The 56,022-nt window shown below is 40.3% G+C and carries 65 protein-coding genes (2 of these 65 cut by a window edge); 30 read left to right on the plus strand and 35 right to left on the minus strand.

What is annotated here, in order from left to right; genetic code table 11:
• Positions 1 to 764, plus strand: partial view of a D-2-hydroxyacid dehydrogenase gene (locus tag AC6CHS_RS06430; RefSeq protein WP_498234972.1) — the 3' portion only. It extends 199 nt beyond the left edge of the window; only the last 764 of its 963 coding nucleotides appear in the window; its start codon lies beyond the left edge, outside the window; the stop codon is at positions 762 to 764.
• Positions 765 to 814: 50 nt separating this feature from the next.
• Here the strand turns inward: AC6CHS_RS06430 and AC6CHS_RS06435 are convergent, their stop codons facing one another.
• The 7 genes from AC6CHS_RS06435 to AC6CHS_RS06465 form a co-directional block, all read right to left on the minus strand.
• A complete protein-coding gene (locus AC6CHS_RS06435; protein WP_199848502.1) occupies positions 815 to 973 on the minus strand; it encodes a hypothetical protein in 159 nt (52 codons plus the stop codon).
• A 51-nt stretch (positions 974 to 1,024) separates the two neighbouring features.
• The gene (locus AC6CHS_RS06440; protein ID WP_498234973.1) at positions 1,025 to 1,342 is read right to left on the minus strand and encodes a hypothetical protein; all 318 of its coding nucleotides are present in this window, start codon (positions 1,340 to 1,342) and stop codon (positions 1,025 to 1,027) included.
• Between the two features lie 66 nt (positions 1,343 to 1,408).
• Positions 1,409 to 1,966, minus strand: coding sequence for an isochorismatase family protein (locus tag AC6CHS_RS06445; RefSeq protein ID WP_498235683.1), 558 nt, complete (start codon positions 1,964 to 1,966; stop codon positions 1,409 to 1,411).
• Positions 1,967 to 2,112: 146 nt separating this feature from the next.
• Positions 2,113 to 2,511: a hypothetical protein gene (locus AC6CHS_RS06450; protein WP_498234975.1), complete on the minus strand. Its 399-nt coding sequence runs from the start codon at positions 2,509 to 2,511 to the stop codon at positions 2,113 to 2,115.
• Positions 2,512 to 2,642: 131 nt separating this feature from the next.
• Entirely contained in the window at positions 2,643 to 3,452 is an 810-nt protein-coding gene (locus tag AC6CHS_RS06455) for a pentapeptide repeat-containing protein (RefSeq protein WP_498235684.1), read from the minus strand.
• 58 nt (positions 3,453 to 3,510) lie between these two features.
• Entirely contained in the window at positions 3,511 to 3,867 is a 357-nt protein-coding gene (locus tag AC6CHS_RS06460) for a DoxX family protein (protein WP_498234977.1), read from the minus strand.
• Position 3,868: 1 nt separating this feature from the next.
• Entirely contained in the window at positions 3,869 to 4,792 is a 924-nt protein-coding gene (locus tag AC6CHS_RS06465; RefSeq protein WP_498234978.1) for a LysR family transcriptional regulator, read from the minus strand.
• Between the two features lie 126 nt (positions 4,793 to 4,918).
• Between AC6CHS_RS06465 and AC6CHS_RS06470 the strand changes: the two genes are divergently transcribed.
• The 3 genes from AC6CHS_RS06470 (at position 4,919) to AC6CHS_RS06480 (ending at position 6,836) form a co-directional block, all read left to right on the plus strand.
• The gene (locus AC6CHS_RS06470) at positions 4,919 to 5,935 is read left to right on the plus strand and encodes a YeiH family protein (protein WP_498234979.1); all 1,017 of its coding nucleotides are present in this window, start codon (positions 4,919 to 4,921) and stop codon (positions 5,933 to 5,935) included.
• Positions 5,936 to 6,022: 87 nt separating this feature from the next.
• Complete coding sequence (locus AC6CHS_RS06475; RefSeq protein ID WP_498234981.1) at positions 6,023 to 6,412, plus strand: hypothetical protein; 390 nt, start codon at positions 6,023 to 6,025, stop codon at positions 6,410 to 6,412.
• Between the two features lie 82 nt (positions 6,413 to 6,494).
• Positions 6,495 to 6,836: a zinc ribbon domain-containing protein YjdM gene (locus tag AC6CHS_RS06480; protein ID WP_498234983.1), complete on the plus strand. Its 342-nt coding sequence runs from the start codon at positions 6,495 to 6,497 to the stop codon at positions 6,834 to 6,836.
• A 295-nt stretch (positions 6,837 to 7,131) separates the two neighbouring features.
• Here AC6CHS_RS06480 and sspO read toward each other — a convergent pair whose 3' ends face one another.
• From sspO to AC6CHS_RS06500, 4 genes are all read right to left on the minus strand, one after another.
• Complete coding sequence (sspO, locus tag AC6CHS_RS06485; RefSeq protein ID WP_036577858.1) at positions 7,132 to 7,284, minus strand: small acid-soluble spore protein SspO; 153 nt, start codon at positions 7,282 to 7,284, stop codon at positions 7,132 to 7,134.
• Between the two features lie 154 nt (positions 7,285 to 7,438).
• Positions 7,439 to 8,422, minus strand: a complete 984-nt coding sequence (gene guaC, locus AC6CHS_RS06490; RefSeq protein WP_498234984.1) for a GMP reductase — start codon at positions 8,420 to 8,422, stop codon at positions 7,439 to 7,441.
• 207 nt (positions 8,423 to 8,629) lie between these two features.
• Positions 8,630 to 10,141, minus strand: coding sequence for a PH domain-containing protein (locus AC6CHS_RS06495; RefSeq protein WP_498234985.1), 1,512 nt, complete (start codon positions 10,139 to 10,141; stop codon positions 8,630 to 8,632).
• Positions 10,138 to 10,632 carry a PH domain-containing protein gene (locus AC6CHS_RS06500; RefSeq protein ID WP_498234987.1) on the minus strand — a complete coding sequence of 165 codons (495 nt, stop codon included), beginning with the start codon at positions 10,630 to 10,632 and terminating at the stop codon, positions 10,138 to 10,140. The genes AC6CHS_RS06495 and AC6CHS_RS06500 overlap by 4 nt, the downstream gene beginning before the upstream one ends.
• 217 nt (positions 10,633 to 10,849) lie before the next feature.
• Between AC6CHS_RS06500 and AC6CHS_RS06505 the strand changes: the two genes are divergently transcribed.
• From AC6CHS_RS06505 to AC6CHS_RS06520, 4 genes are all read left to right on the plus strand, one after another.
• Positions 10,850 to 11,749: a DNA-3-methyladenine glycosylase family protein gene (locus AC6CHS_RS06505; RefSeq protein ID WP_498234989.1), complete on the plus strand. Its 900-nt coding sequence runs from the start codon at positions 10,850 to 10,852 to the stop codon at positions 11,747 to 11,749.
• Entirely contained in the window at positions 11,742 to 12,215 is a 474-nt protein-coding gene (locus AC6CHS_RS06510; protein ID WP_498234990.1) for a methylated-DNA--[protein]-cysteine S-methyltransferase, read from the plus strand. Before AC6CHS_RS06505 ends, AC6CHS_RS06510 begins: the two co-directional genes overlap by 8 nt.
• Before the next feature lie 259 nt (positions 12,216 to 12,474).
• Positions 12,475 to 12,978 carry a hypothetical protein gene (locus AC6CHS_RS06515; RefSeq protein WP_498234992.1) on the plus strand — a complete coding sequence of 168 codons (504 nt, stop codon included), beginning with the start codon at positions 12,475 to 12,477 and terminating at the stop codon, positions 12,976 to 12,978.
• Between the two features lie 30 nt (positions 12,979 to 13,008).
• Positions 13,009 to 13,728 (plus strand): GNAT family N-acetyltransferase, encoded by a 720-nt coding sequence (locus AC6CHS_RS06520; RefSeq protein ID WP_498234994.1) that lies wholly within the window; start codon positions 13,009 to 13,011, stop codon positions 13,726 to 13,728.
• A gap of 375 nt (positions 13,729 to 14,103) precedes the next feature.
• On the opposite strand, the gene AC6CHS_RS06525 is transcribed toward AC6CHS_RS06520, so the two are convergent.
• On the minus strand, positions 14,104 to 14,466 hold the full coding sequence (locus tag AC6CHS_RS06525) for a winged helix-turn-helix transcriptional regulator (protein WP_498234996.1): 363 nt from the start codon (positions 14,464 to 14,466) through the stop codon (positions 14,104 to 14,106).
• Between the two features lie 167 nt (positions 14,467 to 14,633).
• Here AC6CHS_RS06525 and AC6CHS_RS06530 point away from each other — a divergent pair, with 167 nt between their 5' ends.
• Both AC6CHS_RS06530 and AC6CHS_RS06535 read left to right on the plus strand, forming a co-directional pair.
• Positions 14,634 to 15,845 (plus strand): MFS transporter, encoded by a 1,212-nt coding sequence (locus AC6CHS_RS06530; RefSeq protein WP_498234997.1) that lies wholly within the window; start codon positions 14,634 to 14,636, stop codon positions 15,843 to 15,845.
• A 19-nt stretch (positions 15,846 to 15,864) separates the two neighbouring features.
• On the plus strand, positions 15,865 to 16,704 hold the full coding sequence (locus tag AC6CHS_RS06535) for an aldo/keto reductase (RefSeq protein WP_498234999.1): 840 nt from the start codon (positions 15,865 to 15,867) through the stop codon (positions 16,702 to 16,704).
• Positions 16,705 to 17,010: 306 nt separating this feature from the next.
• Here the strand turns inward: AC6CHS_RS06535 and AC6CHS_RS06540 are convergent, their stop codons facing one another.
• Positions 17,011 to 17,559, minus strand: coding sequence for a flavodoxin family protein (locus AC6CHS_RS06540; RefSeq protein ID WP_498235001.1), 549 nt, complete (start codon positions 17,557 to 17,559; stop codon positions 17,011 to 17,013).
• Positions 17,560 to 17,676: 117 nt separating this feature from the next.
• Here AC6CHS_RS06540 and AC6CHS_RS06545 point away from each other — a divergent pair, with 117 nt between their 5' ends.
• The gene (locus AC6CHS_RS06545; protein ID WP_498235002.1) at positions 17,677 to 18,516 is read left to right on the plus strand and encodes a LysR family transcriptional regulator; all 840 of its coding nucleotides are present in this window, start codon (positions 17,677 to 17,679) and stop codon (positions 18,514 to 18,516) included.
• A gap of 56 nt (positions 18,517 to 18,572) precedes the next feature.
• Here AC6CHS_RS06545 and phnE (AC6CHS_RS06550) read toward each other — a convergent pair whose 3' ends face one another.
• From phnE (AC6CHS_RS06550) to AC6CHS_RS06565, 4 genes are all read right to left on the minus strand, one after another.
• Positions 18,573 to 19,364, minus strand: coding sequence for a phosphonate ABC transporter, permease protein PhnE (gene phnE, locus AC6CHS_RS06550; RefSeq protein WP_498235004.1), 792 nt, complete (start codon positions 19,362 to 19,364; stop codon positions 18,573 to 18,575).
• The gene (phnE, locus tag AC6CHS_RS06555) at positions 19,361 to 20,152 is read right to left on the minus strand and encodes a phosphonate ABC transporter, permease protein PhnE (RefSeq protein WP_498235006.1); all 792 of its coding nucleotides are present in this window, start codon (positions 20,150 to 20,152) and stop codon (positions 19,361 to 19,363) included. The genes phnE (AC6CHS_RS06550) and phnE (AC6CHS_RS06555) overlap by 4 nt, the downstream gene beginning before the upstream one ends.
• Positions 20,136 to 20,924 (minus strand): phosphonate ABC transporter ATP-binding protein, encoded by a 789-nt coding sequence (gene phnC, locus AC6CHS_RS06560; RefSeq protein WP_498235008.1) that lies wholly within the window; start codon positions 20,922 to 20,924, stop codon positions 20,136 to 20,138. Before phnC ends, phnE (AC6CHS_RS06555) begins: the two co-directional genes overlap by 17 nt.
• A gap of 87 nt (positions 20,925 to 21,011) precedes the next feature.
• Entirely contained in the window at positions 21,012 to 21,935 is a 924-nt protein-coding gene (locus tag AC6CHS_RS06565; RefSeq protein WP_106898254.1) for a phosphate/phosphite/phosphonate ABC transporter substrate-binding protein, read from the minus strand.
• Positions 21,936 to 22,099: 164 nt separating this feature from the next.
• On the opposite strand from AC6CHS_RS06565, the gene AC6CHS_RS06570 reads away from it, so the two are divergent.
• Entirely contained in the window at positions 22,100 to 22,390 is a 291-nt protein-coding gene (locus AC6CHS_RS06570; protein WP_106898253.1) for a phospholipase, read from the plus strand.
• On the opposite strand, the gene brfA is transcribed toward AC6CHS_RS06570, so the two are convergent.
• From brfA to AC6CHS_RS06585, 3 genes are all read right to left on the minus strand, one after another.
• Complete coding sequence (brfA, locus tag AC6CHS_RS06575) at positions 22,352 to 22,603, minus strand: ribosome rescue factor BrfA (protein WP_106898252.1); 252 nt, start codon at positions 22,601 to 22,603, stop codon at positions 22,352 to 22,354. The genes AC6CHS_RS06570 and brfA overlap by 39 nt on opposite strands.
• Before the next feature lie 87 nt (positions 22,604 to 22,690).
• Positions 22,691 to 23,440 carry a DUF1129 family protein gene (locus AC6CHS_RS06580; protein WP_498235010.1) on the minus strand — a complete coding sequence of 250 codons (750 nt, stop codon included), beginning with the start codon at positions 23,438 to 23,440 and terminating at the stop codon, positions 22,691 to 22,693.
• A gap of 20 nt (positions 23,441 to 23,460) precedes the next feature.
• Positions 23,461 to 23,769, minus strand: a complete 309-nt coding sequence (locus AC6CHS_RS06585; RefSeq protein WP_498235685.1) for a PadR family transcriptional regulator — start codon at positions 23,767 to 23,769, stop codon at positions 23,461 to 23,463.
• Positions 23,770 to 23,999: 230 nt separating this feature from the next.
• On the opposite strand from AC6CHS_RS06585, the gene AC6CHS_RS06590 reads away from it, so the two are divergent.
• The 3 genes from AC6CHS_RS06590 (at position 24,000) to AC6CHS_RS06600 (ending at position 28,564) form a co-directional block, all read left to right on the plus strand.
• Positions 24,000 to 25,166, plus strand: a complete 1,167-nt coding sequence (locus AC6CHS_RS06590) for a TraB/GumN family protein (protein WP_498235011.1) — start codon at positions 24,000 to 24,002, stop codon at positions 25,164 to 25,166.
• A gap of 181 nt (positions 25,167 to 25,347) precedes the next feature.
• The gene (locus tag AC6CHS_RS06595) at positions 25,348 to 26,613 is read left to right on the plus strand and encodes an MFS transporter (RefSeq protein ID WP_498235013.1); all 1,266 of its coding nucleotides are present in this window, start codon (positions 25,348 to 25,350) and stop codon (positions 26,611 to 26,613) included.
• Between the two features lie 55 nt (positions 26,614 to 26,668).
• Positions 26,669 to 28,564, plus strand: coding sequence for a PrkA family serine protein kinase (locus AC6CHS_RS06600; protein ID WP_498235015.1), 1,896 nt, complete (start codon positions 26,669 to 26,671; stop codon positions 28,562 to 28,564).
• A 97-nt stretch (positions 28,565 to 28,661) separates the two neighbouring features.
• Here the strand turns inward: AC6CHS_RS06600 and AC6CHS_RS06605 are convergent, their stop codons facing one another.
• Positions 28,662 to 29,054, minus strand: a complete 393-nt coding sequence (locus tag AC6CHS_RS06605; protein WP_498235017.1) for a DUF3221 domain-containing protein — start codon at positions 29,052 to 29,054, stop codon at positions 28,662 to 28,664.
• A gap of 291 nt (positions 29,055 to 29,345) precedes the next feature.
• Here AC6CHS_RS06605 and yhbH point away from each other — a divergent pair, with 291 nt between their 5' ends.
• A complete protein-coding gene (yhbH, locus tag AC6CHS_RS06610) occupies positions 29,346 to 30,509 on the plus strand; it encodes a sporulation protein YhbH (protein ID WP_498235019.1) in 1,164 nt (387 codons plus the stop codon).
• Between the two features lie 42 nt (positions 30,510 to 30,551).
• On the opposite strand, the gene ymzB is transcribed toward yhbH, so the two are convergent.
• The 8 genes from ymzB to rpsN form a co-directional block, all read right to left on the minus strand.
• Entirely contained in the window at positions 30,552 to 30,899 is a 348-nt protein-coding gene (ymzB, locus tag AC6CHS_RS06615) for a protein YmzB (RefSeq protein WP_498235021.1), read from the minus strand.
• A 163-nt stretch (positions 30,900 to 31,062) separates the two neighbouring features.
• Positions 31,063 to 31,926, minus strand: coding sequence for a metal ABC transporter permease (locus tag AC6CHS_RS06620; RefSeq protein ID WP_379551710.1), 864 nt, complete (start codon positions 31,924 to 31,926; stop codon positions 31,063 to 31,065).
• Positions 31,923 to 32,792 carry a metal ABC transporter permease gene (locus tag AC6CHS_RS06625; protein WP_498235023.1) on the minus strand — a complete coding sequence of 290 codons (870 nt, stop codon included), beginning with the start codon at positions 32,790 to 32,792 and terminating at the stop codon, positions 31,923 to 31,925. Before AC6CHS_RS06625 ends, AC6CHS_RS06620 begins: the two co-directional genes overlap by 4 nt.
• Positions 32,764 to 33,546 carry a metal ABC transporter ATP-binding protein gene (locus tag AC6CHS_RS06630; protein ID WP_498235025.1) on the minus strand — a complete coding sequence of 261 codons (783 nt, stop codon included), beginning with the start codon at positions 33,544 to 33,546 and terminating at the stop codon, positions 32,764 to 32,766. The genes AC6CHS_RS06625 and AC6CHS_RS06630 overlap by 29 nt, the downstream gene beginning before the upstream one ends.
• Positions 33,547 to 33,574: 28 nt before the next feature.
• On the minus strand, positions 33,575 to 34,504 hold the full coding sequence (locus tag AC6CHS_RS06635) for a metal ABC transporter solute-binding protein, Zn/Mn family (protein WP_498235027.1): 930 nt from the start codon (positions 34,502 to 34,504) through the stop codon (positions 33,575 to 33,577).
• 220 nt (positions 34,505 to 34,724) lie between these two features.
• The gene (locus AC6CHS_RS06640) at positions 34,725 to 35,900 is read right to left on the minus strand and encodes a GTP-binding protein (RefSeq protein ID WP_498235028.1); all 1,176 of its coding nucleotides are present in this window, start codon (positions 35,898 to 35,900) and stop codon (positions 34,725 to 34,727) included.
• Between the two features lie 104 nt (positions 35,901 to 36,004).
• Positions 36,005 to 37,159, minus strand: a complete 1,155-nt coding sequence (locus AC6CHS_RS06645) for an FAD/NAD(P)-binding protein (protein WP_498235030.1) — start codon at positions 37,157 to 37,159, stop codon at positions 36,005 to 36,007.
• Between the two features lie 33 nt (positions 37,160 to 37,192).
• A complete protein-coding gene (rpsN, locus tag AC6CHS_RS06650; protein ID WP_498235032.1) occupies positions 37,193 to 37,462 on the minus strand; it encodes a 30S ribosomal protein S14 in 270 nt (89 codons plus the stop codon).
• A 406-nt stretch (positions 37,463 to 37,868) separates the two neighbouring features.
• Here rpsN and AC6CHS_RS06655 point away from each other — a divergent pair, with 406 nt between their 5' ends.
• Positions 37,869 to 38,852, plus strand: coding sequence for a permease (locus AC6CHS_RS06655; RefSeq protein WP_498235033.1), 984 nt, complete (start codon positions 37,869 to 37,871; stop codon positions 38,850 to 38,852).
• Positions 38,853 to 38,869: 17 nt separating this feature from the next.
• Positions 38,870 to 39,769 (plus strand): TIGR03943 family putative permease subunit, encoded by a 900-nt coding sequence (locus AC6CHS_RS06660; protein ID WP_498235034.1) that lies wholly within the window; start codon positions 38,870 to 38,872, stop codon positions 39,767 to 39,769.
• Positions 39,770 to 39,843: 74 nt separating this feature from the next.
• Here the strand turns inward: AC6CHS_RS06660 and AC6CHS_RS06665 are convergent, their stop codons facing one another.
• Complete coding sequence (locus AC6CHS_RS06665) at positions 39,844 to 40,989, minus strand: metal ABC transporter solute-binding protein, Zn/Mn family (protein WP_498235036.1); 1,146 nt, start codon at positions 40,987 to 40,989, stop codon at positions 39,844 to 39,846.
• A 187-nt stretch (positions 40,990 to 41,176) separates the two neighbouring features.
• On the opposite strand from AC6CHS_RS06665, the gene AC6CHS_RS06670 reads away from it, so the two are divergent.
• Positions 41,177 to 42,583, plus strand: a complete 1,407-nt coding sequence (locus tag AC6CHS_RS06670) for a SpoVR family protein (RefSeq protein ID WP_498235037.1) — start codon at positions 41,177 to 41,179, stop codon at positions 42,581 to 42,583.
• 87 nt (positions 42,584 to 42,670) lie between these two features.
• On the opposite strand, the gene AC6CHS_RS06675 is transcribed toward AC6CHS_RS06670, so the two are convergent.
• A complete protein-coding gene (locus AC6CHS_RS06675; RefSeq protein ID WP_498235039.1) occupies positions 42,671 to 43,687 on the minus strand; it encodes a DUF3231 family protein in 1,017 nt (338 codons plus the stop codon).
• A gap of 345 nt (positions 43,688 to 44,032) precedes the next feature.
• Between AC6CHS_RS06675 and AC6CHS_RS06680 the strand changes: the two genes are divergently transcribed.
• Entirely contained in the window at positions 44,033 to 44,632 is a 600-nt protein-coding gene (locus AC6CHS_RS06680; protein ID WP_498235041.1) for a YpjP family protein, read from the plus strand.
• 19 nt (positions 44,633 to 44,651) lie between these two features.
• Here AC6CHS_RS06680 and AC6CHS_RS06685 read toward each other — a convergent pair whose 3' ends face one another.
• On the minus strand, positions 44,652 to 45,356 hold the full coding sequence (locus AC6CHS_RS06685; protein WP_498235043.1) for an NAD-dependent protein deacylase: 705 nt from the start codon (positions 45,354 to 45,356) through the stop codon (positions 44,652 to 44,654).
• A 159-nt stretch (positions 45,357 to 45,515) separates the two neighbouring features.
• Here AC6CHS_RS06685 and AC6CHS_RS06690 point away from each other — a divergent pair, with 159 nt between their 5' ends.
• Positions 45,516 to 46,259 carry a hypothetical protein gene (locus AC6CHS_RS06690; protein ID WP_498235045.1) on the plus strand — a complete coding sequence of 248 codons (744 nt, stop codon included), beginning with the start codon at positions 45,516 to 45,518 and terminating at the stop codon, positions 46,257 to 46,259.
• Between the two features lie 48 nt (positions 46,260 to 46,307).
• On the opposite strand, the gene AC6CHS_RS06695 is transcribed toward AC6CHS_RS06690, so the two are convergent.
• A complete protein-coding gene (locus tag AC6CHS_RS06695; RefSeq protein WP_498235046.1) occupies positions 46,308 to 46,502 on the minus strand; it encodes an H-type small acid-soluble spore protein in 195 nt (64 codons plus the stop codon).
• Positions 46,503 to 46,511: 9 nt separating this feature from the next.
• Positions 46,512 to 46,631, minus strand: coding sequence for a DUF4023 domain-containing protein (locus tag AC6CHS_RS06700; protein WP_081779477.1), 120 nt, complete (start codon positions 46,629 to 46,631; stop codon positions 46,512 to 46,514).
• Between the two features lie 154 nt (positions 46,632 to 46,785).
• Here AC6CHS_RS06700 and AC6CHS_RS06705 point away from each other — a divergent pair, with 154 nt between their 5' ends.
• From AC6CHS_RS06705 to AC6CHS_RS06730, 6 genes are all read left to right on the plus strand, one after another.
• The gene (locus AC6CHS_RS06705) at positions 46,786 to 48,015 is read left to right on the plus strand and encodes a hemolysin family protein (protein WP_498235048.1); all 1,230 of its coding nucleotides are present in this window, start codon (positions 46,786 to 46,788) and stop codon (positions 48,013 to 48,015) included.
• Between the two features lie 95 nt (positions 48,016 to 48,110).
• Entirely contained in the window at positions 48,111 to 48,455 is a 345-nt protein-coding gene (locus AC6CHS_RS06710) for an ArsR/SmtB family transcription factor (RefSeq protein WP_498235050.1), read from the plus strand.
• A gap of 11 nt (positions 48,456 to 48,466) precedes the next feature.
• Complete coding sequence (locus tag AC6CHS_RS06715) at positions 48,467 to 49,762, plus strand: arsenic transporter (RefSeq protein WP_498235052.1); 1,296 nt, start codon at positions 48,467 to 48,469, stop codon at positions 49,760 to 49,762.
• A gap of 12 nt (positions 49,763 to 49,774) precedes the next feature.
• On the plus strand, positions 49,775 to 50,194 hold the full coding sequence (gene arsC / locus AC6CHS_RS06720; protein ID WP_498235053.1) for an arsenate reductase (thioredoxin): 420 nt from the start codon (positions 49,775 to 49,777) through the stop codon (positions 50,192 to 50,194).
• Between the two features lie 254 nt (positions 50,195 to 50,448).
• Entirely contained in the window at positions 50,449 to 51,099 is a 651-nt protein-coding gene (locus AC6CHS_RS06725; RefSeq protein ID WP_498235054.1) for a flavin reductase family protein, read from the plus strand.
• 54 nt (positions 51,100 to 51,153) lie between these two features.
• The gene (locus AC6CHS_RS06730; RefSeq protein ID WP_498235056.1) at positions 51,154 to 51,738 is read left to right on the plus strand and encodes a bifunctional transcriptional activator/DNA repair enzyme AdaA; all 585 of its coding nucleotides are present in this window, start codon (positions 51,154 to 51,156) and stop codon (positions 51,736 to 51,738) included.
• Between the two features lie 293 nt (positions 51,739 to 52,031).
• Here AC6CHS_RS06730 and AC6CHS_RS06735 read toward each other — a convergent pair whose 3' ends face one another.
• The gene (locus AC6CHS_RS06735; RefSeq protein WP_498235057.1) at positions 52,032 to 53,000 is read right to left on the minus strand and encodes a sugar phosphate isomerase/epimerase family protein; all 969 of its coding nucleotides are present in this window, start codon (positions 52,998 to 53,000) and stop codon (positions 52,032 to 52,034) included.
• A gap of 192 nt (positions 53,001 to 53,192) precedes the next feature.
• On the opposite strand from AC6CHS_RS06735, the gene AC6CHS_RS06740 reads away from it, so the two are divergent.
• The 3 genes from AC6CHS_RS06740 to AC6CHS_RS06750 form a co-directional block, all read left to right on the plus strand.
• Positions 53,193 to 54,182: a LacI family DNA-binding transcriptional regulator gene (locus AC6CHS_RS06740; protein ID WP_498235058.1), complete on the plus strand. Its 990-nt coding sequence runs from the start codon at positions 53,193 to 53,195 to the stop codon at positions 54,180 to 54,182.
• Between the two features lie 127 nt (positions 54,183 to 54,309).
• Positions 54,310 to 55,284: a substrate-binding domain-containing protein gene (locus AC6CHS_RS06745; protein WP_498235059.1), complete on the plus strand. Its 975-nt coding sequence runs from the start codon at positions 54,310 to 54,312 to the stop codon at positions 55,282 to 55,284.
• A 116-nt stretch (positions 55,285 to 55,400) separates the two neighbouring features.
• Positions 55,401 to 56,022, plus strand: the 5' end (the start) of a protein-coding gene (locus AC6CHS_RS06750) for a sugar ABC transporter ATP-binding protein (protein ID WP_498235061.1). It continues 923 nt past the right edge of the window; 622 of the gene's 1,545 nt are visible here — the first part of the coding sequence; it begins with the start codon at positions 55,401 to 55,403; its stop codon lies off the right edge, out of view.

The following is a 56,022-nucleotide window of genomic DNA, read 5'->3' on the forward strand; positions in this document are numbered from 1 at the left end:
AATGGATCCAGACCTGGAGTGCGGGTGTTAATAACTTGCCACTTGAACAACTAAGTGAGCGTAACGTATCCATTACGAGTGCTAATGGTGTGCATGCCTATCCAATTTCCGAAACTATTTTTGCTTTAATGCTTGGACTTACGCGCAAAATTCATACATATGTCCGCCAGCAACAGAAAAAGCAATGGGAGCATGCAGATCTAAAACTAGAAATCCATGAGAAAACAATTGGAGTGCTCGGTGTTGGAGCGATTGGTTTGGAAACAGCTAAAATAGCCAAGGCTTTTGGTATGAAAGTACTCGGCGTGCGACATTCAGGAAAAAGCACAGATTATGTGGATGAAATGTATACACCTGATCAGTTATCTGATGTGCTTCCACAATGTGATGTTGTCGTAATCACACTGCCACTTACAGATGAAACAACAAACCTATTTGGGAAAGAACAATTCGACCAAATGAAAAATAGCTCGATCCTGATCAATATTGGCAGGGGGCCGATTGTAAAAGAAGATGAGTTAGTTGAGGCCCTCCAATCTGGCAAAATTGCTGGAGCAGGACTTGATGTGTTCGCAACAGAACCATTACCGGAAGAAAGCCCACTATGGGACATGGAAAACGTGATTGTTACACCACATACTGCCGGGTCAACAGAACATTATACGGAGCGTGTTGTGCGGGATGTCTTCATTCCAAATCTTAAGAATTACCTTGAAGGAGAAAAACCTTCTAAGAACTTAGTTGATTATGATAAGGGATATTAATAACGCTAATGGCATACAAAACGACGTATGCCATTTTTTTATATTCTAAGTTAATGGCCTCTCTTCTCAACAAACAACAAAATGAGTGTTGCAATCGGACCTAATATAAGAGAGAGCAAAAACCAGTTTAATCCTGTTCTATTCTTCCCTTGTGCGAGCCCAGCGTTTATTAACGCTAGAGTACCCCATCCTACAAAGTATTGATCCATTGACCTCTCCCCCAAAAACTATGTTAATCACGAAGCAGGGCTAACAAGTAGCTATAAACCGCCATAGTTGCGAAGCACCCAATTGGCGAAGATGATTCCCCCAATTGTATTCACTACTGCTAACACCATAATTATCTTTCCTTGCTTTCCTACCTCATAATCTCTTTTTAGAACTAAGCCGAGAAAGAAGGAAAAAGGGCCAAACGCAATAGGACTAAATAAATAAGGCATAAACACCGCTATCCAACTAATTGTTAACAACAATATTCTACTATCCTTTTTCTTGCTCTCTTCTTGCACGTAAACACTCCCTTCAAGTAAAGTTTTTCTTCTTAGAAAACGAAGAAGACACCTTCCCTTATTTGGCAAGGATCACACTCCTCCTGTACTCTCTTAAGTTAATGCTAACATGGGCTTACCCCTTAATAAAGTTCACTATCTATATGAATCGTGTGTTGGAGAGAATAAGTCTTCCTCTGCGTCTCTGACTACTGAAAAATGTTCAACGTTATAATGACCATGAAGGGTTTCGTTATGATGTTTTATGATTTGGTCTGCGCTTAAAGTAACACTGTCCGCGGTCGAATGTCCGTCACCTACTAATGTGACATCAAAACCACTGATAGTTGCTGTTCTAACAGCACTATCTATACAGTGTTGGGTTGCACATCCCATTATAACGATATGATTGATTTCTTGAGATGTTAGATGATTTAAAAGCCCAGTACCATGGAAGGAGTTCGTAGCAGCTTTATCAAAAAACATTGCTTTAGTGGGTAAATGAATTTCTTTATGAACCTGAAAACCTTCTCCTTTGCCTTCAGCTACTTCTAGATCCCTAACAAAAACAACAGGGACACTTAATTTAATCGCTTTTTCAATAACTAGATTGATATTCCTAATAAGTTGCGCTTTATTATAAACAGCACTTTCTTCACGGTTTCCTTCAATTAATTCTTGCTGTGCATCAATGATTAATAATACTTGGTTCAGATGATTTTCCCCCTTTAAATTATTGGAAAGGCTAGCTAGGCGCTTTCCCCTTAATATACGTTACGTCAATGCTTTTTGGTGTATGTGATAATTATCGTTCCTAAAAGAGATTTATATAGAAAACTGCAAGAAGTGTGTTACTTGGGTTAGTTGATATCCACGTGTAGTAACGGCTTTTCTTCACTGTACCTAGAATAGGTCCATCCTTCATTTGATACATTTGTACAATTTTCATCGGTACATGTAAAAATATAAGACTGTTTATCAGTTTGAACAGAAACTTCATAATGAAATATCGAAGACGGATCGGATACATTGAATCGACTAACACCTTGTTTAATCGCGTAAACTGCTTCTTTAGAGGCAATCTCTTGGTATTGCTCATTTTCTAATACCATCTTTGTCATTTCTCCTAATATCTGTTGGTCATCTACATTGAGAGTGTAGGTACTTTTAATATAACTCGTAATTCCCAAATAGAAATTTATGATAACGCTAACAGAAAGCAGAATAGTTAAAATAATAAGCAGTCGTTTCTTGTTCATTTACATACCTCTCTTTATTTTGAAAAGGCGTCTAGATTGAAGTGCGCCCAAAAGTAAGACGAATTTTGCTATTTGATTTATGGTTTAAAAAAGGTATATGTATTGTTGTGTTTAAAGGTTAAAGATATTGTCTACCAATGATTCGGCATCTTCAGCCCTGTTGGTAATCTCGTACTCTTATCACCCTTAGCTGCATTTACTTGCGCTTGTGTTAGGAAAATACAGCCCTGAAGGTTTGCTCCTCGAATGTCAGTATCACGCAAGTCTGCTCCAATAAAATCTACCCATCTTAAATCTGCCTTTTGTAAATCTGCTGCCAGCAGTAAAGTGCCTCGCAGGTTCGCTCCGCGTAAATCTGTTCCTTTCAGGTTGGCGCCAATCAGATCTCTTCGCTTGGATTGCTTTACCTTAACAGGAGATTGTCCCCGCACCAGCTCACTAACTTGTAACAATAAAGTATTAACTTCTGCTCGGTGGTCCGTAACAGAGAGATTGAGTAAATCTGTTGCCGGTAATCTTGTTAGCTCTTCGGTTTTATCAAGCATGTGCTGTAATGCAGAATGGATAGTTGCTGTAGCTTTATTTTCAATTGCTTCTACCAAATAATAAAGCATCTCATGCAGCTGCTGCATAACCGGGAAAACGTCGAACATCTCCTCAGAGATTGCAGGGTTTTCTCGCCAGCTTACACCATTATAGGTAAGCTGAGAAACCTTTTGCCCTGCTCCAAAACACTCAAAAACACTACAACCCTTAAAGCCCTTCTCACGTAAATTTTGATGAATCCCACATTTAAAGTCCTCTCCTAGATTGCGGCAGGGACTACCACCTTGTTTATTAAAAGGAAAATCAGCAGACTTTGCGAAAGGTAATGCTGTGCAACAAAGGCCAAAGCAATTTGCGCAATCTGACTGCAAATCTTTTTCCGTAATTGGGTCCATTTCATCCACGCCCTTCGACTGTCTCTATTAAACTAATATTACCACAAATTAAAATCGACTAGCCGACTTTTCTAACCTTTAACACCCACCAAATTAAAACAAATTGAAGAGGTAGACGTAACCATAATGCAAAGGCAGGAATACTGTACTGCTCTGGTTCTACCGCCATATAAATATTTACTGGGAAGATTAATACTAAAAATATTACAATGAGAATTCCTACTTTTCTCCGTGTCGGCTTGTATAGCAAACCAATGGTTAGTAGGATCTCAATGACTCCTGAAATATAAACAACTGCTGGTCGGAAGGGAACCCAATCAGGCATAGCCCCTGTGAAAAAGGGTTCCAGCGCAAAATGGGATATCCCAGCCAATATAAAGAGAATGGCAAATACATATAATGCTATTTTTTTCATGTTAAGACTCCTTTTCAGTGGCGAGACGATCTGCCATGCTATTCCCTTTAAAAGCTTCCACTACACCAATAAATGTTTCTACATTCTTTTTGCTTCGCATAACGGGAGAATAGATATAGGAAAGGGTTCGTGTGAATTGCACATCCTCAACTTCCAACACCGCCAGTGATCCATGATCCTTTTCCCGGGAAATGACACTGAGGGATAGCAGAGACAAGCCCATGCCTCTCATGACACTCTCCTTGATTCCCTGGTTGCTACTGATGCTAAGTAATGATTTCACGGAGAGACCGTTGCTACGAATAACATGGTTCAAGAACTCCCTGGTCCCCGAACCATCCTCTCTTGTAATCCATGTTTGCTGTTGTAAATCCTTGATCGAAAGATGCTTCTTCTCAGCAAGTTCATGACCATTAGAGCAAATGACCGAGAGCTCGTCCTTCATAAACGGTTGGACAGTAAGTTCTTTGTCATTACTTTGACCTTCAATCAAGCCCACGTCAACTTGGAAAAGGCGCACTTGTTCAATAATTTCCTCAGTATTTCCAATGACAACTTCTAATTCCAACGCAGGAAAATCCTGCTGTAGCCTTTGAAGAAACATAGGTAAAATATATTCACCGATTGAGAAACTTGCCCCAATCTTTAATTGACCTTGGATGGATTGATGATGGGTGGCAATATCCTCCTTTGTTTGCTCATACATCGCGATGATTTGTTTAGCCCGATCATAGAGAATCTTTCCTGTTGGCGTAATTTGTACCGATTTAGGTGAACGGATGAAGAGCTCTGTGTGAAACTCCTTTTCCAGGTTTTTAATATGTAAGCTGACACTCGGCTGTGAAATGTGTAAGGCTTGTGAGGTTCTTGTGAAATTGCCAACGTCAGCAAGTGTAACAAAGGTTTTAAGTGCATCGTAATACATGAAAACTCTCCTTATTATTAGTATTTCTAATCATAACAATAATTTATATGTATTTCACTAATAGATGATTATTAGATAAAGTAGATGGCGAGAGAAGAAGGACGTGGTTATTTGATGGGGATACATATGGGAAAGACTTTGCAAGAAAACAATGGAAAAGGTTTTATTACGGGGATAGGTTTAACACTTTTGCTGGCATTTTTAGCAGGCTTACTGGCAAAATTGCCCTTATTAGCAATCATGGGCCAGCTCGTTATCGCGATTATCTTGGGAATGATATGGCGGGCGGCATTTGGTTTACCAGAAACATTTAAAACTGGAGTTACGTTTTCCAATAAAAAGCTTTTACGACTGGGGATCATCTTGCTAGGTATGCGTTTAAATCTCGCGGACATCTACAATGCGGGAATAAATGTTTTTATTATTGCATTCCTTGATCTCGTGTTTGCGCTGGTGCTTGTTTATTGGTTAGCACGCTGGTTTGGTGTGGATCGAAACCTAGGAATACTTACAGCATGCGGAACAGCGATTTGCGGTGCGGCAGCTGTTGTAGCCATTGCCCCGATAATTAAAGCGAAGGAAACAGAAACCGCTGTGGCTGCTGGTATCGTAGCATTGCTTGGTACTACCTTTACGTTGATTTATAGTTTAATCTACGGATTGTTACCATTATCTTCAACAGGCTATGGCATTTTTGCAGGAGGTACCTTGCATGAAGTGGCCCATGTTGTTGCTGCAGCCGGTGCTGGAGGAGAAAAGGCCGTTGATATGGCTGTTCTTCTCAAGTTGACACGTGTTGCATTGCTTGTCCCTGTAGCCTTTGTCATTGGGTATCTTGTACAAAGAGGAAGTAAAAAAACGTCAGGAAGAAAGCCGACGATGTCTATATTCCCGTGGTTCATTTTAGGATTCCTTGCCATGAGTGGTTTTAATACACTAGGCATCGTTTCGGAGTCTGTAGCAAATAGTATTGTCTCGATTGCTTACATCTTAATTGCAATGGCAATGGCTGGGCTTGGGTTAAATGTAGAGGTCAAGACCTTCCGGAAGTTAGGAATGAAAGGATTTGCTGCGGGTGTGGTTGGTTCCGTTTTCCTAGCGATTTTTGGTTATGCGCTTGTGATGCTTTTTCAATTAAATTAAAAAAACATGAAACTTTTTATCAGATGTGCTGTATGAATAACAAAGCACATCTGTTTTCTTATGAAGAGATATAAGAGGTAAGAATGGATGGAAGATAATTTTGTAAACCTGTTGACGTTGTTTGTTTCCGTTCTGTTTGTAGGAATGGCTGCCTTTCAAGTTCTTCTTTCGCTTGGGATGTCGTTAGGAGAATTTGCAATGGGAGGATATTACAGAATATTACCTAAAAAATTACGTGTAGTAAGTTTGCTAAATGCTATTATCCTTCTCGGTATGTGTTTGGTTTACTTGAAAAATGCTAATTTAATAAGTGGCTTTGAGTTTTTACCAATTCCTATTTTGGTTTGGGTCATTACTATCTTTCTAGGACTTAACACGATAGCCAATCTGGCATCCCGAAGTAAGAAAGAAAGGTATGTGATGACACCTATAGCGGGTGTTGCTTTTGTAGTGTGCCTTTTACTGGCATTGAATTAAACTACGGCCTGGACTTCCATCTAGCTGAAGCCGGCCCGCCAAGAATGTGGTAAACTAGCTTTATGTAAAGGAGTGTTAGTCTATGAACGAACTACCAAGTTGTCCAAAATGCCATTCAGAATATACATATGATGATGGAAACGTTTTTGTCTGCCCAGAGTGTGCGCATGAATGGACGGGAGAAGCAGAAGCGGATCAGCAAGATGAAGTGAAAGTGTACAAGGATGCCAATGGTACGGTGCTTAATGATGGAGATGCCGTTACGGTAATCAAGGATTTAAAAGTAAAAGGTACATCCTCTGTCGTAAAAAGAGGAACCAAGGTTAAAAACATCCGTTTAATTGAAGGTGATCACGATATTGATTGCAAAATTGATGGTCTTGGTGAAATGCAGTTAAAAACCAAATTTGTGAAAAAGCTTTAGAGAATATCTTGTACATATCTATAGTGTTATAAGAAAATACTAATTAGATAATAACTAAACTATAAATTATTCTTCCATTAAGCGTGTGAATCTTGTGTGTTAATGATTCAGGGCTTATTCATAGCGTAGGAAATACATGAAGACTCCGGCGGGATTAATAGGCATAGGTGAGACCCCTTGTGCAAAGCACAAGGGGGTCTCACCTATGCCCGCAGAAAGCGAAATGTATTTCTGGAGCAGTAATTATGGATCTTACCTAGTTCGCATAACTTATTTAATTAGCCTTATAAAAAACCTATTGTCTTTTCTTCGTTTTTTTGTTATTCAACTTTTCTGCTGTTGTTAGTGGCTCGTTAGCAAATTCATGGTCAAATTGCTTTGACAACTTTCCTCTTACTGCTTGCTCATCACTCATACCAGCACGCTTTTTCTTTGATTCACTTGGCATTTCAACACCTCCAGGATCTTATTATGACACGGAGACAAAAAAATATGATTTTTAGGGTGTAGAAAGATGCAGAGATTCGAGACGAATAGAAACAACATAAAAAAGAGGTGCACATTTAAATGTGCACCTCTTTTTGTCTTATATTATTAGGGATTTAGTACACTTTATCGCCGTTGAAAATCGAGTTTTTTACGACAACATAATCAACAGTACGGATAGAATCAAGTGTGCTGCCTCCAGCATAAGAAATGGAGGACTGTAGATCCTGTTGCATTTCAGTTAGTGTATCGTCAAGAGAGCCTTTGTGCTCAACGTACATTTTCTTTCCTTCTACGTTTTTCTTTTCGCCTTTTTGGAATTCAGAGGCAGAACCAAAGTACTCTTTATAAAGCTTTCCTTCTTTTTCAATTGTTTCTCCTGGAGATTCTTCATGTCCAGCGAAAAGGGAGCCAATCATCACCATCGTAGCGCCAAAACGTACGGATTTAGCAATGTCTCCATGGGTACGGATCCCACCATCCGCAATAATTGGTTTCGTTGCAGCTTTGGCACACCAGCGCAATGCTGCGAGCTGCCAGCCACCTGTACCGAAGCCTGTTTTGATTTTCGTGATACAAACTTTCCCTGGACCAATTCCGACCTTGGTAGCGTCTGCTCCCGCATGCTCCAATTCTCTAACTGCTTCAGGTGTTCCCACATTTCCTGCGATAACAAAGCTTGTTGGTAAATGCTGTTTGATATGCTTAATCATATTAATCACGGCATTAGAATGTCCATGAGCGATGTCGATCGTAATAAATTCCGGAGTAACTTCTTCGTTTGCTAATCGCTCAACAAAGCTATACTCTTCATCTTTAACCCCTACGCTGATAGAGGCAATTAGTCCACGGTTTTGCATGTCTTGGATAAATCCAAGGCGCGTTTCTGGTTCAAAGCGGTGCATAACATAAAAGTAACCTTTTTCGGCTAAATGCACGGCAATTTTTTCATCTATAATAGTCTGCATATTTGCTGGTACGACAGGTAATTTAAATGTATGTCCGCCTAGTGTAACGCTTGTGTCACATTCTGAACGGCTGTTTACAACACATTTTGCTGGAATTAATTGAATATCTTCATAATCAAATACGTTTTCCACTTTATACACTCCTAAAACCGAATGTTATTTACGAACTGATATCCATCGTTCGTCTATTGCTTAATTTACATCATTTACGAGTAAAAGTCAATGAGCTTGGAAGTTATAGATAGTGTGATTATTCGGCACTGTGGGAAATACTGCACTTTCCAGCCTAAGTTTTAAGGATTCAACATGTTTTTCCCATCGTAATCAGAGGCTGTTCGATTACTTTAACTTAATTTCTTGATTTCTATCTTGGTACCATGCAAGAAATTCGTCAGCCCATTCCTCCGGTACGTCATCCATGGTAGTGTGTAACACTGGCTTGGCACGGTTTACGGTTGCGAGTGATGCCAATCCAAGCTTCTTTTGTATAATATTTCGTGAGACACCAACTTCTATAACTCTACTTCGCTTGGAAAGAAATAAATTTGATCCGAAGCCACCTGTTTTTAACTGAATAAATGTATCATTTATGGTGTAGCGTGTATGCTTATAATCCAGTATCCGTGATATAACGATTAATACTAGTAGGATAATCGAAAAAGCCCACCAATATTCGGAAAGACCAAAAAGGTCAGGCTTCCAGAAAAAAAGCACACCAGTAGCAATGATCCACAACCAACTTGGTCGTAGCATGCGGAACCAAAACGATTCACGAGGTAGGGACTCCATCGAATCTGTCAGTCGATAAGACGGCAGTATTTCCTCTACGAGTTGTTGGGCTTTCTTTACTGGTAAAAAAGGATAAAGGCTATTAACGTCCGCACCATCATCTCCAAGAGCCCCTGCAACCACGAGCTTTACTTCTGCGAGTCCAAGGATCCGCTTCATAAAAGACTGTTGAAGTTGAATGGCCTGTACATTTTTCTTCGTAATGGAAAAGGCAGTCTCTTCCAATACTCCTTTTGTGATATACACCTTCTCATTATCAGAGGCGATTTCATATTTGCCATACTTTAAAAAAGTCCATATTACCCCGCCGATCATTAATAGGCCAACAATCAATATAATTGTGAGGGCAACTAACCACCAGCGATCAAGAATAAATCCAACGATCCCCTCTGCTTGCTGATCATTAGGAAGAATATCATCAAACTTATTTACTTGGGATCCCAAGATTGGAATAACGGCAAGGAAGCTTAAGGATGTAAAAGAGGCCTTTATCACTTCTTTTTTCGTTGGGCTAAAGTGAACTATACGACCTGGTTCTGCCTCTGATTCAACCTCTGGACCTGTTTTTGTCTCTTCCACGGAGTCGACAACGGCATGATCCGCATCTTCTACCCCCGCGTTTTGCTGGGAGACCTGATTTTCCAGCCGGGTTGCCTCAGCAGGTGTCACAACATGGAATGTCACAGAGCTATCATCACCTTGTGAGCTTGTTTCAAATGATATGGAGGTGACACGGAAAATCCGGTGGAATAACTTGGTTTCTCGCTTCGCATGCTGCACTTTGGAATAAGGTACAGTTTTTCTTTTCTTTGAAAAAACCCCCTCAGTTAAGACGAAGGCTGTTTGTGTAAGTGTATATTTGTTTGTGAGCCATTTAAACACGAGATAAATGATTGTCACGGCAACCAATACCAGAAATGCGATCCTGCCATACTTGACCAGCCAGGAATCTGAACCTGCTTGAAAAACAAACAGGATGACAATAATAAAAAAGGTGTTTTTAATAAATCCCCAAAGATCATAGGCGATTTGCAAGGGATGGTGTCGTTTGGCTTCATTCATTCCTCCATCTCCTCCACCTTTGCATACTGGGCAATGGTATTTCGTAATTCAGTTGCCACTGCTTTTTCTAATGCCGGGATGGTATGGGTAGACCCCATCGTTTGGACGGTTACCGCATATAACGCATACTTACGCAATAATGGCCCTTGCTTCGTTGATACAGATTGTATTTTTGTCATGGGCACAAGCTGATGTTCTTCCTTTAGAGCACCTGATTTCAGCTGTAGGAATTCCTCGCTTATATCGTACCTCCAATGCTTGTACAATAATCCAGGTTTAATATATCCCCAAATGCCGCCAACAATCCCAATAACGACCAAACCGATAAGAATCCAACCTATCCAATAAACCCAAGAAAAGTAATAATCCAAATAAAACAGTATAGCTAGCACGATAATACTAATAAGGTTGGAAATGGTTTCGGTAAGCCGCCAGACCTTTACTGCTTTCTTGGAAAGTTTTTTGTTGGGAGATAAAAGATCTTCCGACATATGTAACACTCCTTTTTCTACTACGTTGCACCACCATATTTGGTGGAAAGTTGCTCATGTGTACTTCTGTACATTACGTATTACGAAAAGGTCAGCTCAAATGTTTCAGCATATCCAGACGATTCAATAAGTTCTGGGCGTAAAAGCGTCAATATTTTGTTAGAATAGTTAATAGAGAGGGAAAAGACTGCAAGTTAATAGGAGGGAGGCTGTACGGATGCAATGGAAGGATAACCAAACATACCTGGAAGCTGGCTGTCCGAGTCACTTTCGTTTTGATGAAACGCTCGTTTTCTTAAAAAGGTCTGATCAAGAGATTCTTCATTTGGTTAAAGGGAGGACCGTTTTTAAAGCGTTGAGGGTGGAGGAGGAAGCTGTCGTATTTTCGGTTACCGAAGAGGATGGCAAGCTATACATTCAGTTTTTAAACGGAAAATTCAACAAAGCAACCAAGGATTTTGTTGCTGATTATGTAACAAAGTGGTTTGATTTGGAACGTGATGTAGAGCCTTTTTATCAACTAGCACAGCATGACCCGTATTTAAGGAACCTTGTGAAAACGTATAGTGGATTAAGGGTGGTAGGGATTCCTGATCTTTTTGAAGCATTTGTCTGGGCCATCGCTGGTCAACAAATCAACCTGAAGTTTGCGTATACGCTAAAACGCCGATTTGTGCAGCGCTTAGGAGAAAAACTGGATTGGGAGGGAGAGACATACTGGATATTTCCCCAACCGGCAGTTCTCGCTGACGTGAACATCGAAATAGTAAGAGACTTGCAGTTTTCTTCCCGAAAAGCGGAGTATGTACTAGATATAGCAAAGAAAATGCGAGATGGTACCTTATCATTACAAGAGCTTGAAGAGAAAAGCTATCCAGAATTGAAAAAAGCGTTACTTTCCATTCGGGGAATTGGTGCTTGGACAGCAGATTATGTGCTTATGAAATGTTTCCAGATGCCCAACGCCTTCCCAATTGCAGACGCCGGCATTCACCAGGCATTAAAACAACAACTTGGTTGGAAGCCAACTGTAGAAGAAATAGCGGAACTTGCGAGAGATTGGGCAGGTTGGGAAGCTTACGCAACGATATTTTTGTGGAGGTCATTATATGAATAAAGTAGATTATAAGTCGCCAATAGGTGTAATTGAAATAACGGGCACGGAGGAAGCAATTTATGAAGTATCCTATACAGAGAAACAACAGGTAGAGTATGCCTATACGGACAGCCTTCCTCAGACAGTAAAAGATTGCTATAAACAGCTGGATGAATACTTTAATGAGGAACGTTTGGAATTTAATCTTCCCTTTAAACTGGAAGGTACCCCTTTTCAACAAGAAGTTTGGCAAGCATTAAGGCAGATTCCTTATGGGGAAACAGGTAGCTACAGAGATATTGCGGTATCCATTAAACGTGATAAGGCAGTTCGAGCAGTGGGAAGTGCGAATAGCAAAAACAAAATCAGTATCATTTTCCCATGTCACCGTATTATTGGTACAAGTGGAAAGCTAACTGGCTATGCCGGCGGTTTGTGGCGCAAAGAATGGCTACTGGAGCACGAAAAAAGAATTATCAGTAAATGAAGTGGCTCATCTAAAACTAGTATACAAGGGTACCGAGCTTTTAAAATTTCTTAAGGGGAAATGCTAGAAGAAGAAAGTGTTGGAATGTATAATGCTTTCTTGGGAGAGTTAGTCATACAGACAGCATAGGCTTTAAGTTCAATTTATGAATTCTTTTAATAATATGTATAATTTTTAGATTTTCTCTTCCGATTACCTATAAATATAGTATAATCAGCATAGGTAAAAACAACCAGATTCACAAAGGGAGAGAGTACCATTGTTAAAATATATTTTATTGGCAGGTGCCACTTTGCTTATCCTTTTTTTAGTTGCTTGCGCCGGAGAACAAGGGCTGGCGGAAAACCGTAAACGAGCAGCTGATCAGGGTAGGCCAACAAATGAAATTAAGGAAGCCGACATAGACTTTTTTACATATAGTGAACAAGAATTATTAGATATTGCACAGGGGCTAAAGCAGAAATATGATCAGCTTTTAGGCGCACAAACGAAGGAAGAGTTTGATCAAGTGAAAATGGATTTGTTTACGAAGAAAATGTTAGAAGAAGAAAGTGAGCTTATTCAATTTACCGGTCCTAAACCAAAACTTGTTACAGAAGTAAAAAATGAAGTTGTAACGAAAGCTACATCTTATTTCCTTTATGATTTTGAATATAAAGAAATCTATGAGGAAGCAGATGGAACGGAAGTAGAGAAAGAAAGTTATTTTTCCCTTGAGATAAAAAAAGAAGGCGATAAATATAAAATTAGTGCAATCCGTTAATTTTTCGCTTAGTAGAAATGAGGGTGGAGAATGGAGCATTTTCATACAATTAAAAGTCCTGGTAAATATTGGCTTGTAGACCAGTTAAAGAAGGATGGCATATCCAAAGAAATGTATGAGAATTCATTAAGCAAGCTCGTAAAGGAATGGCAGTTGAAAGAGTGTGGATTTATTTCGGTGCTTTTAGAGGAGTCTTCTGAAGCAGTATTGTTGGATGAGGGATTTAATAAAGTATCGACGATCGTCGAGTATACACGAACGTTGGATAACATAGAAGAATATTCTTTTCCTATTCGCTGGAACAACTTAAGTGAAGACCGCATAACGGATCAAGATTATGCAAGCCTCTATGAGCGATCTCGTTCCGGTTCAGCGAATAAGAACAAAAAACAGCCGATAGATGAAGTAATGAACTCGATAAAAAACGAGCTTGGTACTGCTTGGCGAGATGTTTGTTATTACTTTACTTACGAGGGACAAGCGTGCGGCATAAGTATCCCTCATATTGAAGAAGGAACAACAGACGAGGGCAGAATGTTTTACTTTGGTGTCGTTCCAGAATTGAGAGGCCGTGGATTAGGAGCTTCTATGCATCTAGCTTCCCTATTCCTTCTTAAAGAGAAGAACGCAACCTATTATGTGGGCAGTACAGATACTAGCAACCAACCTATGATTGATATTTTTATAAAAAACGGCTGCACACTCCGTGATCGTAAAGGAATATACCGATTAGAAAAAAAGAGAACTTAAGAAGAGACTAGGGCATAACATTCCATTGATTATGAAAAATACGAATAATAAAAGAGAGTGCAAAGGAATGCTTAATCACCGCTGCGGGAAATACTTCGCTTTCCGTGGGCACGGCCTCAGTCTCCTCAGAAGCAAGGATCGCTTCTTCCGGGGCCTTCGGACTCGTGCTGTTCCCACTGGAGTCTCCGCATTTTCCTTCGCTAAAGTTTGTACAAAATAAAAAAATAAATAACTGTCCGTACTAAACCCCTGATTTTTCTATAATCATTAGGGTTTTAGTACGGTTTTTGTTTGTGAGATTTTCTTTTGTCCCGCCCTCTTTTTTAGACTTCGAACCAAAAAAGGCGATCTGGTAGCTATACCAGGTCGCTTTTTCTAGTTATTCAAGATGCTTTCCTCGAGTACTTCAGTTTTATCTCCATACACCTTCGTAATGTGGGTTTCGCCCCATGCACATAATGAATCAAGGATCACTTCAAGGCTGCGTCCATATTCGCTTAGCTCATACTCTACTTTTGGGGGCACCTGGTTATAAATGATCCGGTTGATAATACCGTCCACTTCTAGTTCGCGGAGCTGTTGAGTTAACATTTTTTGCGTAATATTTGGCATTAATCGCTTAAGTTCACTCGTGCGCTTTTTCCCATGTGTTAAATGACATAGAATGACACACTTCCATTTTCCGCCGATAACCTCAAGGGTGGCTTCTACTGATATATTGTATTTTTTCTTCTTCATTATTTTTCCTCCTTTTTTATAGGTACTAAAAAGTACCTACATTACAAAAAAGTATCTATAGCACTTTAAAGTGCGTTCTTTTCTTTTATACCTGTATGTTACATAATATCATTTGCCGGCAACATTTTACCATCTTTTTTTACAAAAATAATATAGGAGGTCATTTTATGGCTTTAGATAAGAAAAGAAGCTTTTTTGCATTAATGGCCTTGGCAGTTAGTGCATTTGCTATTGGAACGACAGAATTTATTAGTGTCGGTCTTCTCCCGCTTATTGCGGATGATTTAGAAATATCCGTTACCACAGCTGGTTTAACGGTTTCCTTATATGCACTTGGCGTAACGTTTGGTGCTCCAATTCTTACAGCATTGACATCCACTATGTCAAGAAAGGTATTGCTGTTATGGATTATGATCATTTTTATTGTGGGAAATAGTGTCGCGGCAGGAGCGACCAGTATTGGCGTGCTGCTTGTAGCAAGGGTAATATCTGCTTTTTCCCATGGTTTATTTATGTCAATTGGTTCGGTAATTGCAGCAAGTCTTGTAACACCAGACCGGCGTGCGAGTGCTATTTCCATTATGTTTACTGGACTTACAGTGGCGACAGTTACAGGCGTCCCGATCGGAACGTTCCTTGGCCAGCAATTTGGTTGGCGATTGGCCTTTTTAACAATTGTAGGAATAGGAATCGTAGCATTCGTGGCTAATAGTATCCTGGTTCCCGCCAATTTGAAACGTGGAACCAAGACAACGTTTGGTGATCAATGGAAGATCATTACCAATGGTCGACTACTGCTTGTCTTTGTCATTACAGCTTTAGGTTATGGTGGGACATTTGTGGTCTTTACCTATCTTTCCCCATTGCTTCAGGAGGTAACAGGATTTTCTAGTGAAGTGGTAGCTGTTTTACTTCTTCTTTATGGAGTGGCCATAGCTGTAGGGAATATGATTGGAGGGAAATTATCCAACAAAAACCCGATAAAGTCCCTATTCTTTATGTTCATATTTCAAGCGGTAGTCCTTTTTCTTCTAACCTTCACCGCGCCTTTCAAAGTGGCTGGGCTGATCACCATCATGCTTATGGGGTTATTCGCGTTTATGAATGTGCCAGGACTTCAGGTGTATGTGGTGATGCTGGCAGAGCGATTTGTTCCTGGTGGGGTTGATGTAGCTTCAGCGATTAATATTGCAGCGTTTAATGCAGGCATTGCAATTGGTTCCTTCTTAGGTGGAATTATTACGGACTCAATTGGTCTAGTGCATACAGGTTGGATCGGTGGATTAATGGTCACAGGAGCAGTACTGCTGACAGCTTACAGTCGAAAGCTTGAAAACAAGGATGTAGCAAAGGAAGAACCATTACAAAAGTGTAGTTAAAAAAGGAGATGGAATTTAAATGGAAAATTTACAAAGTAAGCTAACATTACAGAATGGTGTGGAAATGCCTTGGCTTGGTTTAGGTGTCTTTAAAGTAGAAGAAGGGCCAGAGCTTGTGCAAGCTGTAAAGGCAGCTATAAAGAATGGATACCGTCTAATTGATACAGCGGCTATTTATGGAAATGAGGCTGGAGTCGGCCAGAGCATTCAAGAAGGACTTCTGGAAACGGCTATCAGCAGGGAAGAGCTTTTCATCACCTCCAAGGTATGGAATGACGGGTTAAATTATGATGAGACCATATTAGCTTTCCATGAATCATTGGAAAAACTAGGATTAGACTATCTTGATCTTTATCTCATCCATTGGCCTGGGGTCGATCAATACAAGGAAGCGTGGCGAGCGTTGGAGGATCTGTATAAGCAAGGGCTTATTCGGGCCATCGGTGTGAGTAATTTCCAAGTACACCACTTGGAGGATTTGGCTAAAGTAAGTGAGATTAAGCCAATGATCAATCAAGTCGAGCACCATCCGAAACTAACTCAAGGAGAGCTGCGTCGTTACAGTAAAGAAAATGCTATTCAGTTACAGGCATGGTCCCCACTTATGCAAGGACAACTTCTAGATCATCCGTTGCTTCAAGAGATTGCAGTGAAGCACGGCAAGTCTGTTCCACAGGTGATTATTCGTTGGGATCTGCAGAGTGGAATAGCCACAATACCAAAATCCACGAAGGAGCACCGCATTATTGCAAACGGTGATGTATTTGATTTCAAATTGTCAGGAGAAGATATGGAATCCATAAATGCTCTAAATGAAAATCTTCGGGTAGGTCCCGATCCAGATACGTTTAACTTTTAATTAAAGAAGGCTCCCTAATCACTTAGGGAGCCTTTTTTATCTATTTAGACATGAACAGAGGAGTCAATCGTCACTTCTAAATCAAATGCCAGGTCTTTTAAATCTTGCAATACGTGGCGCGCTTCTTTGCTATGTTCTGTTAAGGGGCTACCATTACATAAAGGAACCTTGCTATATATCTTTCGAATACCAATCGGATAGCTGTTCCCTGTTTTGTCTGAGTTGATCTTGATTCTATGAGGTTCATAATGAATAATATGTAGGAGCTCTCTTACTTCGTTTCTTTATGAGACACGGAAAGAGTTTTTATATTGTATTCTTTAGCACTTCATTCCACAGAGAAGCCTTTGCAAGTGCCATGGTGTCTTGTACCACTTCTTTTGGTTTGTTTCCTTTGGCGATAATATAATCGGCAAACTCCATTCCCAAATACTCACAAATTGCTTGAAATTGTAAGATTAAAGGAAGAGCAGCTGTTCTAGGGTGAGGATTTTCTCCTGCTGTGATGACATATATTTTTTTACCCTTCATTGCTTCTTTAAAATTTATCCGTTTGTCCTGCATATATTGGCTCCACCTATCAATGAATGCCTTCATTTGCGCAGACATCCCAAACCAGTACAATGGTGTTACAAAAATGATAATATCCTGTTCCAGAAATTCGAAGAACAACGTTTCATATTCATCCTCTACCTTATCGAATCCACCTGGTACATGGCGTTGATCTATAATAGGTTCAATCTGTTTTTCACGCAAGTAGATCTCTGTGTGTTTAATTCCTTCTACAACTTTATTAACAAGATACTCCGTATTCCCATCCCTGCGTGAACTACCCAATAGTGTCATAATCTTCATAGATATTCAGCTCCTTGTGTTATTGCTAATTCCATCATATAGTATATATATAGTTCAGTAAAACGGATGTTTTTGATAATATAGTTCAATAACATTGAACATATGGAGGTGTGAAAAATGGAGCTTAGGCAGTTAATAACCTTTATAACGATTGTTGAATTGGATGGATACAAAAAAGCAGCAGATGAATTGGGGTATGCTCAGTCATCGATTACTGCGCATATGAAAGACTTAGAGCAGGAATTAGGGACACCTGTTTTTGATCGCCTGGGAAGGAAGATGGTTTTAACAGAAGCAGGGAAGAAATTTCTCCCCTATGCAGGGAATATCGTTAGACTCTACGCTAAATCAAAGGAAGCCATTCAAAACACTTCAGAGCCATCTGGACAGCTTACTATAGGAGCAAGTGAATCATTAATGATCTACTGGCTTCCTACGATCATCAAAAAATTTCGCGATAAGTATCCACTTGTAGAGCTGACTATGAAATCTATTCAATATGATAATCTCACCGGTCAATTAAAGAAAGGCGATGTAGATGCAGCGATTTTGGTCGAAACGTTAAATTTCAATCCTTCTGAATTAGTAACAAACCTGATTAAAAAAGATGAACTTATCCACGTTACAGCTGATGCTGCAACAATGCCAGATACCATGCTTGTAACGGAATATACGTGCAGTTGGCGGCCATTAGTAGAGGAGTATTTAAAGGGAGTAGGAAAAGAGTTTATTTCACGAGTTGAGTTGCCCAGTGTTGAAGCCATCAAGCAAAGTGTTCTTTGTGGACTAGGAAACGCGATGCTACCTACATTTACAGTGAAAGATTTCATGAAAAGTGGAGAGCTGCAGGAAGTACAAAACTCCCAACGTGAACAGGTGGGGATATTTACCGCTATGCATAAAAATAAATGGGTCTCTCCTTCTATGACAGCATTTTTAGAAATGCTTGAGGGTTAATCCCACATGAAGAGGAGCAGTGCCATCGTCCGGGGCTGCTCCTTATAATATTAAAATTATACAACGCGCTTACGCAAAAATCCTGATATCATATCAACGAGCACGACCATCACGATAATACCGAGTAAAATAATGCCCACTCGCTCCCAATCTCTCGACTGCATGGCGAAAATTAATGGTGTTCCAATTCCGCCAGCGCCGATGATGCCAAGAATACTTGCCGAACGCAGGTTAATCTCAAATCGGTATAACGTATAGGATATGAATCCCGGCAGTACTTGAGGGAGCACGGCTAGGCGTAGCGTCTGAATTTTGTTCGCACCTGTTGCCGCCAAGGCTTCGGATGGGCCGGGGTCAATTGCTTCGACTTCCTCAGAAAATAATTTTCCTAGCATTCCAATAGAGTGAAGACCTAAAGCTAAAACCCCTGCAAATGAGCCTGGACCTACTGCTTTAATAAACAGGAGCGCCATCACTAGCTCTGGGAAAGTACGGATGAAGCTAAGCATAAATTTCCCAGTACCTGTCGTAAATCTCGCTCGATTCATATTCTTTGATGCCCAAAAGGCAAACGGGATACATAATATAGCAGATATAAACGTCCCCAGCACCGCTATTGCTAAGGTGTCGAGCAGCCCACGGAGCAGGTCCTCGCCCTCAGGCAAGTATACATAACCCCAGTCTGGTGAAAAAATCCCACTGAAAATGGCTTTTGAGATCTGACCGGCAGTATCTTTAAAACCACCCATTGGGACACCGGAAAACGCCCAAATATAGAGAAATAAGAGCGCTCCATAGATCAATATATATAATCCAATCTTCTTTTTCGGTTTATGTGGTCGATTCATAGTAATTTCTCCCTGAGCTTCCCACTAAAGTAATCAATAAGAAGGACGACGACTAAAGTGAAGAGAATAATCGTACTTACCTTATCGTATTCTAGGAAACCAAGCGTGCGGTCGTAGTAAAGGCCGATTCCTCCAGCGCCAACGAGGCCGAGGATTGCTGCAGCACGTATGTTTACTTCAAAGGTGTACAGCACATATGTAATAAAGTGGGCGGAAACCTGTGGAATGACCGCACAGCGAATCCATTGCAGCTTATTTGCCCCAACAGCTGTCATAGATTCTAATGGTCCTTTATCAATTGCTTCAATTGCTTCATACGTCAGCTTGGCGATAATCCCCACGGAAAAAATCCCCAATGCAAAAATTCCGGGCAATGGCCCTAAACCAAAAATGGCTACAAAGATTGCAGCAAGTAAAAGTTCAGGAATAGTACGCACAAGGTTAAGAACAAATCGAACCGGGTACCAAATCCAGGAGCTTTGAAAGACGTTACTTGCAGAGAAAAGTGCAATAGGGATTGCTAACACTGCTCCAATGGTTGTTCCTACTACAGCCATACGAATTGTTTCCAGCATTGCTGGTGTGATGTTATCAACATAGGCCCAGTTTGGTGGCACCATATCCACAAGGAGCCCCGTCATATTTGGAAGCCCCGTTAATAACTCCGAAAAAGTGCTATCCGTTTGGTGGGCACTTGCAAAAAGAAAAAGTGCCAATAGGAAAATGGTGAAATAAAGCTTTAGTTTTCTTGGTGGTGTCGGACGTAAAGGTTCAGCTAGTTGCGACATAAGGCACCTCTTTTGCTTCTTCTTCGGTGGTTTCTAACTTTTGGCCATAAATTTCTGCAAGCTTTTGATCTGTGGCTTCTTCAACAGGTCCGTCAAAAACAATTTCGCCGGCATTCAGGCCAATAATTCTGGTGGCATACTGGCGGGCAATATCGATAAAGTGTAAGTTTACAACAGTCGTAATGCCAAGCTCTTGGTTGATTTTTTTCAAATCATCCATCACTTGTGTTGTAGTCAATGGATCAAGAGAAGCAACTGGTTCATCAGCCAAAATCACTTTTGCCTCCTGGGCAAGTGTGCGGGCGATTGAAACACGCTGTTGCTGTCCCCCAGAAAGTTGATCAGACCTAGTATAAGCTTTATCTACAAGGTTAACGCGTTCAAGAGATTGTAAGGCAAGCTCCGTATCAGCCTTTGGATAGATGCCAAGCATGGTACGGAAGGTAGAGTGATAGCCAACACGTCCTGATAGAACGTTATTTATAACTGTTGTGCGTTTTACTAGATTGAACTGCTGAAAAATCATGCCTATGTCACGCCGCATTCTCCTTAATTGCTTCCCGTTTGCTTTCGTAATAGAAGTCCCTCCAACAAAGATTTCACCTTCTGTAACTTCATGCAATCTGTTGATGGAGCGTAAAAACGTGGATTTACCTGCCCCAGACAAACCAACAATAACGACAAACTCTCTCGGATTGATGGTAACATTGATATCCTTCAATCCTTTTGTGCCATTAGGATACGTTTTGGATACATTTTGAAACTCTATCATGTTAAAACCAACTTTCTTTAGATATAGGTAGCCAGGACGAAGAATCGCCTGGCTACGTTTTAAACATATAGGTGGATGGTGTAAATGCTATTCCGTTTTTACCTTTTCTGCGTAATCGCGAACAATATCAAAATTGCTGTCTTCAGATTCTACATAACCTTCATGTGTATAAATCTCTTTAATGATTTCATGTCCTTCTTCGTCTTTCCCAATGTCAATAAATGCTTCGGTGATCTTATCCACCCATTCTTGATCCATATCAGATCTTACAGCAACAGTGTCGTTTGGAATGCCTTCCGTGAATTCAATAATCTCGGTTTCATCAAATACTTCAGGATAATCGCCAGCAACCGTGTTACGTGCATCCTGGAATACAACTGCCGCATCAACATCACCGTTTAATACGGAGATAATTCCTTGATCATGCCCCTTTACTGTAATCCCTTCAACGTCTTCCAGTGGATCCAGTCCAGCATCCATCAGTGATGCGGCCGGCCAAACATAGCCTGCTGATGATGTAACATCCTGGAAGGCAATTTTCTTACCTTTTAAATCTTCAAGACTTTTAATGCCAGAATCTTTCTTTACAACAAAGATAGATTTATAGAAATCAACAAGCTCATCTGTTGGTTGTCCCGTTTCGTCTTCTACTCCGTAGCGTTGCGCTTGTAGCATTACCTCTGCGGCACCTTTATCTTTTGCTAGTACATAAGCTGTTGGTGGTAAAAAGCCCACATCAACTTTTTTAGAGTCCATCGCTTCAATGATTGTATTGTAGTTGGTTGATACACTAACTTTAACTGGGATATCCAGTCTCTCGGAAAGCAACTCTTCCAGTGGTTTTGCTTTCGCTTCCAATGTATCTGCGTTTTGAGATGGAACGAACTGAACAGTTAATTCCTCTGGTTTGTAGCTACTTGATCCCTCTGCCTCTCCAGAATCTCCACATCCACTTAGAATCCCAGCAGCTAGTCCGACAGTTAAACCTAATGTTGCAAACTTTTTAAGCATACTCTACCTCCACATGATAAATGTTTAGTGCCTCTTTAATATAGCAACAAATTATTAAGCCAATTTACAGTTAGTGTAAATAATCTGTTAAAAATTACTAGAAGTGTGAAAGCTGCATATACCTTTTGCAACCTTATAGAATACCTTGTACAAAGGAGGTGGCAATGGTGAAAGGGAGGAATTGCAGGGGGATTTGTTTCCCGAAAGGATATAGATACTGTGGTCCGGGGTGTAGCGGGCCGGGACCGCCAATTAATGCGGTTGATGCTGCATGTCGAGAACACGATCGTTGCTATAAACGTTATAGTGGTCCGAGCTGTATGTGTGATCGTGTGTTTATGGAACGGTTAGCTAAAGAAATCAATCCATATACGAAAGAGGGTCGCCTTGCACGCTTTCTCTACCAATATATGAAATTACAATCTTTTGTTGGGTGTGGGTTTCGTAAAAGGTAAGGGGATTTTCTTAAAAAGGCATAAAAAAGAACCGTCTCCTTGATGATCTGGATAACGATTCTGGTGTTTCGTGCGATATAGATGGTCTTTTTTGGTCTTGGTTTTTCTTGTTTGGAGATCTAGCGCAGTATATGGACTGCGTAGCTTTGCTGGATCAAGTCTACCTTCCCTTATCTGCTTTTGCCGATATTTTTGTGCTTTTGATCTACTCATGTTATCACTCCTCAAATGTCGTTCTTCTAAAGTATACCTTATCTGACCAGGTGCTGCGAGCTGTTTAAACGCAGCACCTCTAATAAACTATTTGTTTCTTTTTGCTGTGTATAAAAGATACGCACCAATTCCTGAGAATGTTATAATCGTACTCCAAATTAGGATTGCCTCTTCGGTCATATTCGTAAACCCAAGCAAGTATTCCGGAAGAACGAGAAAGACAGTAATTACTGGTAGGACTAGCGTTTTAGCCCATATAGAAACGCCGATTAGGAAAATAACAATGAGACCACCAGCGATCCATGTTCCAGTTATACCAAACTCTACTATTGGAGTGGCAATCGATCTATCTGCAAACTCGAGTCCGATAAATAATCCCATAGGAACGCTGGCCAAAAGGAAGAAAAGTAGACCTTGAACACCATAAGAAAGAGATCGCGATGATACAAGCTTAAATACACTAAACGTTAGAACGATAAAAATGATACTAATTGTAAAGGAGCCGCCAATTTTTAGTAAGGAGTATGCGAGAGGCCCATCAAGTATATCTGTCAAAAGGGTAATGGAGAAAATTCCTGCTATAATAATGGCAAAGTATTTTATCCATGTTTTATAGTCAACCTTCATCTCGTTTGATAATTGCTGCATGTATGTCTTAGGTGAATTGCCGATAATTTCCTCGGTGGATTTCCCTCGCTTCTCTGCTTCTATTAAATGATCTTCAAGCTCTGTGACGATTTCATCGATTTCCTCTTCCTTTTTTCCACTGGAAAATAAATAAACACGCAAGTCTTCAATAAATGTCTGGCTTCTTTTGGACAATATAACTTCTTTCATACATGACTTCTCCTCTCTTACTATATCTTTTTGTTTAAAACGTTGTTAACCGTTGTTTGTAAGTCGCTCCATTTGGTTACGAAATTTTCTACCTCCTGTTCCCCTTTAGGTGTCAGGGTATAGTATTTTCGTTTTGGACCTGCTGTGGATTTCTTTAATGTAGATGTTACTAGCTCTTCCTTTTGCATGCGCAGTAGTAAAGGATAGATCGTTCCTTCGCTAAAGGAATGAAATCCATAGCCTTCTAGCTTTTCTGCCAGCTCATATCCATAAACCTCTTTCTCGCTAATGATCGAGAGCAGACACCCATCAAGAATCCCCTTCATCATTTGTGTTGTGGACAAGTATTTCTCACCTCATTCATCTATATCTTGTTATACAAGGTATACAGTGATTATAATATCATTTACCTTGTAATGCAAGGGTTATTTTTTAAAAGTACTATACAGATTGGGTTGCTTTTGTTTTAACGGCACTTTACGCTTTTGTTAACATGCTCTATAAAATTTAATTCGTTTCAAGTATAATGGAATTATACGGAATAAAAGGAAGGTAACCCATGACGGAAGAGAATATAACGCGAATACATATAGATGAGAAAGAATTTATCCTCATCGGCACGGCGCATGTTTCTAAACATAGCGCAGAGCAAGTGAAGGAAGTTATTGAAAGAGAAAACCCAGATGCCGTTTGTGTGGAACTGGATGAACAGCGATTCCAATCCATTCAGGATGAAAATCGCTGGCGTAATATGGACATCTTTAAGATAATTAAGGAAAAGAAGGCCACGCTGTTATTGATGAACCTGGCCATATCTTCATTCCAAAAAAGGATGGCCAAGCAGTTTGATATTAATCCGGGGCAGGAAATGATCCAGGGGATTGAATCGGCTAAAGAGACAGGGGCAGAGCTTGTGCTTGCCGATCGCAACATCCAAACGACCTTCTCTCGTATTTGGCGGGGGATTGGTCTTAAAGGGAAGGCTACCTTACTGATGCAAGTAATCGCAGGCATATTTAGTAAGGAAAGCATTTCAGAGGAAGAACTGGAAAAGATGAAGAACCAGGATACGATTAATACGATTCTTCATGAATTCACAGAGCATTTTCCAGAGTTAAAAACCCCCTTAATTGATGAACGCGATCAATATTTATCGCAAAAGATCAAGGATGCACCTGGTAAGAAAATTGTTGCCGTACTTGGAGCAGCGCATGTGCCAGGGATTAAAGAGGAAATAAAACGGGAGCATGATTTAAACAAACTAACGGAGCTTCCGGCAAAATCATCATGGCCCAAAGTCATTGGCTGGACCATTCCATTTATCATTTTGGCGGTCATCGCCTACACCTTTATCGCTAATCCGACTGCTGGTTGGCAGCAAACAATAAGTTGGGTCGTATGGAACGGCGCACTTTCGGCTATTGGGGCAATCATCGCACGTGCACACCCGCTGGCTATTTTGACTGCCTTTATCGTCGCACCACTAACCTCATTAAACCCGCTGCTTGCTGCAGGGTGGTTTGCTGGTTTTGTACAAGCGTATTTCAAGAGGCCTAATGTGGGTGATTTTGAAACCCTTACTGAGGACGTATTTACCGTGAAGGGGTTTTTCCATAATAAAGTGACCCGTGTGCTATTAGTTATATTATTGACTAACTTAGGAAGCTCACTTGGAACATTGATTGGTGGAGTGGATGTTATCCGTCGGTTTATCGAAAATATATAAGAACAACGAACCCTGGTGCCTGCCAGGGTTTTTGTTTTGCCTTTTTAATAGGTCCTAACAATTTCTGATTCTTCTCCATCGTGAAAAATAATTTTCTGTAAATCTAGTCATTATATATTTACTTTTCTATCATTTGTGGCTAATATATTTAGGGACACGAAATAATAAGGCGGCGAACATCATGCGATTTATTCAAGAATGGGTAACGCAATTCAAAACATACAATAACAATATTAAACTAGCTATTTTGGCAAATATCTTTTCCCAGGTTGGTCTGGGGATTTTTATGGTTGTTTACAACTTTTATATACGGGAGCTTGGCTATAGTCAGGATGTAAATGGACAGGTCATCGCGCTAACAGCACTTGCTACAGCGATTATTCTCGTGCCAGCTGGATTTCTCAGTGATAAATTGGGACGAAAACGCATTATGGGGTTTGGTATCCTCGCAGCGGGGCTGGTGCTTTTTTTACGGAGTATTATAGAATTGGAATCTTTGTTACTTGTAGCAGGTTTTGCTACAGGGATTTTCACTGCCTTCTTACAGGTTTCCACGGTGCCATGGCTTGCCGAGAACTCTGACCTAAAACAACGTGTGCATCTGTTTAGCCTGCATGCAGCACTTGTCACGGTTGCGAATGTAATCGGAAGTATTCTTGGTGGTACCTTGACCGATTTGTTTTCCCTTTTAACAACAGATCTGCAAAGTATTCGGTATACCTTAATTATTGGAAGTTTGTTTTATTTTCTATCCTTCTTTCCTATATTAAAGCTAAGCGAACAACGTAAACCGAAGCCTGAGAAGAAACAGAAATTTAATATGAAGCAGTATGTCAGCGAAAATAAGTTTGGCTTTAAAATCATCGCGCTTTTCGCCATTGCGCAGTTATTAATTGGATTCGGTAGCGGGCTTGTTATTCCATATCTAAACTTGTATTTTGCCGACAGGTTTTCTGCTTCAAATTCTGTAGTTGGTCTGATTATTTCCATTGGTCAAGCGGCTACGGCTATTGCCATGTTTGTTGGACCTTTTGTTGTGAGTAAGATGGGTGAGGTACGTGCTGTTGTCACCTTACAACTCCTTTCACTGCCGTTCCTGCTGCTGACCGCTTATACGGATAATTTACTGTTAGCAACGGTTGGTTTTTTATTCAGGCAAGCTTTAATGAATGCTGGGAACCCAATTCAGTCCTCGCTCATGATGTCACAGGTGGACGATTCGATGAAAGGCCTGGCGAACTCAGTAAACCAGATGGTGTTCAACTTAGGTTGGGCATTTATGGGCCCTGTTTCTACCGGGATTGTGCTTAAATATGGATCGTATTGGGGCTATGCCAATGTGTTTACGATTACGGCCTGTCTCTACCTAGTCGGTTCCTTGTACTTCTATTTTGTTTTCCGTTCTGTGAAGCGGACGAATGAACCTGTGGAAAACAAACCGGCATGATGAATAAGCCTGCTGCATAAACTGTATAAACCATGCCCTAGATGGAGGGAACCTAATGGATATACTAAACAAAGTGAAGCAGTATCGTGAGGAAGAGAAAACATTGAAGTGGGAAGGCACGTTTGCAGATTACCTTGCAATCATAAGGGAGCGGCCAGAAGTTGCCCAAACTGCGCATTCGCGTGTGTACAATATGATAAAGCACTCCGGTTTAAGTGAAAGAGATGGCAGAAAGATGTACCATTTCTTCGGGGAAGAGATTTTTGGATTAGAGGAATCGATTGAACGACTGGTAGAGGAATACTTTCACCCAGCAGCGAAACGACTTGATGTGCGAAAACGGATATTATTATTAATGGGGCCGGTCAGTGGAGGGAAGTCTACCATTGTTACCATGCTTAAGCGTGGTTTGGAGCAGTATTCAAGGACGGACGAAGGTGCAGTATATGCCATAAAGGGCTGCCCGATGCATGAGGATCCCCTGCATTTAATTCCAAAGCATTTACGCGAGGAGTTTTATGATGACTATGGGATTAGAATAGAAGGAAGTCTGTCGCCATTAAATACTATGCGACTGGATAAAGAGTATGATGGAAAAATTGAAGATGTTCAGGTAGAACGTATTTTTCTCTCGGAAGATAAACGAATTGGGATCGGTACATTTAGCCCTTCTGATCCCAAATCACAGGATATTGCAGATCTTACGGGAAGCATCGATTTCTCTACGATTGCAGAATATGGTTCTGAATCAGACCCCCGTGCATACCGGTTTGATGGAGAATTGAATAAGGCAAACCGAGGGATGATGGAGTTTCAAGAAATGCTAAAATGTGATGAGAAGTTCCTTTGGCATCTGCTTTCCTTAACCCAAGAGGGTAATTTTAAAGCCGGACGATTTGCGCTCATAAGTGCTGACGAACTCATTGTCGCCCATACAAATGAGTCAGAGTATCGCTCCTTTATTTCCAATAAGAAGAATGAAGCACTTCATTCCCGAATTATTGTCATGCCAATTCCTTATAATCTTCGGGTAAGTCAGGAAGAACGTATTTACGAAAAAATGATTAATGAGAGTGACATGAAGCATGTCCATATTGCCCCGCATGCCCTGAGAGTTGCAGCGATATTTTCTATATTGACACGATTAGAAGATTCTAAGAAACAAAGTGTTGATATCGTGAAGAAAATGCGTCTATACGACGGGGAAAATGTGGAAGGGTTTAGTCAGATAGATGTAGAAGAATTAAAAAAGGAATATCCTGTTGAGGGCATGAATGGAATTGATCCACGTTATGTTATTAACCGTATATCCTCTGCCATTATTAGAAAAGAAGTGCCTTCCATTAATGCATTGGATGTATTGCGCGCGTTAAAAGATGGACTTGATCAGCATGCATCGATTTCAGATGAGGCAAAAGAAGATTACATGAATTATATATCGGTGGCAAGAAAAGAATACGATGAAATTGCTAAAAAAGAAGTACAAAAAGCGTTTGTCTATTCTTATGAAGAATCTGCAAAAACATTGATGGATAACTACTTGGATAATGTAGAAGCATTTTGCAATAAGAATAAGCTACGCGACCAGTTGACCGGAGAAGAAATGAGTCCGGATGAAAAGTTAATGCGTTCGATTGAGGAGCAGATTGGTATTTCGGAAAATGCGAAAAAGGCTTTCAGGGAAGAGATTTTGATTCGAATTTCTGCGTATGCTCGAAAAGGAAAACGATTCGACTACAATTCTCATGATCGTTTGCGTGAAGCGATCCAAAAGAAATTATTTGCTGACCTGAAGGACATTGTTAAAATTACGACCTCATCAAAAACGCCAGACGAGTCTCAATTGAAAAAGGTTAATGAGGTCATTTCGCGCCTGATTGACGAACATGGCTACAACTCTGTATCTGCCAATGAGCTACTTCGGTATGTGGGAAGCTTGTTGAATCGTTAAGAAAAGCGACAGAAAAGATAGAATGAACATATTTAAAAAATAAAAAAGCTTCCTTTTGAATTTACTTTCAGGAGGAAGCTTTTTTCGTTTGATGTAGTTAGGAAAGCTTCTCTATAAAGTAGGCTGACGTTTTGGGAGGATTTGATTCTTGTAGGTAATCACTATATATTCTTACCTTTTGGTTAATTTTAAGATTGTGAAACAAGGGTTTAGCTCCAATCTCAGGGTGTTTCTCTACATAAATGCTATCTGTGTGGCCTGTGAAAAGGTTTGTGAGTCTCTCCGAGGCACTTACCGGTTGCTTGGCAATCCAAATTCCATCCCACGATTTTGAAACCACATAACCTTCTTGGATCGTGTGCTGATCAGGAATAAGTGCTGGGCTGGCAATTGCTACTTTCGTTAAAATCATTTGGGAGGAAAAATAGGCAACAAAAGCAATTAAACAAGTTATGAGGATCCGCTTATAGGAAGGCAGTAAGATGTTCAAGCTTAGCACTCCTTTCGAAAGGTCAGGGTATGGAGAACTGGGTTTATAAGTATATAATACCTGAGTTTGATTTGTTTTTAAATATTCAAAATATAACATGTTGGAAGAGAGATGCTCGTTAATCGATTGTGATCGCTGATCAATCGACCAGGAATATGGTTCTATCAACCAAGAAAGTACCCCAATCCAATTAATGCGTCCAAAAAGTTTAAAAAATGCAATAATTAAGTTGTCTTTGCATAGTATAGAGAAAGCCATTATTGCTTTGATAAGTTAGTAGGAGGAGAGGTTATGCAGGAGAAAAAGGAAACCTTTGTTGTCTCCCAGGAAAACTGGTCCCTCCATCGCAAAGGCTATCAAGATCAAAAACGACATATTGATAAAGTAAAAGATGCGATAAAAAACAACCTCCCTGATTTAGTAAGTGAGGAAAGTATCATTATGTCGAATGGCCGCGATGTTATTAAAATACCAATACGTTCATTGGATGAGTATAAGATCAGATATAATTACGACAAGTCAAAACATGTTGGGCAAGGGAATGGAGACAGTAAGGTTGGAGATGTCGTTGCCCGTGAGCCAAATAAAAAAGGAAAAGATGGTGCTGGTCAGGGTAAAAAGGCTGGAGATAAGCCAGGAACTGACTACTATGAAGCAGAAGTTTCCCTAGCAGAATTAGAAGAAGCATTATTTGCGGAATTGGAGCTGCCAGACTTGGAACAAAAGGATCAGGATAATATCATTACTGAGAAAATTGAGTTTAATGATATCCGGAAAAAAGGATTGATGGGTAATATTGATAAGAAGCGTACGATTCTTACTTCCATAAAGCGTAATGCTACAGAAGGAAGGCCTGGCATTATGCCAATATATAATGATGATTTGCGGTTTAAAACGTGGAATGAGGTGACGAAGCCAGAGTCCAAAGCAGTCGTACTTGCAATGATGGACACCAGTGCTTCAATGGGAACATTTGAAAAGTATGTAGCACGTAGTTTTTTCTTCTGGATGACCCGTTTTCTTCGTTCCAAATATGAAACAGTAGAGATAGAGTTTATCGCCCACCATACTGAAGCAAAGGTAGTTTCAGAAGAGGATTTCTTTTCTAAAGGGGAAAGTGGTGGTACGATCTGTTCCTCTGCTTACTACAAGGCTTTAGAGCTAATCCAGGACACGTACAGACCATCTAGCTATAATATTTATCCTTTTCATTTTTCTGATGGGGAAAACATTACGTCTGATAATCCAACCTGTATTCGGTTGGTAAATGAAATTATGGAGCTATCGCAAATGTTCGGATATGGTGAAGTGAATAGCTATAATCGCCCATCCACCTTAATGCGAGCATACAGCACTATATCGAGCGAAAAGTTCCGACATTATGTGTTAAAAGAAAAAAAGGATGTCTACCATGCGATGAAGCAATTTTTTACTAATAAACCTGCTTTAATATAAGCAACATACTGCCGCCAGCATAGAAAAAGCTGACGGCAGTTTCTATTCGATTACTTCAATAGTATAAATACCTCTGTCCGTTGTTAAAGAAAAGCGGGAGCCATCGAATTGGTACAGCGCTGAATCCTCAAGCGGAATTTCGTAAACAGAAGAAGGTAGCTGTTCCATATTATGTGCACTGTTTTCCACTTGTCCTGTCCCATTCAGTTGTAGGGAATGAAGGGGGGTGTATTCATCCAGACGGTGGGGATTTGATTCATAGGTGACAGCCTGAAGGTCGATAATCATTTCATCACAGTCGTCGATTTCCTGTTTGACTACCCGTACTTTTTTACCGTTCCATTTCGTTAATAGCTTATTAAATTTTTCGATCGTTAAGTATTGGTCCATTGTCATCCCTCCATTACTGTATTTTCCCCCTTTTGAATAGAAACATACCTAGAATTAAAAGCGAAAGTCCCTGGTTTGGAGTTCGTAGCTAGACAAAAAAAGAAGTGCGCATTTAAAAAAGGCTCCGGTTTTTATCAGAGCCTTTTTCATATATCTGATGCCTTTACGTTGTACGTAATCGTTTAAAAACAAGACCATGCCTTGGACTGAATAAAAAGGCAAGGATAAATAATATACCCGTAGAACTAGCCATCGATCCAGCAATTGAAACATTAAAATATACGGCGCTACCATAGCCAATTAAGGCAGATAAAATGCCGATCGCTCCACTCATCCACAGCATCGTGAAAAATTTGTCTGTTAAAAGATAGGCCGTCGATCCAGGTACGATAAGCATTGCTACTACGAGAATAGCACCTACACTGTCAAAGGATGCAACGGTTGACAGAGATACCATAATCATTAGCAAATAGTGAATAAATACAACTGGAACGCCAATCAGCAGTGCATATTGCGGATCAAAGGTAGATAGTTTGATTTCTTTGTAAAAGATTGCGATTAAAAGTAAGTTAACTAAGAGCACCCCTCCAAGCATCCAAACAGCTACAGGGCCCAAGGAAACTCCCCCAATTTGTAGCGTGTTCCATGGCACAAAGGCAATTTCCCCCATCAAGGCATGTTGTACATCCAAATGGACTTGATCGCCAATAAAAGCAATGAGTACTACCCCAAGCGCGAAGAGGGAGGTGAACACGACACCAATTGCCGCATCCGACTGCACGCCAGAACGATGTAGTGTCTCCACAAAGAAGGCGGTAAGTAGGCCAACAATAGCTGCGCCAATTAACATCGGAACACCATTAAGAGACTGGGTTACAAAGAAGGCGCCGACTATGCCCAGTAGTACTGTATGGCTGATCGCATCAGCAATCATAGACATCTTACGCAAAACGAGAAGTGAGCCCGTAATACCACATGTAAGGCCTACTAAACAACCAGTTATTACAATCCATAATGTATAGGTCATACCTGTCTAACCCTCCTTATTACCAAGCCATTCTTCTTACCAAACAACAAGGATATAAAAAAGATGAACGAAGCGCTGAGTACGATTACCGGACCAGTAGGCAAGCCAACTATCGTGGTACTGATAACAGCTCCGAGCACTCCAGATATTGCACCGAATATTCCAGCTAGAATCGCCATCACGCCCAGTTTCTCTGTCCAATATCTTGCTGCAAGAGGGGGAGTAATTAATAAAGCGGCAATTAAAATGACACCAACCATTTGGATTCCAATTACAACGATAGCAACAACAAGGAACAACATTAAGCCATTTAGAAAGCTAACAGGTAGACCTATACCTTTCGCAAACTGTGGATCAAACAAGGTTAGCTTAAATTCTTTAAAGAAGAGCATAGAAATTATCACTAAAAGGAATGCTCCCCCTGTGATAAGCTGAACATCACTTTTCACTAGTGATGCTGCCTGCCCAAAAATAAAGGTGTCCAGACCCGCTTGGCTACCGGTAGAATTTTGCTGGATATAAGTTAGCAAGACAATACCAAATCCAAAGAATACCGAGATAATAATCCCAATTGCAGCATCTGTTTTTATTCGCGATTTGTTAATGATAAACTGAATAGCTTGGGTTGCCAGGAAGCTTGTCATTGCTGCTCCAATTAAAAGAATAGGTATACTTTTTACTTCAAAGATTAGAAACATAATACAGACTCCAGGGAGTGCAGCATGTGCCATTGCATCACTGATTAAACTTTGTTTTTTTAACAATACAAAGCTACCAATAACGCCGCTGGCAAATCCTAAGAGCAGACTGCCCACTAACACCCATTGGAAATTAGCATTACTCAGACTCGAAAGCAAGGTGTCCATGTGCATGATGCTCCTTTTCTGTGCTCGGCGTTTTTTGTAAAAAGGCAATTTTCCCGCCATAGGTTTTTTCCAAGTTTTCCAGTGTGAAAACTTCTGGGGTTTCCCCAAAGTTTACTAGCTGTTTGTTCAGAAGCAACACATGGTCGAAATAATCCTCCGCTGTTTGCAGATCATGGTGGACCACGATAACCGTCTTACCTTCCTGCTTCCAATTTTTCATCAACTGAATAATAGCCCGCTCTGTCGCGGCATCAACTCCGGAAAAAGGTTCATCCATAAAGTAAACCATGGCATCTTGAGCCAGTGCACGTGCCAGGAAGACCCGCTGTTGTTGGCCGCCTGACAGTTGGCTAATCTGACGTTCGGCATAATCCAACATTCCCACCTTTTGAAGACACTCTCTAGCCCAGGTGATTTCCGCTTTTTTGGCCCTTTTAAACATGCCGATATGGCGGTACCTTCCCATTAGGACGACATCAAGCGCGTTGGTTGGAAAGTCCCAGTCGACTTCACTGCGCTGTGGAACGTAACCGATCAGTTTCTTTTGTTGCGCATATGGTTTCCCATATACTTTTACTTCTCCAGTAATAGATGGAATTAGCCGCAATATAGACTTTATTAAAGTGGATTTTCCTGCGCCATTAGGCCCGATGATCCCTGTAATCGAACCATTCGGAATGGAAAAAGATACGTCTTCCAAAACAGGTTTTTTATCATAAGATACAGTTAAATCTGAGACATGAAGTGCATGCATTGGTTCTTTCCTCCTTTTTAAGTATTGCTTATTTTAAAGAATCTACGATGGTGTCGACATTATGTCTGAACATCCCAATATAGGTTCCTTCCTCTGTACCTTCTTCACCCATGGCATCGGAATATAGCTCGCCACCAATGGAAACATCGTGACCTGCTTCCTTTGCACCTTCTACAACAGCATTAATTGATCGTTCAGACACACTGCTTTCAACAAATACCCCTTTAATATTCCGTTCTACGAGGACATCGATAATGTGTTGAATATCGTTTACACCATAATCAGATTCAGTACTCAATCCTTGTAGTCCGATAACCTCAAAGCCATACGCTTCCCCGAAATAATTGAATGCGTCATGAGCAGTTACTAGTACGCGGCTCTCCTCTGGTATTTCGGTAAACCGATCCTTTGCATCGGTTTCTAGTTCTTGCAATTCGGTTAAATACGCTGATGTATTTTCTTTATACACCGACTCATTGTCTGGATCTAAATCAATTAACCCATCTCGTACAGCTTCTGTTGCTTGTTTCCATAGACCAATATCAAACCAGACATGTGGGTCGCTAATATTCGGACTGGCTGGGTCTGCCAAAAGCTCCTCTTTCGGAATACTTTCAGCAACCGCAATCGTTGGCTTTTCTTCCTGCATATTTTGAAAAATCTCATCCATTTGTCCCTCTAAGTGAAGGCCGTTGTAGAAAATGATATCCGCCTCGTGAAGCTTTTGGATATCTCCTTGAACTGCATTGTATAAATGTGGATCAACGCCAGGCCCCATTAAACTTTCAACTTCTACTGCCTCTCCACCTACTTGCTTTGCTATGTCCCCAATTTGAGCGATCGTTGTTACTACTTTGACTGGTTCCTTGCTAGAACCTCCATTACTTTCTGTTTTGGTGGAGCATCCAACCAATCCAAACAACAAGAACACAAAACCAATTAAAAAAAATTTTTTCATTTCCGTTTTCCCCTCCTCCTATTTTGTTTCCCATGCGCAAAACTTCAGCAAAAAAATATAATAGCATTTTATGCTGTGTTGGTAAGTGTTGTAATTGCGATAAATAGTTATACGATAGTTAAAAAGTTTACCTTAGGCAAATTATATTCGGTAAACTAAAAAAATGCAACGGTTTTACAATAAAAAATAAAACGCCCCCTAATTAAAGGGAGCGTGTATTCTAAACATAGTCTGGAAAAGGATCAGAGCACAACGTCCAGTCATCGCCCATTTCCTGGTCTGTCAGTAAGCATTGGTTTAATGAATGAATGAGTTCACTTTCGTCTAGATCTATACCAATAAATACTAACTCTGACTTGCGGTCCCCATATTGTGGATGCCATAGTTCCTTTGTATCCATATCCTCTTTTAACAGCTTTTCTTGCTCAGCTTTAGAAAAAGTGGCAATCCAATTCCCGGCCCCTTGAATACTTAAAGACTTACCAGCCTGGGAAAGCAGCCCGATGCTATCATTTCTGCTAGCAAGCCAGAAAAATCCTTTGGCACGGACCACTTCTTTTGGCCATTTCTCTAGCCACCTGAAGAATCGCTCAGGATGAAAAGGCTGGCTACTTCTATAAACAAACGAATGAATGCCATACTCTTCTGTTTCAGGTATATGTTCTTCGTTTAATTCTTTTATCCACCCTGCAGAACTGCTAACATTTTCAAAGTCAAATAGTGAAGTGTTTAAAACATTATTCGGCTCAACTTTACCATGCTCAATAGGTATAATGTATGCAGTAGGGTTGAATTTCGCTAATGTGGCGATTAAGGTATGCAGGTCTTCAGCTGGGATTAAATCAATTTTATTAACTAATATCACATTCGCAAATTCGATCTGGTCAACAAGAAGGTCTGCGACTTCACGTTCGTCATCAGGGACGGCCTCTTGCTGTCGCACAAGCAGGTTTTCTCCAGAATAATAGTCATTCCAAAATTGTTCTGCATTTACCACTGTCACCATTGTATCCAGCTTGTAGAAGCTACGCAGGTCAATTTCTAATTTATCTGCCTCGTACGTGAAAGTTTGAGCCACGGGGATAGGCTCAGATATTCCTGTTGACTCGATTAAGACATAGTCTATATCTAAGTGTGCTAATCGATTAAGCTCCACAATGAGATCCTCTCTTAAGGTACAGCAGATACATCCATTTTGTAGTTCTACTAACTTCTCATCACTGCGAACCAACCCGCCTTGTTTTATCATAGCTGAGTCAATGTTAATTTCACTCATGTCATTGACGACTACAGCTATCTTGTGCCCTTGTCTATTGTGTAGTAAATGGTTTAAAACAGATGTTTTGCCAGCACCAAGATACCCACTCAAAACCGTAACAGGTATTTCCTTTTTCATTCTTTCATCTCCTACCTCTGAACTATATGTAACACGAATGAACCCACTCACCGCGAAGAAGGCTTCTAACTTGTTATGTTAAGTGGCACTCTCATTGTTCCTACCTAAATGGATGAAAGTATAGCTGCGGCTTTCCTGGCTCCTGAAATGTTTCGGGAAACAGGACCAATTTCTAATTCTGCTAAAGGTCCTGCAACATGAAGCCCTTTTTTCCACTCTAATTGTTTTGACACTATAGGAAATCCACAATTTGAACATGGCAGATTTTCACTATCTATTACAGGTTTCAACCAATCTTCCTCAGGTATTCCAGGTGCTGATCCTGTTGCTAAAAGGACAGCGCAAAAGCTTTCAGCAGGGGTTTCTTTAAAGTGAAGTAAAGGATCAGGCAAGTGTGTGCTTACTCCTTGTATCTCATCATTTATGCATCTAAGCGAACCGCCAGCTTCCAATCGTTTTAATTTTAAAAACATATCCCGTGGAATAGAGCCACGATTTCTCGCTCTTGTGATGGTTCCTCTTCTTTCGCGAAGAGACGTTATCTTATGATAGCTGGTTAAATATTTTGGACCAAGCCACCCAGGATCACTATCAAAATCATGGACCCGGTAGTCATGCCGCTTAATCAATGTGACCTTGTCTACATTAGGAGTTTCACAAAGTAATGCTGCCATATGTGCAGCAGTCAAGCCACCACCTACCACACAAACAGAGGATGGGGGAGAGATATCGTCTTCAAATAAGTGTAAAACTTTGGTCGGATAGTGCGCTTTTGCTTCCAGTGCCCAGTCTGGATAGAATGGTTTGTTATTAACTCCCATGGCAAGAACGACTCTTTCCGCGGTAAACGTGTTTTGCTCTGTTTTAACGATCCACTCATTTAAACCATGACGTGCAATCTGATTTACCTTTGCCTGGTGCCAACTATCTGCCAATTTTAGCTGATCAAAAAGCTGTTGGCAGTGGTCATTAAATAATTGCAGTTGAGGCCGTTTGTATCGTCCTAGAAATGGTTTCGTGTAGGCATTGTTTTCAGCGAAATCCTTTAAAGCAAATGGTCTGGTGTCCATATGATGCACGAAGGGTGAGCGCAAATAATTCATGCCGATTTTATCTGTTAATGTCAACCATTTGTGCAGGGGTCTTGAATAGGGATCAATGATCAATAGCTCCTGTGCTGAGACCTTGCCTGCTTGCAGAAGCTGTACGGCAATGGTGCTTCCTTGGATGCCGCCACCTACAATGATCCATTTGTACACTGCATGTCAGCTCCTTTTCCTTACAGCTTAAGCTTACCAGCTTGATTTCTTCACACCTGGTAGTTGCCCTTTATGCGCATACTCACGTAAAGCAATCCGTGACATACCAAATTTACGAACATACCCACGAGGTCTGCCTGTTACCTGACAACGATTTTTAAGGCGGGTCGGGGAAGAATCCCTTGGAAGCTTTCTTATTGCTTCATAGTCTCCTTTTTCTTTTAGTTCTCTTCTTAATTCTGCGTATTTTTCAACAGTCTGTTGACGTTTTCTTTCTTTCGCTATTTTAGATTTTTTAGCCATTGTTATCCTCCTTAAGTGTAATCATTACGATTTGCAGCCAAAAAATAAAAGATGCTTACGCACCCTATAATCGTAATCATTACGATTTATTTTACTATAACCCACATTATGTTCGTTGTAAATAGATATGTTTTAGGAAGTTTTTTATCCCGGTGTAACCGTCCGTAAGACTCCCACTTCAAAACATGAAGTGAAACCGTGATGTTTAAGTGGGAGTAAACGGACGCTAACACCCCGATTCGTTCAACTAACAATCAGTGGGGGAAGAATGAGAACCCTCACTGATTGAAGGTTCACTTTATACATCGTTTTCCTAATCATAAAGTTAGTTCTAGTATTTTTTTTCACGAATAGGATGGATTGAAAAGGACATGCATGAAATGAAAGATAGGGAGGTAGTCTACGAATGATTAGCAAGCGGCATACACTGTTGGTTGAGCTAACAGGGCTGTTTATCTTTGCGCTCGTAATCACACTTTTAACGTTTGGTGAAAAGGTAGAGGGACTGATAGAGTTACCGAAGTCCATCTATCATATGAATATGCTATTTCTAAGTATATTAATAGAGGCATTACCATTTGTCTTAATTGGTGTTTTTATTGCAGGTCTAATCCAGGTGTTTGTAACAGACGAGCACATCCGAAAGTGGATCCCGCGTAATAAATACATGGCAATTTTGATGAGCTGTGTGGTCGGAGCATGCTTTCCGGCGTGTGAGTGTGGTATTGTACCAATTGTTAGAAGGCTTGTTGGAAAAGGAGTACCGATCTATGCAGGTATTGGATTCTTGTTAACTGGGCCTTTAATTAACCCTATCGTAATTCTTTCCACCTACATGGCATTTGGTAATAACTTCGCGATCGCTGCATCTCGAATGATTTTAGGATTTGTTATTGCCATGGTCGTTGCGATCATTATTAGCTTTTTCTTTAAAGGGAATCAGCTGAAGCATACTTTCCCTAGCCAGCATGTAAAACAGACGGGATTCCAAGAGAAGATAAAGCATACCTTTACACATGCGGTAGATGAGTTTTTTGACATGGGTAAGTACTTAATCATTGGTGCAGCACTCGCAGCCTTTGTACAAACCTACATCTCTTCTGGTGATCTGGTTGCATTGGGAAGTGGAGTAGCTTCTTCTACCATTGTTATGATGGCGCTGGCCTATATTTTATCTCTTTGTTCTGAAGCAGATGCATTTATTGGTGCTTCATTCAGGGGGCTCTTCCCGGACACTGCTATACTAGGATTCTTAATTTACGGACCGATGATTGATATGAAAAATACGTTTATGATGCTTAGTGTATTTAGAGCGAGGCTTGTGGGGCTATTTGTTGTTATTGTTACGTTGGTTGTATTCCTAACATTAATGCTATTTCATGCAGGCTAATTGAGGGGGTGAAAGAATTGCGAATTCAGCTACAGCAAGCATTCCGAGCAGTCATTTTAATGACGTTTATTGTCTTTTTGATTCAGTTGCATCAAACAGGAGATATTGTCCACTATATTAATCCAAAATATGAGCATCTAAGTATGATAGGGGCATGGCTTTTTCTTATTCTCTTCCTGACACAGTTATTCAGAATTTGGTCAACGACTGCAGGGAAAACCATCCATAAACACAAACATGCGACTGGGCATCATCATGATCATGGAGATGGCCCGCTAACGTTGAAGAAAATATTATCTTATGCGATTATCATTCTTCCACTTGCAACAGGATTTATCTTCCCTGAAACAACGTTAGACGCATCGATCGCTGAGAAAAAAGGGATTATGCTTTCAATGGGAAATAGCGGGGAGCACAGACAGGGAGACGAGAAGGCAGGTGAACAATCTTCTGTTGATCATACCTCCCCAGATCCAAATCTACTATTAAATACAATGTCAAAGGAAGAATATGATAGCCATATGGGTGCGCTAAAGCAAACGCAGGACATTACGATGACAGAAGAGATGTATGCCGCTTATTATCAGGAAATAAACCATGATCCGGATTCATTCATAGGAAAAAAGATAACATTTCGCGGATTTGTTTACAGAGAGCAGGGTTTTTCGCAAAATCAAATCGTACTCTCACGTTTTTTGATTACGCATTGTATAGCAGATGCAGGGGTGGTTGGATTTCTGTCAGAGTTTAATGGAGCAGGGGAATTGGCAGAAGATACATGGGTGGAGGCAACAGGGGTAATACGCATGCAACAATATAATGGGAAAGAGTTGCCGACCATACACATCACGGATTGGAAGATAATAGAACAGCCTAATCAACCATATGTCTACCCGGTCCAAATAAAATATTTATAGATTAGAGTTGTAGATGATGATGAGTTGAAATTAAAATGAAGAGGACGTGTCATCTGACACGCCCTCGTTAAACTTTATTGAAGTGCTTTATCTAAGGTTTCTAGATTTTTTTTCATAAGACTGAAATAGTCTTCGTCGTTTTCCGCATCTTCCTCAGTTAGAACGGAAAGATTATGCAGTTGCAATGGCTCTGCACCAATTTCATTACGGATTACTTCTGCTACTTTTGTCGTTACGTTTTGCTCAAATATAACATATTTCAAGTCTTTTTCCTTTGCAACACTAATAACTTCTGTAAGTTCCTTCTGTGACGGCTCTTCACTAGAAGATAGTCCTGAAATCGGGATTTGTACAACACCATAGTTGTCTTCCCAATAGCCGTACGCAGCGTGTGAAACAATCATCTCAGGGTTTTCTTTCGATTCTATCAAAGTATGAAACTCTGCATCTAAATTCTCTAAGTCTGCTTTCAATGTTTCAAAGTTTGCTTCAAACGTTTCTTCTTCTTCAGGCTTTAATTCTATTAACTGGTCTTTAATATTTTCCGCAAGCGCGATAGCACGAATTGGATCTAACCATACGTGTGGATCCATGTCCCCGTGATCATGATCATGTGTAGCATCTTCTTCTTCATGATCGTGCTTTTCCTTGGTAGCATCTTCTTCTTCATGATCGTGCTCTTCCGTGGTAGCATCTTCTTCTTCATGATCGTGCTCTTCCGTGGTAGCATCTTCGCTTTCATGATCGTGTTCTTCTGTGGCTGCTTCTTCGCTTTCATGATCGTGCTCTTCCGTAGTAGCCTCTTCGCCTTCGTGGTCATGATCATGGCTGTGTTCCACTGCCTCAACGCCCTCTGCAGCTTCTAATAAGGCTACGTCTTCGCCTTCAAGTGCTGAAGACATGCTTTCTGCAAAGGATTCCATGCCCATTCCGTTATAAATAAAGGCATCAGCTCCGGCGATATCCACCATTTGTTTTGAGGTTGGTTCAAACGTGTGAGCATCTGCGCCGAGTGGCATAATGCTTTCCACTTCAACAAACTCACCACCAATTTTCTTAGTAAAATCTTCAAGAGGATATAAGGTGGTGTAAATCTTAAGCGGGTTATCTGATTCGTCGTTGTTTTCAGCGGCTGTATTTTCAGACTCGCTATTACATGCAGCTATGAATAACAGTGAAAACAATAGTCCAGTTAGAACTATGTAATTTCTTTTTTTCATTTGTTTGCTCTCCCTTACGTTTAAATCGTTTTGATCTTTACATATCATAACGTAATGGTTACGGTTTGTAAATAGTAATTGTTTCGATTTGTGAGAGTTTCTTTGTAAATGACTGGATGTTAGAAAGTTGTTCATCATTAATAGCCCTTCTCATACACTATATAAAGCATGATAGGAGGGATATTCGTTGACCGACACGAGAGCACTCACCCGTGCAATTGAAGAAATTACCGAAATTGCAACCGGATTTGGTTTGGATTTTTATCCGATGCGTTATGAAATTTGTCCTGCTGATATAATTTATACATTTGGTGCCTATGGGATGCCAACCCGTTTTTCCCATTGGAGCTTTGGTAAACAATTTCATAAAATGAAGCTGCAATATGATCTAGGCTTAAGCCAAATATATGAGTTAGTTATTAATTCAAATCCTTGTTATGCTTTCTTGCTTGATACAAATAGTCTCATACAAAACAAATTAATCATCGCACATGTCCTTGCACACTGTGATTTCTTTAAAAATAATGTTCGTTTTTCCAATACACGGCGTGATATGGTGGAAAGCATGACAGCTACGGCAGAAAGAATTGCAAACTATGAAATGGTTCATGGCAAGGAAGAGGTGGAGCAGTTTTTAAACGCAATTCTTGCTATTCAGGAGCATATTGATCCATCCATTGTTCGGCCAAAACTCCCTGCTTATAATTTGGAGGATGATGAAGAAGAACCATACAAAGCAAAAACGGCTTATGATGACCTTTGGGATTTGGATAAAACAACAGACAAAGGAAAACGGTTTGTTAAAAAGCGGAAAAAGTTCCCGCCACATCCAGAAAAAGATTTATTATTATTTATTGAGGAATACAGCAATGAGCTAGAGGATTGGCAACGCGATATTTTAACTATGATGCGTGAGGAAATGCTTTATTTTTGGCCTCAGCTGGAAACAAAAATTATGAACGAAGGCTGGGCTTCGTACTGGCATCAGCGCATTTTGCGGGAGATGGATCTTAGCACAGAAGATACAATTGAATTTGCATCATTAAATGCAGGTGTGGTGCAACCATCCAAGCAAGGCATTAACCCTTACTACCTTGGGTTGAAAATCTTTGAAGATATAGAAGAACGCTATAACAATCCAACAAAGGAAATGCGAGAGCTCGGCATAGAGCCTGAATCGGGTAGAGAGAAAATGTTTGAGGTAAGGGAAATAGAAGCTGATATATCGTTTATTCGCAACTATTTAACAAAAGAGCTTGTACAGCGGGAGGATCTTTATCTCTTTGAGAAGAAGGGCAGAGACTATACCATAACCGATAAAAAATATGAAGAAGTGCGCGATCAGCTTGTGTCCATGAGGGTAAACGGAGGATTTCCTTATATCACAGTAGAAAATGGAGATTACCTGCGAAATGGCGAGTTATATTTGAAGCACAGCTATGAAGGCATGGAGCTGGACATTGGCTATCTAGAAAATGTTTTGCCATACATTTATCAGTTATGGGGTAAGACCGTTTATATGGAGACCTCAGTAGAAGAAAAGCCAGTGGTCTACTCCTATGATGGGAAAAAAGTGTACCAGCGGAACTTGTAAATATGCTGCGATCCTTTAATGAAAAACACCTAAGTTGTAATACGAATGTACTTTAAAGGAGGAGCAGCTTCCATAAGCTGCTCCTCCTTATTTTTTATTCCTAGCAAGCTGTTCCCTATTCTTTGTACCTGGTGGTTGTTCAAGCCAGTGATTCTCGATCATAAGATCAGCGCCGCTTTTCGCTAGTTTAGCTACTTCCAGCGAAAGGCGTTCATAATTAACGGCCAAATCTAATCTTTGACTGGCTGCAGCAGCAGTGGCGTAATTTCCAATCCCAGCAGAAATCAACAAGGACATATGAAACATGATCATTTTGTCAGAAAATGTTTCCGTCGTCGAGGTGCTAACAGCTACATCTGGGAGTTGTGGTGTTTCAATGTTATTGTCACTTAAGATGGAATTAAATATTTTGCTGTGCTTTTTAGAAATTTCCTTTGATCTTAAAAGAAAGTCTTGTACCTTTTTGTCAGGGGAGGTTTGAGCGAAAGCAAGACATAGCTTCATGCCAACATAGTTGGACAGGGCATTCATATATAAATGAGAGATCTCGATAGCGTTCAACGGGCGTTTATCACTAAATGGGTTTAGCCCACTATAATACTCCTTGCTGTTAACATAATCCGCCTTTTTAGGCACTTCAATATATGGGATGCGAGGATTAATTCCTTTATTAGTTGAGATATCTTTTGCTTGATTATACAAGGATGTTGTTTGTTTTAGGGCGGTAGTAAAGTAATCCCTGATGGAAGGCTTTGTACTCATGGACAGTAACCCACTGTAGGAAAGCATGCCAACCTTTGCCATATGGCATACATAGGTTAGACAGAATGTATCGGAAAACAGCCATGGGGCATCTAAATGAACATCCTTACTCGTAAATCCGTTCGGAATAGCATATTCTTCTGCTTCAAAAATAGCTGTTAGCTGTTTAATGTGACCATCTGAAATGTCCATGGCGTTTTGGATTGCGGGCCTAATATCAGGGTCTTGAATATGTTGAATGATAAACTGGAGGATACGAACAGACATGCTGTCATTTACATAGGCTGTCCAAAGAGAGGCAATTTCTCCTGAGTCTAAGCGAATCTTTTTTTCTTCCTTCAAATTCCTTCACTCCTGGCTAGTTTAGTTAATCTTTAGCTTCTCTCAAATTCCATTTATTATGTGAACGTTGTTTCTAAAATAGGTGGCATTGAATGATTTGGAAAATTTTAATATTTCCGCTAAAGTTCTAAATATGTATGGACATATTTATTTTGCGTGGTAAACTTTAAGTGAGTATATAAAGTGAAACTACAATCAGTGGGGGTTTTTATTCTTTCCCCACTGATTGTAGTTGAACGAATCGGGGTGTTAGCGTCCGTTTACTCCCACTTAAACATCACGGTTTCACTTGTTTTAAGTGGGAATCTTACGGACGATTGCACCGGGATAAAAGGGGCCCGTAATATGAAACTTTGGCTAAGGAAGGCGGCAGTCGTCCTCATTACCATTATGACGCTGGGAATGTATGTCCCGCCAGCTTTTTTAAATGCTGATGAGAGTAAAGACGATATCTCTGCCAAAACCGATATAAAAGAAGATATTTCCACCTCTGTAGGAGAAGCAGATAGTCCATTAGAAGAGGAAAGCCAAGAAGCTATAAGCGTCTCCTTTGTCCAGTCAATGACATCAGAGGCAAAGGTACAAACGATGAAAAAACTTGGCCCGAAAATTTCGTCTCAAATTGATCCTGTTTTCTTAGATACCATTTTAATTGCCGTGGAAGAAGCAGTAACCAAAACATTGGCTACAGTTGATGAGTCGGATTACCCTTTTATTGGGATCACAGATCAGCCGACAGATGGATGGGGAGAAAAGATATTTAATCTTTATGATGTTCGGACAGATAAAGCCCTCGCGAAGTTTCATGTACGCCGCGATAACCGTCCGATGGAAGGCTATTGGTTTAATTTTCATTACCATGTAAGCAATGATCGCTTTGAAACACACCGAGAAATTGGTGAAATATTTTGGAATAAAAACGTTCCTCCTAAATGGATGACATAGTTTAAAGAAAGGAGCTGGATTATAAATCCAGCTCCTTTAATATGTCCCCGATATTTCGATCGTGGATAACAAGATCTGCAACGTGATCCAGGCTCGTTTCCTCGCGGTTAATAATGACAAGTTTTGCACCACTTTCCTTTGCGATTAAAGGGAATTGGTTTGCAGGGGTCACACTTAGAGAGGAGCCAAGCACCACAAACAGGTCACAGGCCTGTGCATCTGTAAGAGCCTTTTGAAAAGAGCTTTGTGGTAATGCTTCTCCGAATAGAACAATAGAGGGGCGGAGAATTCCACCACAATGACAGTGGTATTCTTTATCAAGATACGCTTCACTGCTATATTGTTTGTTACAGGACTGGCAATGGAGTGTTTGCAATGTACCGTGTAACTCCGCTACCTGTTTGGAACCTGCTTTTTGATGGAACCCATCGACGTTTTGGGTAATAATGGATTTTAATTTTCCTCGTTTCTCCCAGTCAGCTAAAATGTAGTGACCTTTATGGGGCTCATAGGTTTTGACACCGAGCACTCGCTGGCGATAGAATTCTGTAAATGCATGCACATTTTTGTTTAAAGCATCAGTACTGGCAATTTCACTTGGGTCTAAGTTATTCCATAGCCCTTCGTTTGCAGAACGGAAATCAGGCAATCCGCTTTCGGTTGACATACCCGCCCCTGTAAATACTACAGTATGCTTTGCATCATGAAGCCATTGCTCTAGCATCCTTCCACCATCCCATCTGACTTTTCGTGTCCGAATTAACGAAACGAAGATAATTAGTACTTGTTTCTCTGCTATTAGTGTACCAAATTTCTAACTAGTGTCCCATCATCCATGTACCTGCATAATCTATATGGAAAGAACCCAGAAAGGATGACAGGTATGGGGCTATATATGGATCGAAACAAGCATCGAAACTTGTTTAAAAACAAGGAACCATTAAAAGAGCCAAACCAAGGGATCTATATAAAAAATCATGTAGCTGAAATGATAATGGAGCAAAAGAAAGTAAACCAGTCGCTTCACCAAAATCAAGTAAAAATGAAGCAGCATTTTTATAGACAAGAGGGAAAGAATGCTGGGCAATGGCGGGAAATGATTACGAAGTTAACCGCATTGCAACAGAATAATTCGATGCAAGACAGACGGGATGCAGAAATGATTCGCCTTTTGGAACAAATGGAGGCAAAGCATACAACAATGGAAAAGCTACTAGAAGATACACAACGAACCAATAAGGAGCTTTCCGGGAAAGTGAACCATCTTCAATTGGCACAGTCAGATATGACGGATCATTTAACGTCTCGGGAACAAGAGGATAAGGATTTACGAGCTAGTTTGCAGCAACAATCTGAATGGCAGGATAAAATCGAAACAAAGCTAACGAATCAGGAGGAGCATCAGAAAGCTGTCATGGCAAGTCTGGAAAACCAGGAAGCCATAACGGAAAAATTGGCGAGGCAGCTTGACCATGTTCGGTCTACCTTATTCGAACGAACCAGTCATTTGGCAGAAAAGATTGAAGAGAATTATCGTCTAACCACCGCATATATTACAAAGCTCTTCACCGGCTCAGAAAATCAGATAGCACACTTTAAAATGGATCGAAGGCAAAATAAAAAGTAGGGAAATTTCCCCGTCGATGCTCAGTACATGGACGGGGCGGTTTCCCTACTAATGTTTTACTGGAACAGTTTCCGTTAGTCTGCTGATTTCTACCATCTGTTCATGGTCCATCTCATCGAGGGGAAAGACAGTGGCGTTGCCGTTATCTTCTCCAACAGACTGGATATAAACCGGTATTCCAGCATAATCGACCTGAATTAAATTTGGAGCTTCTAGAATTTCCCTTACGCGTTGTTTTTCCATAGGGGCTCCTTAATGTCGCTTGTTTGGAAGCTTTTTGGCCGGGTCATTAAACCCTTGACGCTTTTTATTTTGTATATCCTTTTGCTTTGTTTCATTAAACTTCTTTACAAATTCATTTGTACTCTCCATTTAATCCCCTCCTGAAGAAAATGTCCCCTTTATTAATTTAACCAGTGGAAACCAAATCATGCGATGATTTTCGTTTTCCTTTTCAAGTGTAGGGTAATACTTTATTATATGGATAATATGAAGAAGTGCATTCATCCAAGGAGGAATTAACCAAGTGATTATTGCTATAATCATTTTAATACTTACATCGTTTTTCTTTTCCGGTAGCGAAACAGCTTTAACTGCAACGAATAAAATGAGATTACAGTCTAAGCAAGATAAAAAGTCCCAAAAATTACTTGATATCGTTTCAAAGCCTGAGCAATTTATAACCGCCATTCTAATTGGAAATAATATTTCAAATATACTGCTGCCAACCTTGGTTACCATGGTTGCGCTAGAGTATGGATTTAGTGTTGGCTTAGCTTCTGCTATCCTGACAGTCGTGATTATTATCTTTGCAGAAGTTATTCCTAAATCGGTTGCGGCAGCTTTTCCGGATCGCATTTCGTATATTGTTTACCCGGTTATTCGGTTTGTTATCATGATTTTTAAACCGTTAACGTTCCTATTAAATTCGATTACTGGCTTTATTATAAGGAGTCTATCTAAAGGACAGGATAAAGAGGCATCTGTATCGAAGGAAGAAATACGAGCAATGGTGGATATTGCCCGGACAGAAGGCATTTTTAAACAAGATGAGTCCCATCGAATTAAAGGGGTTTTAGAATTCAATAATTTAAATGTTAAGGATGCGTTGAAGACCCCCAGAGTAGATCTTGTTGGCTTACCAAACGATGCTACCTTTGAAGAAGCGCGGGATGTGGCGATCCAAAATCCTTTCACACGATATCCCATTTATGAAGAAGATGTGGATAATATTATAGGGGTATTTCACTCGAAGTATTTATTGTCATGGTCGATAGACCCTGAGCAAACATTGGAATCCTTTAGTGATATGGACCCGCTCATTGTGTTTGAATTCCATTCAATTGAATATGTTTTCCGCAAAATGATTCAAGAAAAAAAGCATATGGCTGTAGTACTGGATGAATATGGGGGAACAGAAGGGATTATCACGCATGAGGATATCATCGAAGTGTTAATCGGGCTTGAAATTGAAGATGAGACAGATGTCGTGAGTGAAGCCCTGGTTGAAAAAGTATCAGATAAGGAAATCGTGTGTCATGGAAAAATACCACTCCACCGTTTAAATACCATTTTTCATACGAATATTCCAGAAGAGGAAGATGTGCTTGCTGGCTATTTAATTAAGGAGTTTAATTATTTCCCGGAGGACGGGGAAACCCTTACCGCTGCTGGGTTAACCTTTAATATCTTGCGTACAGATGATCGAACATTAAAGCGTGTCCAGATTTTGAAAGAACCCCAAGATGGGAGATAGATAAGCAAAAGGCATGCTGCTAATGTAGTAGCATGTTTTTGTTGTTGCGTATATAAGCATATAGTTATATACTTATGCAAAAGAGGTGATGAAGAATGGTAAAGACAGGCGTCGAAATGGAGCAAGCAGCAGGAATCCTTAAACTGCTCGGCGATAAAACCCGACTTACGATGCTAAAGCTGTTGGATGAACATACCTGCTGTGTGTGTGAGTTTGTGGAAATCTTTCAAGTGAGTCAACCATCAATTAGCCAACATTTACGGAAGCTTCGAGACGTTGGTCTTGTGAAGGAAGAAAGAAAAGGGCAATGGATTTTCTATTCGCTGAATAAAACGAACGCGTATTATACTTTTCTTGCGCCATTATTGGAACAGCTTCCTGATCAAAGTTATCGTTTGAAGGAGCTTGAGGAGAACGGTACAAGAATAAATTGTTGTTAGGGGGAAATATATTGTTATCTGTCATCTTAGCGTTACTCATTTTCCTGGTGACTTTAATCTTTGTCATTTGGCAACCGAAAGGATTATCCATTGGCTGGTCAGCTTGTTCCGGTGCAGTACTTGCTTTATTGGTGGGGGTAGTGGACTTTCATGACGTAGCCGAAGTAACCGGTATTGTATGGAATGCTACGCTTGCCTTCGTAGCCATTATCCTTATATCATTGGTGCTTGATGAAATCGGGTTTTTTGAATGGGCAGCACTACATATGGCCAAGGCGGCAAAGGGTAATGGGGTTAGAATGTTTATCTATGTTAGTATTCTTGGAGCAATCGTTGCGGCCTTTTTCGCAAATGATGGTGCAGCATTAATCCTCACTCCTATTGTGCTTGCTATGGTGCGGAATTTAAAGTTTAAAGAAAAAATGATTTTTCCATTTATCATGGCAAGTGGGTTTATTGCAGACACGACCTCTTTGCCACTCGTGGTAAGTAATTTGGTAAATATTGTGTCAGCGGATTTCTTTAATATTGGATTTGTCGAATATGCTTCTCGAATGATCATACCGAACTTTTTCTCTCTAGGAGCAACCATTCTAGTTCTATTTCTATACTTCAGAAAAAGTATTCCTGCAACCTACGATGTCACGCAGTTAATGAAGCCAGCTGATGCTATTAAGGATAAGCAAATGTTTCGTCTGTCCTGGTATGTACTTGGAATATTACTTGTAGGTTACTTTATTAGCGAGTTCATTCAGCTGCCTGTTTCGATTGTAGCTGGTGTGGTAGCCATTTTCTTTTTACTCATGGCTAAGTCAAGCAAGGCTGTTGATACCCTTGCTGTAATTAAAGGTGCACCGTGGGCGATTGTCTTTTTCTCTATTGGGATGTATGTGGTGGTCTTTGGTTTACGGAATGCAGGGCTTACGGATATTTTAGCCGTTGTGATCCAAAAGAGCGCGGAGCAGGGATTATTTTTCGCAACAGTAGCGATGGGGTTCATTGCAGCAATTCTTTCCTCGGTTATGAATAACATGCCGACTGTTATGATCGATGCTATTGCAATTGCGGAAACAGATACAACAGGAGTAATCAGAGAAGCGCTAATTTACGCGAATGTGATTGGATCAGATCTTGGACCTAAAATCACGCCAATTGGTTCATTAGCAACTTTACTGTGGCTCCATGTTCTCTCGCAAAAGGGAATTAAAATATCATGGGGCACATACTTCAAGACAGGGATTATCCTTACGATCCCAATTTTATTTATTACACTAATAGGTTTATATTTAACGTTGACTTTACTATAGGAGGAAAAGTATATGGCTAAAAAGATTATTTATTTTTTATGTACTGGTAACTCATGTCGTAGCCAAATGGCAGAAGGCTGGGCAAAGAAATTACTTGGTGATGATTGGGTAGTAAAGAGTGCGGGGATTGAAGCACATGGTTTAAATCCTAAAGCGGTTCAGGCAATGAAGGAGATCGCCATCGACATCTCTGACCAGACCTCTGACATAATTGATCCGGAAATTTTAAACAATGCAGACCTGGCTGTGACGTTATGCGGTGATGCGGCAGATAAATGCCCGGTAACACCACCCCAAGTCCGTAGAGAACACTGGGGATTTGATGATCCAGCAAAAGCAGAAGGAACAGAGGAAGAGAAGTGGCAAGTCTTTCAACGTGTTAGAGATCAAATAGGGGATAGAATCAAGCAATTTGCTGAAACGGGAAAGTAAGAGTAAAGTGACTATGATAAAAAGATATTAATAACGCAAATGTCGTCGAGTGGTCAGTTTCAGTGTTAATAATTTACACAATAGGTAGATGACTATTTTCATACAGAACCAGACGGCTTTACTTGATTAAAGTAAATGTTTCTATGCTTAAATAACATCGCTCTTGAATTGAAAGGCAAGAATCAAGAATATCTTGCTTCAACAATACTTTATAATGAGCTTATATCTCATGAAAAGACAAGGAGTGGTAAAAAATGCATAAGACAATCGAACCAAAAGTACTATACTTTGGGACACCTGTTGTTCTTATTAGTACATTAAACGAAGACGGGTCACCTAATTTGGCCCCTATCTCCTCAGTATGGTGGATTAATCAGTCGTGCATGCTTGGCATGAGCAGCAAGTCCAAAACTGTCCAGAATTTACAACGGGAGAAAGAATGCGTTATCAATTTGCCATCCGAGGATCTTGTTGACGCAGTTGATCGGCTGGCTTTGTTGACCGGTGAAACGCCGGTGCCAAAGGCTAAAAAGGAGATGGGCTATAAACACGAACACGACAAGTTTGGAAGTGCTGGACTGACACCGATCCCATCGCATATGGTGAGAGCGCCACTTGTGAAAGAATGTCCAGTTCAATTAGAGGGTAGTATTAAGAATACTCATTCTTATGAAGAACCCAGCTCTATTCTTGCAATAGAAGTAAAAATTGTAAGTACCCATATTGACGAAAAAATCCTAATGGGAGGTGAAAAGAACTATATCGATCCCGAGAAATGGAAACCGTTGATGATGAATTTTTGTGAGTTTTTTGGCTTAAGCAGCAAACTCCACCCGTCAAGGCTTGCCAAACCCTTTATGGCTCAAGCGTATGAAATGAACGGAGAATATCGGGAGCCACGATGAGTAATTTCACACTTCTGGGACTTAGAAGGTTTTTCTACACAAGGAAGTGGGACAATGAAAGATCAAACTAATTTTTCTAAACATATCATGTGGAATGCGACGATAACTTGTAATCCTGCTTACGATAATATGTTTTTTTATGCAGTAAAGACAACGAGGATTTTTTGTCGGCCGTCTTGTAAGTCTAAAGTTCCTAAGTATGAAAATGTATCCTTTTTTATAAGTGTTGACAAAGCTAAAAAAGCAGGGTATCGGCCTTGTAAGAGGTGTCGACCTGATTTGATATCAAAGAATTATAACCCATCCGCAACGGTTATTGAAGATACTATACAATTTCTCAAAAAAAATTATGACCAAAAAATACTTTTAGATGAAATAGCGTCAACGGTGGGGGTTAGCCGTTTTCATTTGAATCGGCTTTTTAAGGTATGGACTGGTTACACGCCACGTATGTATTTAGAAAGAATCAGAGTTGAAAAGGCAAAAGAGTTGCTTTTGAAGACCACATTAAATAGTACAGATGTTGGTTATCATGTAGGCTATCAAAGTATTTCTAGCTTTTATAGTGCTTTTAAACGGTCCACTGGATTTTCACCGAGTCATTTTAAAACTTATTATGATAATACCACTGTATTTTAAGGCTTCAAGTGAGTTTATTATTCTTTTCAAACGTGCTCAATTGCTAAGCAGCACAAGTATTATAAAATATAAGAAGTATACTCAGAAATGCTGGAAAGAATCCATTTTGATCAATCTTTTTTCAAAATGGATTCTTTAATTTGCCATAAAGTAAGGGGGTGTCAGGCAGTTTTTTAATAACCCTTAATAAAAATTAGCTGGGCATGAATAACTATTTAAAATTAAGCACAGTAATAGTTTAGTGCTCTCAGTAGAGTCGCAAGAGGTTCTTTGCTTACTAAAGTACTACTTTTCTATGCCCACCACATGTCGCCCATGGATTCTTTCACCATGACTGGCTTGAGGTTTTCTACTGCTTTAGTGAAGCCTTCGTCTACTGACATGAGGCCATCTTCGTGTTCAATGCTAACTACATAATCATAATTCATTAAACGTAGGGTGCTCACAATATCGGCCCATGTTTTTGTGTCATGACCAAATCCGACACTTCTAAAGTACCACGCTCGATCACGCATTTGGGAATAGTCGGTCATATCTGTAAGTCCATTTCGGTTCATGTTTGGCTGGTCAATAATCGTATCCTTTGCATGGAAATGATGAATTGCATTTTCACGACCAAGTATTTTAATCGACTCAACGGGATCAATACCTTGCCACCACATATGGCTAGGATCAAGGTTGGCACCAATTGCCGGACCGCACGCTTCCCGAAGCTTCAACATGGTTGCAGGAGTATGTACAGAGAAGCCACCATGTAGCTCAAGTCCAATCTTAACACCATGTTTTTCTGCAAAATCACTTTTTTCCTTCCAGTACGGAATAAGCTTTTCTTCCCATTGCCATTTTAGTACCTCTTGGAAGTCGTGTGGCCAAGGTGTCACTGGCCAGTTTGGATAGAGGGCACCTTCATGGTCTCCTGGGCATCCAGAGAAGGTATTTACAACCGGTACACCAAGCTTCTCAGCAAGGATAATCGTTTTTTCTAATATTTCATCTGCTGGCTCTGCAATTTTCTTTTGAGGATGAAGAGGGTTTCCGTGACAGCTTAAGGCACTAATCATTAACCCACGTGATTCCACTTTTTGTTTGAACTCGGATAATTTCTGTTCATCGTTGAGTAGTTCATCAACCTTACAGTGTGCATCACCAGGGTAACCACCTGTTCCTAACTCTACCGCTTCCAATCCTTTGGAAGAAACGTAGTCTAACATGTCATCAAATGACTTATCGGAGAATAATACTGTAAAAACACCTAATTTCATTTGAACAACCTCCTCTATTAGTCTTGTATACTCATTTTGTAATCCTTTACATTACTAAACATATATAATTCAACATGATAAATCAACCATTTTGTATATATTTAAAAAACATATTGACAGAAAATTAGGACTGTATTACTATGAAATTGTAAACGATTACAATTGGCGGCGTTTGAAAAGAGGGACACCATAATGACCAACATCCACCACGTAGCAAAAGAAGCAGGCGTATCTGTCGCCACAGTATCACGTGTATTAAATGGGCAAAATAGCGTTACATACAAGACGAAGCTAAAGGTTGAAGAAGCAATCAACAAGTTGAATTATGAACCTAGTGTACTGGGCAGAAATCTACGAAACTCTGAAAGTAGAATACTTTTGATCCTTATCCCGCAAATCTCTAATCCTTTTTACACAGAAATAATTAAAGGAATTGAACAAACTGCAATTAGCCTTCACTATAATATTTTACTTTGCGAGACAGATTCAAGTCCACAACGTGAGAACATCTATTTTGAGCTTGTGCGCAACAAGATGGCTGATGGTATTATCTCTATGGACCCTGCGGTAAATCGAGAAACCTTACTTAAATTGGCTGAGAAGCACGCGATTATTCAATGCAGTGAATATACGCCAGACAGTGGGATACCGTATGTAACAATTGATAATGAAGAGGCTGCCTATCGTGCGGTAAATCATCTGATTCAAATTGGCCACCGTAACATTGCGATGATCAACTCTGATGAGACCTATCTCTATGCACAGCAGCGGAGACAGGGCTATCAAAAAGCGTTGGTGAAGCATGACATTCCAATCCGACCGGAATATGTCCTACATGCTTCTGAACTGGGATTTGATAATGGGCAGCAGGCAATGAAAAGGATTCTAAAGCTGAAAGAACGGCCAACAGCCGTTTTTGCAGTATCAGACTTGTTGGCTATCGGTGCACTAAAAGAAGTGAATAACCAACGATTACAGGTGCCAGAAGATATGGCCATTGTGGGATTTGATAAAATTGATTTTTCCAATATGACCTATCCAACTTTGACAACCATCTCCCAGCCAATGTATAAGATGGGAAAGATTGCAGCCAGCATGCTCATTGACCGGATAAAAGGAAAAAAGGTTGAAAGCGTCATGTTAGAACATGAACTTGTAATTCGTGGCTCAACAGCAGGATAACTATCTAAGACTAGCGCTCTGTTATTAAACATCTGCTTTAATAGTAGAGCGCTAGCCTTAGAATAAGTAAATGTAAACGTTTACAACAGCTTGGCTAGTATTTTAAAACACAAAAGGGGTGGTTGGTGTGAGAAAGTTGTGGTTGTTTTTGTTGGCATTATTCGTTATTGGTTTAGTTGCTTGTGGAGAGGAGAGCAGTGGGGATAGTGAAGGCGGAGGAGATAGCGGAGATAGCGATCTTACGATTGGAATATCCCTTCCTTCTGCAACCCATGGTTGGATGGGGGCATTAATTGATAATGCCGAAAGTCAGGCGAAGGAGATACAAGAGGCAGAAGGTATTAAATATATTATGACGAATGCAGCAGATCCTAACTCTCAGGCAAACGATGTGGATGATCTGATATCACAGGATGTAGATGTAATTGTTATGCTTCCCATCGAATCTGCAGCACTATCGCCAGTAGGGCAAAAAGTAAAAGATGCTGGTATCCCATTAGTTATCGTCGATCGTGAGTTGGAGAATGATGCAGCTACAGTGGTTGTAAAAGGGGACAACGAAGGAATTGGTGTAAACGCTGGGGAATACTTCATTGATAAGTTAGGCGGAAAAGGAAAGATAGTCGAGATTACCGGTCCTCCTAGCTCTGTTACAGAACAACGTGGGGCAGGTTTTAAAGAGGCTATTGAGAGCACAGACGGCATGGAGATCATTGCATCTCAAAGTGGAGAATTTTCAACCGAAACTTCTTTAGAAGTGATGCAAAACATTTTGCAGGCACAACCGGAAATTGATGCCGTGTTTACCCAAGATGATGGAATGGCATTAGGAGTAGTGCAAGCAATTAAAGAAGCAGGACGCGAGGATATTCAATTTGTGACAGGTGCAGGTGGAGCAAAAGAAGTATTTGAAAGTATTAGAGATGATGGCCTTATTTCCGCAACCTTCCTTTATTCTCCAACGATGGTTCGAGAAGGCGTGAAAATTGCAGCAGAGCTGGCTAAGGGAGAAGAGCCAGAGGAAACAATGGTTATTTTGGAAGCGACAGAAATCATTAAAGACAATGTAGAAGAACAATATGATCCTGACTCTAAATTCTAATTAAATGGTGAGGAAGCACAATGTAAAAAGGTAACAACATTGTGTTTCCTTGAACTCATTTGATCCAGGCTGGGTCGTTTTCAGTCTAAGCTTTTGTTTAATAAAGGGGGATAGTTATGTCGAATGATTGGATTGTAGAAATGAATGATATTGAAAAATCGTTTAACAGGATCCCTATATTGAAAAAGGTCTCGTTACAAGTAAAAAAAGGGGAAATCCATGCACTGCTTGGAGAAAATGGCGCTGGGAAGTCTACCTTAATGAATATACTCGGCGGGGTGCATTTAGCTGATAAAGGATTCATTACGGTGGATGGAGGAAAAGTTGCCATTACGACACCAAAAGTATCTCAGCAACTTGGAATAAGTTTTATTCACCAGGAATTAAATGTCGTTGGCGATTTACGAATCTATGAAAACATGTTCCTAGGTTCAGAGCTACGTAACAAGCTAGGCATTCTAAAAGTAGAGGAGATGTGCCGACAGACCGAGGACATTTTAGCAAATCTGGGTGTCAGACTTGACCCGAAGGAATACGTTCGTAATTTAGATACGTCCTACAAACAGCTTATTGAAATTGCGCGCGCACTTTTACACAGATCCCGGATTATTATCATGGACGAACCAACGACAGCCCTTGCAGAGCATGAAGTGGAAAGGTTATTCAGTTTCATGACAAAACTCCGGGAGACAGGCGTCTCCATTATTTACATTTCCCATAAGTTAAAGGAAATTAAAG

Source organism: Oceanobacillus sp. GQ8 (genome assembly GCF_059758495.1).

Coding starts and splice junctions, on each gene's coding strand:
- AC6CHS_RS06435 (WP_199848502.1), bottom strand. CDS start 973: ATGGATCAATACTTTGTAGGATGGGGTACTCTAGCGTTAATAAACGCT.
- AC6CHS_RS06450 (WP_498234975.1), bottom strand. CDS start 2,511: ATGAACAAGAAACGACTGCTTATTATTTTAACTATTCTGCTTTCTGTT.
- AC6CHS_RS06455 (WP_498235684.1), bottom strand. CDS start 3,452: ATGGACCCAATTACGGAAAAAGATTTGCAGTCAGATTGCGCAAATTGC.
- AC6CHS_RS06460 (WP_498234977.1), bottom strand. CDS start 3,867: ATGAAAAAAATAGCATTATATGTATTTGCCATTCTCTTTATATTGGCT.
- AC6CHS_RS06465 (WP_498234978.1), bottom strand. CDS start 4,792: ATGTATTACGATGCACTTAAAACCTTTGTTACACTTGCTGACGTTGGC.
- AC6CHS_RS06470 (WP_498234979.1), top strand. CDS start 4,919: ATGGGAAAGACTTTGCAAGAAAACAATGGAAAAGGTTTTATTACGGGG.
- AC6CHS_RS06475 (WP_498234981.1), top strand. CDS start 6,023: ATGGAAGATAATTTTGTAAACCTGTTGACGTTGTTTGTTTCCGTTCTG.
- AC6CHS_RS06480 (WP_498234983.1), top strand. CDS start 6,495: ATGAACGAACTACCAAGTTGTCCAAAATGCCATTCAGAATATACATAT.
- sspO (WP_036577858.1), bottom strand. CDS start 7,284: ATGCCAAGTGAATCAAAGAAAAAGCGTGCTGGTATGAGTGATGAGCAA.
- AC6CHS_RS06495 (WP_498234985.1), bottom strand. CDS start 10,141: ATGAATGAAGCCAAACGACACCATCCCTTGCAAATCGCCTATGATCTT.
- AC6CHS_RS06500 (WP_498234987.1), bottom strand. CDS start 10,632: ATGTCGGAAGATCTTTTATCTCCCAACAAAAAACTTTCCAAGAAAGCA.
- AC6CHS_RS06505 (WP_498234989.1), top strand. CDS start 10,850: ATGCAATGGAAGGATAACCAAACATACCTGGAAGCTGGCTGTCCGAGT.
- AC6CHS_RS06510 (WP_498234990.1), top strand. CDS start 11,742: ATGAATAAAGTAGATTATAAGTCGCCAATAGGTGTAATTGAAATAACG.
- AC6CHS_RS06520 (WP_498234994.1), top strand. CDS start 13,009: ATGGAGCATTTTCATACAATTAAAAGTCCTGGTAAATATTGGCTTGTA.
- AC6CHS_RS06525 (WP_498234996.1), bottom strand. CDS start 14,466: ATGAAGAAGAAAAAATACAATATATCAGTAGAAGCCACCCTTGAGGTT.
- AC6CHS_RS06530 (WP_498234997.1), top strand. CDS start 14,634: ATGGCTTTAGATAAGAAAAGAAGCTTTTTTGCATTAATGGCCTTGGCA.
- AC6CHS_RS06535 (WP_498234999.1), top strand. CDS start 15,865: ATGGAAAATTTACAAAGTAAGCTAACATTACAGAATGGTGTGGAAATG.
- AC6CHS_RS06540 (WP_498235001.1), bottom strand. CDS start 17,559: ATGAAGATTATGACACTATTGGGTAGTTCACGCAGGGATGGGAATACG.
- AC6CHS_RS06545 (WP_498235002.1), top strand. CDS start 17,677: ATGGAGCTTAGGCAGTTAATAACCTTTATAACGATTGTTGAATTGGAT.
- phnE (WP_498235004.1), bottom strand. CDS start 19,364: ATGAATCGACCACATAAACCGAAAAAGAAGATTGGATTATATATATTG.
- phnE (WP_498235006.1), bottom strand. CDS start 20,152: ATGTCGCAACTAGCTGAACCTTTACGTCCGACACCACCAAGAAAACTA.
- phnC (WP_498235008.1), bottom strand. CDS start 20,924: ATGATAGAGTTTCAAAATGTATCCAAAACGTATCCTAATGGCACAAAA.
- AC6CHS_RS06565 (WP_106898254.1), bottom strand. CDS start 21,935: ATGCTTAAAAAGTTTGCAACATTAGGTTTAACTGTCGGACTAGCTGCT.
- AC6CHS_RS06570 (WP_106898253.1), top strand. CDS start 22,100: ATGGTGAAAGGGAGGAATTGCAGGGGGATTTGTTTCCCGAAAGGATAT.
- brfA (WP_106898252.1), bottom strand. CDS start 22,603: ATGAGTAGATCAAAAGCACAAAAATATCGGCAAAAGCAGATAAGGGAA.
- AC6CHS_RS06580 (WP_498235010.1), bottom strand. CDS start 23,440: ATGAAAGAAGTTATATTGTCCAAAAGAAGCCAGACATTTATTGAAGAC.
- AC6CHS_RS06585 (WP_498235685.1), bottom strand. CDS start 23,769: ATGATGAAGGGGATTCTTGATGGGTGTCTGCTCTCGATCATTAGCGAG.
- AC6CHS_RS06590 (WP_498235011.1), top strand. CDS start 24,000: ATGACGGAAGAGAATATAACGCGAATACATATAGATGAGAAAGAATTT.
- AC6CHS_RS06595 (WP_498235013.1), top strand. CDS start 25,348: ATGCGATTTATTCAAGAATGGGTAACGCAATTCAAAACATACAATAAC.
- AC6CHS_RS06600 (WP_498235015.1), top strand. CDS start 26,669: ATGGATATACTAAACAAAGTGAAGCAGTATCGTGAGGAAGAGAAAACA.
- yhbH (WP_498235019.1), top strand. CDS start 29,346: ATGCAGGAGAAAAAGGAAACCTTTGTTGTCTCCCAGGAAAACTGGTCC.
- ymzB (WP_498235021.1), bottom strand. CDS start 30,899: ATGGACCAATACTTAACGATCGAAAAATTTAATAAGCTATTAACGAAA.
- AC6CHS_RS06620 (WP_379551710.1), bottom strand. CDS start 31,926: ATGACCTATACATTATGGATTGTAATAACTGGTTGTTTAGTAGGCCTT.
- AC6CHS_RS06625 (WP_498235023.1), bottom strand. CDS start 32,792: ATGGACACCTTGCTTTCGAGTCTGAGTAATGCTAATTTCCAATGGGTG.
- AC6CHS_RS06630 (WP_498235025.1), bottom strand. CDS start 33,546: ATGCATGCACTTCATGTCTCAGATTTAACTGTATCTTATGATAAAAAA.
- AC6CHS_RS06635 (WP_498235027.1), bottom strand. CDS start 34,504: ATGAAAAAATTTTTTTTAATTGGTTTTGTGTTCTTGTTGTTTGGATTG.
- AC6CHS_RS06640 (WP_498235028.1), bottom strand. CDS start 35,900: ATGAAAAAGGAAATACCTGTTACGGTTTTGAGTGGGTATCTTGGTGCT.
- rpsN (WP_498235032.1), bottom strand. CDS start 37,462: ATGGCTAAAAAATCTAAAATAGCGAAAGAAAGAAAACGTCAACAGACT.
- AC6CHS_RS06655 (WP_498235033.1), top strand. CDS start 37,869: ATGATTAGCAAGCGGCATACACTGTTGGTTGAGCTAACAGGGCTGTTT.
- AC6CHS_RS06665 (WP_498235036.1), bottom strand. CDS start 40,989: ATGAAAAAAAGAAATTACATAGTTCTAACTGGACTATTGTTTTCACTG.
- AC6CHS_RS06680 (WP_498235041.1), top strand. CDS start 44,033: ATGAAACTTTGGCTAAGGAAGGCGGCAGTCGTCCTCATTACCATTATG.
- AC6CHS_RS06685 (WP_498235043.1), bottom strand. CDS start 45,356: ATGCTAGAGCAATGGCTTCATGATGCAAAGCATACTGTAGTATTTACA.
- AC6CHS_RS06690 (WP_498235045.1), top strand. CDS start 45,516: ATGGGGCTATATATGGATCGAAACAAGCATCGAAACTTGTTTAAAAAC.
- AC6CHS_RS06695 (WP_498235046.1), bottom strand. CDS start 46,502: ATGGAAAAACAACGCGTAAGGGAAATTCTAGAAGCTCCAAATTTAATT.
- AC6CHS_RS06700 (WP_081779477.1), bottom strand. CDS start 46,631: ATGGAGAGTACAAATGAATTTGTAAAGAAGTTTAATGAAACAAAGCAA.
- AC6CHS_RS06710 (WP_498235050.1), top strand. CDS start 48,111: ATGGTAAAGACAGGCGTCGAAATGGAGCAAGCAGCAGGAATCCTTAAA.
- arsC (WP_498235053.1), top strand. CDS start 49,775: ATGGCTAAAAAGATTATTTATTTTTTATGTACTGGTAACTCATGTCGT.
- AC6CHS_RS06725 (WP_498235054.1), top strand. CDS start 50,449: ATGCATAAGACAATCGAACCAAAAGTACTATACTTTGGGACACCTGTT.
- AC6CHS_RS06730 (WP_498235056.1), top strand. CDS start 51,154: ATGAAAGATCAAACTAATTTTTCTAAACATATCATGTGGAATGCGACG.
- AC6CHS_RS06735 (WP_498235057.1), bottom strand. CDS start 53,000: ATGAAATTAGGTGTTTTTACAGTATTATTCTCCGATAAGTCATTTGAT.
- AC6CHS_RS06740 (WP_498235058.1), top strand. CDS start 53,193: ATGACCAACATCCACCACGTAGCAAAAGAAGCAGGCGTATCTGTCGCC.